The sequence below is a fragment of the Cryptosporangium minutisporangium genome, from assembly GCF_039536245.1.
Classification (GTDB): domain Bacteria; phylum Actinomycetota; class Actinomycetes; order Mycobacteriales; family Cryptosporangiaceae; genus Cryptosporangium; species Cryptosporangium minutisporangium.
In genome coordinates this window covers 1-57671 of the sequence record NZ_BAAAYN010000012.1, presented here as the reverse complement: position 1 = coordinate 57671, position 57671 = coordinate 1, and the positions used below count along the sequence as shown (strand labels likewise).

Annotated in this window: 43 protein-coding genes and 1 pseudogene; 19 read left to right on the top strand and 25 right to left on the bottom strand. The window is 71.7% G+C overall.

The features are described from left to right. Positions 1–116: 116 nt before the first annotated feature. Complete coding sequence (locus ABEB28_RS09905) at positions 117–374, bottom strand: WhiB family transcriptional regulator (protein ID WP_345727706.1); 258 nt, start codon at positions 372–374, stop codon at positions 117–119. 316 nt (positions 375–690) lie between these two features. Further along, complete coding sequence (locus tag ABEB28_RS09900; protein WP_345727705.1) at positions 691–1995, bottom strand: adenosylmethionine--8-amino-7-oxononanoate transaminase; 1305 nt, start codon at positions 1993–1995, stop codon at positions 691–693. Between the two features lie 107 nt (positions 1996–2102). Here ABEB28_RS09900 and ABEB28_RS09895 point away from each other — a divergent pair, with 107 nt between their 5' ends. Next, positions 2103–4373 carry a sensor histidine kinase gene (locus tag ABEB28_RS09895; protein ID WP_345727704.1) on the top strand — a complete coding sequence of 757 codons (2271 nt, stop codon included), beginning with the start codon at positions 2103–2105 and terminating at the stop codon, positions 4371–4373. On the opposite strand, the gene ABEB28_RS09890 is transcribed toward ABEB28_RS09895, so the two are convergent. Together ABEB28_RS09890 and ABEB28_RS09885 are read right to left on the bottom strand one after the other, a co-directional pair. Further along, positions 4360–6957 carry a bifunctional FO biosynthesis protein CofGH gene (locus ABEB28_RS09890; RefSeq protein WP_345727703.1) on the bottom strand — a complete coding sequence of 866 codons (2598 nt, stop codon included), beginning with the start codon at positions 6955–6957 and terminating at the stop codon, positions 4360–4362. The genes ABEB28_RS09895 and ABEB28_RS09890 overlap by 14 nt on opposite strands. A 57-nt stretch (positions 6958–7014) precedes the next feature. Beyond that, positions 7015–8142 carry a hypothetical protein gene (locus ABEB28_RS09885; RefSeq protein ID WP_345727702.1) on the bottom strand — a complete coding sequence of 376 codons (1128 nt, stop codon included), beginning with the start codon at positions 8140–8142 and terminating at the stop codon, positions 7015–7017. Positions 8143–8272: 130 nt separating this feature from the next. On the opposite strand from ABEB28_RS09885, the gene cofD reads away from it, so the two are divergent. Genes cofD through ABEB28_RS09870 form a run of 3 tightly spaced genes read left to right on the top strand, consistent with a single transcriptional unit; the run spans position 8273 to position 11217 of the window. Beyond that, a complete protein-coding gene (gene cofD, locus ABEB28_RS09880) occupies positions 8273–9268 on the top strand; it encodes a 2-phospho-L-lactate transferase (RefSeq protein ID WP_345727701.1) in 996 nt (331 codons plus the stop codon). Further along, entirely contained in the window at positions 9261–10649 is a 1389-nt protein-coding gene (locus ABEB28_RS09875; RefSeq protein WP_345727700.1) for a coenzyme F420-0:L-glutamate ligase, read from the top strand. Before cofD ends, ABEB28_RS09875 begins: the two co-directional genes overlap by 8 nt. A gap of 52 nt (positions 10650–10701) precedes the next feature. Beyond that, a complete protein-coding gene (locus ABEB28_RS09870) occupies positions 10702–11217 on the top strand; it encodes a hypothetical protein (RefSeq protein ID WP_345727699.1) in 516 nt (171 codons plus the stop codon). Here the strand turns inward: ABEB28_RS09870 and ABEB28_RS09865 are convergent. The 4 genes from ABEB28_RS09865 to ABEB28_RS09850 form a co-directional block, all read right to left on the bottom strand. Next, complete coding sequence (locus ABEB28_RS09865) at positions 11202–12215, bottom strand: DNA-3-methyladenine glycosylase family protein (protein WP_345727698.1); 1014 nt, start codon at positions 12213–12215, stop codon at positions 11202–11204. The genes ABEB28_RS09870 and ABEB28_RS09865 overlap by 16 nt on opposite strands. Continuing rightward, positions 12196–13287 carry a mannose-1-phosphate guanylyltransferase gene (locus tag ABEB28_RS09860; RefSeq protein ID WP_345727697.1) on the bottom strand — a complete coding sequence of 364 codons (1092 nt, stop codon included), beginning with the start codon at positions 13285–13287 and terminating at the stop codon, positions 12196–12198. The genes ABEB28_RS09865 and ABEB28_RS09860 overlap by 20 nt, the downstream gene beginning before the upstream one ends. Before the next feature lie 61 nt (positions 13288–13348). Further along, positions 13349–14494, bottom strand: a complete 1146-nt coding sequence (locus ABEB28_RS09855) for a glycosyltransferase family 4 protein (protein ID WP_345727696.1) — start codon at positions 14492–14494, stop codon at positions 13349–13351. A gap of 194 nt (positions 14495–14688) precedes the next feature. Continuing rightward, a complete protein-coding gene (locus ABEB28_RS09850; RefSeq protein ID WP_345727695.1) occupies positions 14689–17466 on the bottom strand; it encodes a SpoIID/LytB domain-containing protein in 2778 nt (925 codons plus the stop codon). 206 nt (positions 17467–17672) lie between these two features. Between ABEB28_RS09850 and ABEB28_RS09845 the strand changes: the two genes are divergently transcribed. The 4 genes from ABEB28_RS09845 to ABEB28_RS09830 all read left to right on the top strand — a co-directional run bounded on the left by ABEB28_RS09845 (position 17673) and on the right by ABEB28_RS09830 (position 22185). Beyond that, positions 17673–18443, top strand: coding sequence for a TIGR03089 family protein (locus tag ABEB28_RS09845; protein WP_345727694.1), 771 nt, complete (start codon positions 17673–17675; stop codon positions 18441–18443). An 803-nt stretch (positions 18444–19246) separates the two neighbouring features. Further along, positions 19247–19933, top strand: a complete 687-nt coding sequence (locus tag ABEB28_RS09840) for a glycosyltransferase family 2 protein (protein ID WP_345727693.1) — start codon at positions 19247–19249, stop codon at positions 19931–19933. A 144-nt stretch (positions 19934–20077) separates the two neighbouring features. Beyond that, on the top strand, positions 20078–20902 hold the full coding sequence (locus tag ABEB28_RS09835; protein WP_345727692.1) for a DUF1028 domain-containing protein: 825 nt from the start codon (positions 20078–20080) through the stop codon (positions 20900–20902). A gap of 122 nt (positions 20903–21024) precedes the next feature. Then, positions 21025–22185 (top strand): hypothetical protein, encoded by a 1161-nt coding sequence (locus ABEB28_RS09830; protein ID WP_345727691.1) that lies wholly within the window; start codon positions 21025–21027, stop codon positions 22183–22185. 11 nt (positions 22186–22196) lie between these two features. Here ABEB28_RS09830 and ABEB28_RS09825 read toward each other — a convergent pair whose 3' ends face one another. From ABEB28_RS09825 to ABEB28_RS09815, 3 genes and pseudogenes are all read right to left on the bottom strand, one after another. Next, entirely contained in the window at positions 22197–23783 is a 1587-nt protein-coding gene (locus tag ABEB28_RS09825; RefSeq protein WP_345727690.1) for a DUF7379 domain-containing protein, read from the bottom strand. After that, on the bottom strand, positions 23776–26229 hold the full coding sequence (locus ABEB28_RS09820) for a CHAT domain-containing protein (protein ID WP_345727689.1): 2454 nt from the start codon (positions 26227–26229) through the stop codon (positions 23776–23778). Before ABEB28_RS09820 ends, ABEB28_RS09825 begins: the two co-directional genes overlap by 8 nt. Positions 26230–26297: 68 nt before the next feature. Next, positions 26298–27542 (bottom strand): annotated as a pseudogene (locus ABEB28_RS09815) (acyl-CoA dehydrogenase family protein). Between the two features lie 180 nt (positions 27543–27722). Between ABEB28_RS09815 and ABEB28_RS09810 the strand changes: the two are divergent. Further along, positions 27723–29096, top strand: coding sequence for a UDP-glucose dehydrogenase family protein (locus ABEB28_RS09810; protein WP_376980377.1), 1374 nt, complete (start codon positions 27723–27725; stop codon positions 29094–29096). 68 nt (positions 29097–29164) lie between these two features. Next, positions 29165–29587: a CoA-binding protein gene (locus ABEB28_RS09805; RefSeq protein WP_345727688.1), complete on the top strand. Its 423-nt coding sequence runs from the start codon at positions 29165–29167 to the stop codon at positions 29585–29587. Between the two features lie 52 nt (positions 29588–29639). On the opposite strand, the gene purE is transcribed toward ABEB28_RS09805, so the two are convergent. Continuing rightward, on the bottom strand, positions 29640–30113 hold the full coding sequence (gene purE / locus ABEB28_RS09800; RefSeq protein WP_345727877.1) for a 5-(carboxyamino)imidazole ribonucleotide mutase: 474 nt from the start codon (positions 30111–30113) through the stop codon (positions 29640–29642). Between the two features lie 14 nt (positions 30114–30127). After that, complete coding sequence (locus ABEB28_RS09795) at positions 30128–31366, bottom strand: 5-(carboxyamino)imidazole ribonucleotide synthase (protein WP_345727687.1); 1239 nt, start codon at positions 31364–31366, stop codon at positions 30128–30130. 164 nt (positions 31367–31530) lie between these two features. Here ABEB28_RS09795 and ABEB28_RS09790 point away from each other — a divergent pair, with 164 nt between their 5' ends. Together ABEB28_RS09790 and ABEB28_RS09785 are read left to right on the top strand one after the other, a co-directional pair. Then, on the top strand, positions 31531–31998 hold the full coding sequence (locus tag ABEB28_RS09790) for a GtrA family protein (protein ID WP_345727686.1): 468 nt from the start codon (positions 31531–31533) through the stop codon (positions 31996–31998). 121 nt (positions 31999–32119) lie between these two features. Next, complete coding sequence (locus ABEB28_RS09785) at positions 32120–32683, top strand: GtrA family protein (protein ID WP_345727685.1); 564 nt, start codon at positions 32120–32122, stop codon at positions 32681–32683. Here ABEB28_RS09785 and ABEB28_RS09780 read toward each other — a convergent pair. Beyond that, the gene (locus tag ABEB28_RS09780) at positions 32680–33270 is read right to left on the bottom strand and encodes a PH domain-containing protein (RefSeq protein ID WP_345727684.1); all 591 of its coding nucleotides are present in this window, start codon (positions 33268–33270) and stop codon (positions 32680–32682) included. The two genes, ABEB28_RS09785 and ABEB28_RS09780, sit on opposite strands and share 4 nt — an antisense overlap. 117 nt (positions 33271–33387) lie before the next feature. Between ABEB28_RS09780 and ABEB28_RS09775 the strand changes: the two genes are divergently transcribed. After that, positions 33388–33864 (top strand): Gmad2 immunoglobulin-like domain-containing protein, encoded by a 477-nt coding sequence (locus ABEB28_RS09775; RefSeq protein ID WP_345727683.1) that lies wholly within the window; start codon positions 33388–33390, stop codon positions 33862–33864. Between the two features lie 26 nt (positions 33865–33890). Here ABEB28_RS09775 and ABEB28_RS09770 read toward each other — a convergent pair whose 3' ends face one another. After that, on the bottom strand, positions 33891–35708 hold the full coding sequence (locus ABEB28_RS09770; protein ID WP_345727682.1) for a RelA/SpoT family protein: 1818 nt from the start codon (positions 35706–35708) through the stop codon (positions 33891–33893). 302 nt (positions 35709–36010) lie between these two features. On the opposite strand from ABEB28_RS09770, the gene ABEB28_RS09765 reads away from it, so the two are divergent. Continuing rightward, positions 36011–36595 carry a PadR family transcriptional regulator gene (locus ABEB28_RS09765; RefSeq protein ID WP_345727681.1) on the top strand — a complete coding sequence of 195 codons (585 nt, stop codon included), beginning with the start codon at positions 36011–36013 and terminating at the stop codon, positions 36593–36595. Positions 36596–36670: 75 nt separating this feature from the next. On the opposite strand, the gene ABEB28_RS09760 is transcribed toward ABEB28_RS09765, so the two are convergent. Together ABEB28_RS09760 and ABEB28_RS09755 are read right to left on the bottom strand one after the other, a co-directional pair. Next, the gene (locus ABEB28_RS09760; RefSeq protein ID WP_345727680.1) at positions 36671–37327 is read right to left on the bottom strand and encodes a response regulator; all 657 of its coding nucleotides are present in this window, start codon (positions 37325–37327) and stop codon (positions 36671–36673) included. A 5-nt stretch (positions 37328–37332) separates the two neighbouring features. After that, complete coding sequence (locus ABEB28_RS09755; protein WP_345727679.1) at positions 37333–38865, bottom strand: PspC domain-containing protein; 1533 nt, start codon at positions 38863–38865, stop codon at positions 37333–37335. An 826-nt stretch (positions 38866–39691) separates the two neighbouring features. Between ABEB28_RS09755 and ABEB28_RS09750 the strand changes: the two genes are divergently transcribed. From ABEB28_RS09750 to ABEB28_RS09740, 3 genes are all read left to right on the top strand, one after another. Beyond that, complete coding sequence (locus tag ABEB28_RS09750; RefSeq protein ID WP_345727678.1) at positions 39692–41284, top strand: PspC domain-containing protein; 1593 nt, start codon at positions 39692–39694, stop codon at positions 41282–41284. Then, the gene (locus ABEB28_RS09745) at positions 41281–41865 is read left to right on the top strand and encodes a hypothetical protein (RefSeq protein WP_345727677.1); all 585 of its coding nucleotides are present in this window, start codon (positions 41281–41283) and stop codon (positions 41863–41865) included. The genes ABEB28_RS09750 and ABEB28_RS09745 overlap by 4 nt, the downstream gene beginning before the upstream one ends. 219 nt (positions 41866–42084) lie before the next feature. Then, entirely contained in the window at positions 42085–43320 is a 1236-nt protein-coding gene (locus ABEB28_RS09740) for a phosphatidylserine decarboxylase (protein WP_345727676.1), read from the top strand. A gap of 172 nt (positions 43321–43492) precedes the next feature. Here the strand turns inward: ABEB28_RS09740 and ABEB28_RS09735 are convergent, their stop codons facing one another. The 6 genes from ABEB28_RS09735 to guaB form a co-directional block, all read right to left on the bottom strand. Next, complete coding sequence (locus ABEB28_RS09735; RefSeq protein WP_345727675.1) at positions 43493–44410, bottom strand: CDP-alcohol phosphatidyltransferase family protein; 918 nt, start codon at positions 44408–44410, stop codon at positions 43493–43495. Positions 44411–44882: 472 nt separating this feature from the next. Beyond that, positions 44883–46448, bottom strand: a complete 1566-nt coding sequence (guaA, locus tag ABEB28_RS09730; RefSeq protein ID WP_345727674.1) for a glutamine-hydrolyzing GMP synthase — start codon at positions 46446–46448, stop codon at positions 44883–44885. Positions 46449–47513: 1065 nt separating this feature from the next. After that, entirely contained in the window at positions 47514–49361 is a 1848-nt protein-coding gene (locus tag ABEB28_RS09725) for a GMC family oxidoreductase N-terminal domain-containing protein (RefSeq protein ID WP_345727673.1), read from the bottom strand. 94 nt (positions 49362–49455) lie between these two features. Next, on the bottom strand, positions 49456–50070 hold the full coding sequence (locus ABEB28_RS09720) for a GNAT family N-acetyltransferase (protein ID WP_345727672.1): 615 nt from the start codon (positions 50068–50070) through the stop codon (positions 49456–49458). Further along, positions 50057–51181 carry a GuaB3 family IMP dehydrogenase-related protein gene (locus ABEB28_RS09715; RefSeq protein ID WP_345727671.1) on the bottom strand — a complete coding sequence of 375 codons (1125 nt, stop codon included), beginning with the start codon at positions 51179–51181 and terminating at the stop codon, positions 50057–50059. The genes ABEB28_RS09720 and ABEB28_RS09715 overlap by 14 nt, the downstream gene beginning before the upstream one ends. Positions 51182–51318: 137 nt before the next feature. Then, positions 51319–52866 carry an IMP dehydrogenase gene (gene guaB, locus ABEB28_RS09710; protein WP_345727670.1) on the bottom strand — a complete coding sequence of 516 codons (1548 nt, stop codon included), beginning with the start codon at positions 52864–52866 and terminating at the stop codon, positions 51319–51321. 372 nt (positions 52867–53238) lie between these two features. On the opposite strand from guaB, the gene ABEB28_RS09705 reads away from it, so the two are divergent. Beyond that, positions 53239–54711 (top strand): alpha/beta hydrolase family protein, encoded by a 1473-nt coding sequence (locus tag ABEB28_RS09705; RefSeq protein ID WP_345727669.1) that lies wholly within the window; start codon positions 53239–53241, stop codon positions 54709–54711. Between the two features lie 69 nt (positions 54712–54780). Continuing rightward, complete coding sequence (locus ABEB28_RS09700; RefSeq protein ID WP_345727668.1) at positions 54781–55179, top strand: DUF5319 family protein; 399 nt, start codon at positions 54781–54783, stop codon at positions 55177–55179. Between the two features lie 36 nt (positions 55180–55215). On the opposite strand, the gene ABEB28_RS09695 is transcribed toward ABEB28_RS09700, so the two are convergent. Both ABEB28_RS09695 and shbA read right to left on the bottom strand, forming a co-directional pair. Then, the gene (locus tag ABEB28_RS09695) at positions 55216–56574 is read right to left on the bottom strand and encodes a hypothetical protein (RefSeq protein WP_345727667.1); all 1359 of its coding nucleotides are present in this window, start codon (positions 56572–56574) and stop codon (positions 55216–55218) included. Continuing rightward, positions 56571–57155, bottom strand: coding sequence for an RNA polymerase sigma factor ShbA (gene shbA / locus ABEB28_RS09690; protein WP_345727666.1), 585 nt, complete (start codon positions 57153–57155; stop codon positions 56571–56573). The genes ABEB28_RS09695 and shbA overlap by 4 nt, the downstream gene beginning before the upstream one ends. Positions 57156–57671 lie beyond the last annotated feature (516 nt).

The window sequence follows — 57671 nt, the reverse complement described above, 5'->3', positions numbered from 1 at the left end:
ATCGTGGCGCGGGTGCCCCCGTAAGCGACGACCCCACCCCCGCTGGTCGGTCGCGTCCGGACGGCGCAGATTCCGATGTCGACGGCTGCGATGCCGCTCAGCACACCGGGGCTGGCTCAGATGACCCGCTTCTTCAGCTTGCGACGCTCGCGTTCCGACAGTCCACCCCAGATACCGAAGCGTTCGTCGTGAGCCAGCGCGTACTCCAAGCACTCCGCCTTGACCTCGCATCCGGTACAGATGCGCTTGGCCTCGCGGGTCGAACCGCCCTTCTCCGGAAAGAAAGCTTCCGGGTCCGTCTGCGCGCAGAGCGCGCGATCCTGCCACTCCGGTGCCTCACCGACTACGAGATCGGTGATCACTTCTGCGGCCACTGCCGTGCCTCCTCCACTCGTACGCCGGCCGCGCGGCTGGCGCGTCGAACCCCCTGTGGAAGGCGATATGGACTATCCCCATTGGGAATTACACGCGTGTAATGCCGGTCCCGTCAAGAGACATTTTGACCTGATATGTGCATTTTTATCACGTGTCAGCCTAGGTGAGGGAACCCACCCAGCCAAAAAGGGTCGAACCGGCGCCGAGCGGGAACACCTGTCACCGCTGTCTCAGGGCACCCTTTCCCCGGAGATCCCAGCGTCGCAGCGATTCGCAACCGCGACGGCCCGCGAGGGCCCGCGAGGGCCCGAAACCCTATTCCGGGCGGGCCGCCGCGGCGACGATCGCGGCGCAGACCTGGGCCACATCGGCGGCCGCGCCCGGAGTCTCCTCGCCCATCAGGTAGGGCGGCATCGTGTAGATCAGGTTCCGGAACGGCCGCAGCCATACTCCCCGCTCGACGACGTCAGCGGTGACCCGGGCGACGTCGACCGGTGCGTGCAACTCCACCACGCCGATCGCGCCGAGCACCCGGACGTCCGCCACGGTCGACAGCGCCCGCGCCGGCTCCAGACCGGTGCGCAGGCGATCGGAGAGGCGCGCGACGGTAGCGCGCCACGGCCCGTCCAGCAGTAGCCGGATACTCGCCACCGACACCGCCGCCGCGAGCGGATTGGCCATGAACGTCGGGCCGTGCATCAGCGTGCCGACGCCCTGAGCGACCGCCCGGGTCGTGAGCACCGCAGCCATCGTGAGGTACCCACCGGTCATCGCCTTGCCCACCGCCATGACGTCCGGGCTCACGCCCGCGGCGTCCGCGGCGAAGAGCGTCCCGGTGCGGCCGAACCCGGTGGCGATCTCGTCGAAGATCAGCAGGACGCCGGTGGCGTCGCACACCTCGCGCAGCACCCGGAGGTAGGCCGGGTCGTAGAACCGCATCCCGCCGGCGTTCTGGACGATCGGCTCGACGATCACCGCGGCCAGCTCACCGGCGTGCCGCTCGACCAGCGCGACGAGTTCGTCCGCGTACCCGGCGTCGAACTCGGCCGGTGGGGGCGGCGCGAACAGGTGCTGCGGCAGCACTCCGGCGAACAGGTGGTGCATGCCGTTGACCGGGTCGCAGACGGCCATCGCGCCGAACGTGTCGCCGTAGTAGCCACTCCGGACGGTCAGCAGGCGGGTCCGGTCGGATCGTCCCGTCGAGAGTTGGTACTGCAGGGCGGTCTTGATCGCCACCTCGACGGCGACCGAACCGGAGTCGGCGAAGAACACGGTCTCCAGCGGCGCCGGGGTGATCTCCACCAGCAGGCGCGCCAGCTCGACGGCCGGCGGGTGGGTGAGCCCGCCGAACATGACGTGCGCCATCCGCCCGAGCTGGTCGGTGGCCGCGGCGTTGAGTACCGGGTGGTTGTAGCCGTGGATCGCGGCCCACCAGGAACTCGTGCCGTCGACCAGCTGCCGGCCGTCGGCCAGGCGGAGTCGCACGCCGGACGCCGAGACCACCGGCAGCACCGGCGCCGGATCCACCATCCCGGCGTACGGGTGCCAGATGTGGGCGGCGTCCAGCGTGCGCAGTTCGTCGGCCGAGCGGGCCTGGTACGCGTCATCGGAGGTCGCCATGGAGGCCGACCCTACTTCGCGGGCTCCGGGGCGCCCGCGAAGGTCGTTTACACAAAACCGGCAAACAGGGCTTATTCTTCCTGTACTGCCAGCATGGGGGGTGCCGGGTGGATCGTCCGACGAGCGGTTACTGGCCCAGCCGGGACTCCGTGTTGGGTGCGCCCGACCGGATCGCGGCCGTCGACCGCGCCCACTCCACGGCGTCCCGCTGCCTCGCCGACCAGCTGGCCCGGCTCGTCGCGGAGGCCTGTGGGGCACCGAACGCGCTGATCTCGCTGGTGCACGTCCAGCGGCAGATCGTCCTCGGTTCGTTCGGCGCCGGACGGGCGGGGGCCGGACCGGCGGAGATCGCCGCCGAGCGGTCGCTCTGCGAGGCGGTGGTCGCGGCAGGGATCCCGATCATCGTCGGCGACGCAACTCAAGACCGGCGGTTCGCCGAGACCGCGGCGGTGCGGAAACACGGGCTGGCGGCCTACGTCGGGTTCCCGATCCGGGACGCCGAGGACCAGGTCGTCGGCGTGCTGGCGATCGGTGACCACCTGCCGCGCGACTGGTCCGCCCGGCAGCTCACGGTGATCGACGACGCCGCGCAGCTGTTCACGGCCGGCCTGGCCGGTGAGATCGACCGCGAACGGCGGCTCGCGGGCGGAGACGACGGTGCGGAGCCCGGCCCGGCCGCCGAGGCAGCGTCCACCGAGACGGGGGCCCCGGAGACGGCCGTGCCCGACACCGTCGCCGACCTCACCGACCCGAGCCCCGCGGACCGGCTCGACGAGATCCACGCGTTCACCGAAGCGCTGCTCACCAGCTTGCAGACCGGCGTCGCGGCCTGTGATCGCCACGGCCGGCTGATCGTCTTCAACCAGGCGGTACGCCGGATGCTCGGCATGCCCGACGACGGGGCGACCGACGTCGAGCCGGACGAGTGGCCGGGCGCCCTGCACCTGTACCACCCCGACCGCCGCCCGTTCGCCGCCGACGACGTGCCGCTGCGCCGGGCGCTGCGCGGCGAACGGCTCCGGGACGTCGACGTGCTCGTGCTCGCGCCCGGACAACGTCCCCGCATGGTCTCGGTGAACGGCCAGCCGATCGTGGACTCCGCCGGTGACCGGATCGGGGCGGTGATCACCGTCGAGGACATCACCCAGCGTCGCCGCGCCGAGCAGCTCCAGGCCTGCGAGCTCGCCACCGCCCAGGCACTGGCCGACACGTCCGACCTACCCGCGGCCGCCACGACCGCCCTCGCGGCGATCGGCACCAGCCTGAACTGGCCGCACGCCGAGCTCTGGCTCGCCGACGAACTGTCCGGCGCGCTCACCCCGGTCGCGCGCTGGGACGAGCCCGGACGCGCCTCGATCCCCCGGATGTCCGATCCGGTCGTCGGCGGGGCCGGCCTGACCGGCACGGTGTGGAAGGCCGGTGCGCCGATCTGGGTCCCCGACATCGCGGCCGGACCGATGGCCGACCCGGTCGCGGCCGGCTGCGGGCTGCACGCTGCGCTCGGCGTCCCGGTACGGAGCGGTGACCAGACGATCGGCGTGTTGGCGTTCTTCTCGGCGCACGCGGAGGAGCCCGAGTCCTCGCTGATCGCGGTGCTGCTCGGCATCGCGGCGCAGATCGGTCAGTACCTCGAACGCCGCCGGGCGGAGAGCTACGCCGTCCGCCTCGCGCGCTCCGAGGAGGAGTACATCGCGCTCGTCGGCCACGAGCTACGCACGCCGCTGACGTCGATCGCCGCCTACGCGGAGCTGCTCCGGGAGTCGCCGGACGACGAGCGGCTGGGCAGCCTCCGGCCGCTGTTGGAGGTCGTCGACCGCAACACCCGCCTCCTGCTGGCGATCGTGGAGAACCTGCTCGACCTCGCCGCGCTCGACTCCGGCCACACCATGCTCGAGTTGGTGCCCACCGACCTGGCGACGATCGTCCGGGAGGCCGTGGAGGCGTACCGCCCGGCCGCCGACGAGCAGGGCGTCCGGCTCCGCGCCGAGCTACCGCCGGACGCGCCGCTCGTCGCCGACCCGGAGCGACTCCGGCAGGCGGTGGACCACCTGATCGACAACGCCGTGCGCTACAGCCCGGACGGTGGCGACGTGAACGTCTCGCTCGACCGGAGTGACAGTGTGGTCGCCCTGACCGTCGCCGACTCCGGCATCGGCATCCCGGAGACCGAGCTGGAGCTGGTGACCCGCCGGTTGCGCCGGGGCTCCCGCAGCACCGAGCGGAAGATCCGCGGCACCGGACTCGGGCTGGCGATCGCCTCCACCGTGCTCGCCAGGCACGGCGGCACGCTCACGCTGCAGTCGCCGGGCGAGCAGGGCACCACCGCGACCGCCCGGCTACCGCAGCATCCGCCGACGGCCGCCGTTACGCGAGGGTGAGCGTCGGGCGGGACGGCACCTCACCGTAGGTCGTGGTGCGCTGCCGCACCGGGCGGCCGGCGGCCGCGGCCATCGCGGTGAGCTCCTCCACCGAGCGCTCGCTACCGTTCTCCGACCCCGCCATCCGGCTGATCGTCTCCTCCATCAACGTGCCACCGACGTCGTCGGCGCCGCCGTTGAGGATCTGCACCGCCCCCGCATCGCCGAGCTTCACCCAGGAGCACTGGATGTGGTCGATCCGCCCGTGCAACGCCAGCCGCGCGATCGCGTGCACGGCGCGGTTCTGCGCGTTGGTCGGCCCCGGCCGGGCGATGCCGGCCAGGTAGATCGGCGCGTTGGTGTGGATGAACGGCAGCGGCACGAACTCGGTGAAGCCGCCGGTCTCGTCCTGGATCTCGGCGAGCGTCCGGAAGTGCCCGAGCCAGTGCCCGGAGTGGTCCACGTGCCCGTACATCATCGTCGACGACGAGCGGATACCCAGCCGGTGCGCGGTCTTGACGATCTCGATCCACTCCGCGGCAGGCAGCTTGCCCTTGGTGAGCACCCAGCGGACTTCGTCGTCGAGGATCTCGGCGGCGGTGCCCGGAATCGTGTCCAGCCCCGCTTCCTTCATCATCACCAGCCAGTCGTGCACCGACATGTTCGCCTTGGCGCTGGCGGTGGCGACCTCCATCGGGCTGAACGCGTGCACGTGCATGCCCGGCACCCGCTCCTTCACCGCCCGGACCAGGTCCGCGTAGCCCCGGCCGGACAGCTCCGGGTCGATGCCGCCCTGCATGCAGACCTCGGTGGCTCCGACCGCCCACGCCTCCGCGGCCCGGTCGGCGACCTCGCTGTTCGACAGCCGGTACGCGTCGGCGTCGGTGCGGCGCTGGGCGAACGCGCAGAACCGGCATCCGACGTAGCAGACGTTGGTGAAGTTGATGTTCCGGTTCACCACGTACGTGATCGCGTCGCCGACGACCTCGCGGCGCAGGTCGTCGGCGAGCTTCGTCAGCGTGTCGAGTGCGGCGCCTTCGGCGGCGAACAACGCCAGCGCAGCGTCGGTGTTCTGCGGCAGCAGCAGTGCGGCCGGGTCGTCTGCCGCGATGCTCAAGCCTGTGCGGACGTCGGACGCGAGGCGCTCGGGCGCGGACGCCGTCGGCATCTCCACGTGCTCCGCGACGGCCTCCCAATCGCCGTAGACGGTCGAGAAGTCACCTCGGCGGTCCTCGGTGCGGCCGGTCGTGTCGATCGTGGTGTGCAGATCCGTGCGGCCGACGCTCTCGATCAGCGCCGGGTCGGGCTCCTGCCACGGACGGCCGACCGGGATGGCCGCCTCGTTCGCCAGGCCGGTCTCCGGATCCATCAGGGCGTGCACATGGCCGGCGACCCGAGGGTCGATCCACGGCTCGCCGGCGAGCACGTACTTCGGGTGCGCGGTCAGCCGCTCGCGCAGCGTGAAGCCGGCCGCGGCGCTGCGGCGAGCCAGTTCCTCGATCTGCGGCCACGGGCGCTCGGGGTTGACGTGGTCCGGCGTGACCGGCGAGACACCGCCCCAGTCGTCGATACCAGCGCGCAGCAGCAGCGCGTACTCATCCGTCGTCTCGGCCCCGGCCGGGGTGTGCAGCTCGTCCAGGAGGTTCGGCGGCGCCTGCAGGCGCATCTTCGGCCCGAGCACCAGCCGCGCGACCGCGACCGTGGCCAGGTAGTCGTCGAAGTCGGCGTCCGGCTCGTTGCGCATCGCGGTGTCCGGCTTCGCGCGGAAGTTCTGGATGATGACTTCCTGGATGTGCCCGTACTCGCGCGCGGACTGGCGGATCGCGAACAACGACTCCGCCCGCTCCGCGTGGTTCTCGCCGATGCCGACCAGGATGCCGGTGGTGAACGGAACGCCGACCCGGCCGGCGTCGGTGAGTGCCCGCAGCCGGACGGCGGGCTCCTTGTCCGGCGAGCCGTAGTGCGGGCCCCCCGGCTCGGACCACAGGCGGGTGGCCGTGGTCTCCAGCATCATGCCCATGCTCGGCGCCACCGGCTTGAGGCGCTGCAGCTCCGCCCAGCTCATCACGCCTGGGTTGAGGTGCGGCAGCAGGCCGGTCTCCTCCAACACCGCGATCGCACACGCGCGCACGTAGTCCAGCGTGGACGCGTACCCGCGGGAGTCGAGCCACTCCCGTGCGACCGGCCAGCGCTCCTCCGGACGGTCACCGAGCGTGAACAGCGCTTCCTTGCAGCCCTGCTCGGCGCCGGCCTTCGCGATCGCGACGACCTCGTCACGGTCGAGGAACGTGTGCGGAACCTTGTGCGGGACGGTCGCGAACGTGCAGTAGTGGCAGCGGTCACGGCAGAGCCGGGTGACCGGGATGAACACCTTGCGGGAGTAGGTGACGATCCCCGGCCGCCCGGCGTCGACCAGGCCGGCGTCCCGCACCCGACTCGCGATCGTCAGGAGTTCCTCGAGGTGATCGCCCCGGGCGGTGAGGAGCGTGGCGGCTTCCCCCGGGTCGAGGCTGACGCCGTCCCGAGCGCGACGCAAAGCACGCTTGAGACCACGGTCGTCGGGAGTACCGGTGTAGGCGACGTTCGGGCGTGTGACCTCGACCATGACGGCCACCCTATGTCGCGCTGAACGCGGTTGACCGAGAGCCGATAGTGGCGCGAGTTACCTCTCGTCGTCGGCGTTCCGCGGCCGGTGCGCGCCGCCCTGCTCCGGCGGCAGGAGATCGTTCACGTTGACCACGTTCGTGTCCTGGGCGTCCGGGCGCCCGGCGCTACCCGGGGGCGTCGGATAACCGCTGGTCGGGCCGGGGTAGCCGCTGGTCGGCGCGGAGGACGGCGGTCCGTATCCGGGCTGGGGCGCCGGGTAGGCGCCAGCGGGGCCCGGAGCCCCGTACGGCGGTCCCGACGCGGGCTGCCCGGCATAACCCTGCCCCGGCTGGCCGGGCTGGCCGCCGTAGGGAACGCCCGAGCTCGGCGGGGCGTACGCGCCAGGCTGACCGGAGGTCGGGGCCTGGCTCGGCCACTGCGACTGGCCCGGCCCGGCCGGCTGGCCCGGCCCTCCCGGCTGGCCCGGCCACGAGGACTGCCCGGGGGTGCCGTAGGCGGCACCCGACGTCGGCTGCGCTCCGGTCGGCTGACCTTGCTGGGCTCCCTGACCGGGCCACGACCCCTGCTGCGGCGGCCAGCCCTGCTGCGGCTGACCGGGCTGGCCGTACGGGCTGCCACCGGGCATCGGTACCGCGCCGGTGTGCGCCGCCGGTCGCGAACCGGTGTCGCCGGGCATGCCCTCGCCGTACGGCGCGCCGGGGTACCCCGCGTAACCGGCCTGCGCCGGCCGCGAACCGCGCACCGCGAGCAGCGTCTGCACAGCGAAGAAGAGCGCGCCCGCGATCAGCGCCAGCCAGGCGAGCCCTTCCAGGAACGCGACGAACTTGGACCCGGTCGAGTACCCGGCCGCGAACGTGCTGAGCATCGTCACCAGCCCGAACAGGGCCGCGAAGCCCAGCTCGGCGACGGCCACGATGCTCACCAGCGGGACCAGCTTCTCTTTCGGCGGGTTCACGACGGCGGCCAGCACGACCGCGAGCGCGGGCAGCAGCGCCGGGGCCAGCCCGAGGAACCAGCCCCGCGAGGTCGCCAGCGCATCGGTCACGTCGAGGGACGACGTCGGAATCGAGAACAGCCCGACCACGAGCAGGAAGCCGTTCACGGCCAACAGCAGTACCGCCGCCGGCCCGCGTAACCGCTCGAAGACGGCCCGGACGGGCGGAAGGGCCTCGGTGGACGACACGGTCTTCTCCTTCGACGGCAGGATCTCCGCATATCGGCAGGTGCGCCCGCCAGCCTGGCACAACCCACCGGGGAGGTGTGAGCGAACGCCCCGGGCGACCGCCGTCCGCGGCGTGCGCAACGATGGGAGCATGCGCATCGTCGTACTGGCCGGCGGCATCGGCGGGGCTCGTTTCCTCCAGGGCGTCCGGGCCTGGGCGGAGAACCGGCCCAACGATCCCGAGATCACGGCCGTCGTGAACACCTCTGACGACGTCACCCTGCACGGCCTGCGGATCTGTACCGACCTCGACAGCGTGATGTACACGCTCGGTGGCGGACACGACGAGGAACGTGGCTGGGGACGCGTCGGCGAGACCTGGGCCGTCAAGGACGAACTCGCCGAGTACGGCGCGGAGCCGACCTGGTTCGGCCTCGGCGACCGGGACATCGCGACGCACCTGGTGCGGACGCGGATGCTCGACGCCGGGTATCCGCTCTCCGCCGTCACCGAGGCGCTGTGTGCCCGCTGGAAACCGGGCGTCCGGCTGCTGCCGATGACCGACGACCGGGTGGAGACCCACGTCGTCCTCGCCGACGAGCTCGATCCTGACGCCGGGGGCGCGGGCGTCCGGCGGCGGGCGGTGCACTTCCAGGAGTGGTGGGTCCGCTACCGGGCCGGGCTCGCGGCCGATCGGTTCGTCCAGGTGGGCATCGAGGACGCCAAGCCAGCGCCGGGCGTCCTGGAGGCGATCGCGGCCGCCGACCTGATCCTGTTCGCGCCGAGCAACCCGGTCGTGAGCATCGACACGATCCTCGGAGTGCCGGGGATCAAACCGGCGCTGGCCGCCGCGTCGGCGAAGATCGTCGGGGTGTCGCCGATCATCGGTGGTGCGCCGGTTCGCGGAATGGCGGAGAAGTGCCTGCCGGTGGTGGGCGTGGAGGTCTCGGCGGCGGGGGTCGGCGCGCACTACGGGGCGCGGGCCTACGGCGGGCTGCTGGACGGCTGGCTGGTCGACACCACCGACGCCGGCACCGTCCTGTTCGGCGCCGACGTCCGGGCGGTACCGCTGTGGATGACCGATCCTTCGACGACGGCCGAGATCGTCGCCGAGGCCGCGGCGATCGGCGGGATCCCTCGTGGGTGACGTCGTCGGGCCACCGCCGTCGCCCGCGCCCAACGGTGGTGCGGCGGCACGGGCCGGGGGCGTACAGATCTTGCCGGTGCCGGGGCTTCCCGAGGTCACACCGGGAGCGGACCTCGCCGCGCTGATCGCCGCCGCCGCTCCCTGGCTGGTGGACGGCGACGTGCTGGTCGTCACCAGCAAGATCATCAGCAAGGCCGAGGGCATGCTGGTCCCGGCCGGTGACGACCGGGAAGCCGCCCGCGAGGCCGCGATCGACGCCGAGACCACCGCCGTCGTCGCCACCCGCGGCCGCACGCGGATCGTCCGCACGTACCACGGGCTCGTCCTCGCCTCGGCCGGCGTCGACACGTCCAACGTGGATCAAGACACGATCGCGCTGCTCCCCCGGGACTCCGACGCCTCCGCCCGAGCGCTCCGAGCCGGGTTGCGGGACTCGCTCGGCGTCGACGTCGGGGTGCTGGTCAGCGACACGATGGGCCGGCCGTGGCGGGTCGGTGTCGCGGACGTGGCGATCGGCGCGGCCGGTGTGCGCCCACTGCGGGACCTGCGCGGGCAGCGGGACGGCCACGGCAACGACCTGGCGATGACCGTGGTCGCCGACGCCGACCAGCTCGCCGCCGCGGCCGAACTGGTGAAGGGCAAGTCCGGCGGCGTGCCGGTCGCGGTCGTGCGGGGTGTCCGAAAACTGGTCGACGTCGGTGGTGACGACGGGCCGGGCGCCGCTGCGCTGGTCCGCGTGCTGGACGAGGACATGTTCGCGCTGGGCACCGCCGAGGCCCGCGCACTCGGGCACCGCGAGGCGGTCACCCTCCGCCGCTCGATCCGGCATTTCACCTCACAGGAAGTGGCCCCGGACGCCATCGCCCGTGCGGTGGCCAGTGCCGTGACGGCGCCGGCCCCGCACCACACCACGCCCTGGCGCTTCGTCCACGTCGCCTCGGACGACGTCCGCAAGCGGCTGTTGACGGTCATGCGGGACGCCTGGGCGGCCGACCTGCGAGGCGACGGATTCGACGAGGCCGCGATCGCGCGCCGACTCAAGCGCGGCGACCTGCTGTGGGAGGCACCCGCTCTGGTCGTTCCGGCGCTGGCCCTCGATGGCGCGCACACCTACCCCGACGCCAGGCGGGCGACGAGCGAGCGGGCGATGTTCCAGGTCGCGATGGGCGCCGGGGTGCAGAACTTCCTGGTCGCGCTGGCCGCCGAGGGCATCGGCTCGTGCTGGATCTCCTCGACGATGTTCTGCGCGGACCTGGTGCGGGCCGAACTCGATCTCCCCGACGACTGGCACCCCATGGGCTCGGTGGCCGTGGGCTACCCCGCCGAGGACCCTCGCCCCCGTCCGCCCCGCGACGGCAGCGCCTTCCTAGTCACCCGCTAACGAGCCGCCAGTCCCGATCCGGAGACCCTCGCGGGATGGCATGGTGACCGGCATGGTGGCGCGCCTGCATGTCCAGGAACTGGTCGTATCACAGGATTACGGACAGTTCTACTTAACCACCGATGAGGACATCGACGGTGGGGTGCTGCTCGACGACGCCTATGCGAACGGCGGAGTCGGCCAGGAGGAACCCGGCTTCGACGTCCTAGTCCGCACCCCGCACCAGAACAACTTCGAACTCGGGCTCCGGGTCGAGCTCTGGAACGGAAGACCGCCCGACGACCTGGACGACTGGCAGGAAGCGTCGGAGGCATGGGTGGAGGTCACCGACTTCGGTCTCTGGTACGGCTCGCCGATCCAGGAGTACCACCGCCTGGAGGTGCCGCCGGGCGAGTACGCGGTCCGGATCGCCGGTCGCGGCCTGACGCACTGGGGCTGGCCGGGTACGACGACGCCGGGAGACACCTGGCGAATCCAGCTCTGGCCGAGTGACGAGCCGTTTCCGGCACGGAAGTTGCGGACCTGGTCGGGCTGGGAGCCGCTGCGGAACGGTCAGAACGTACGGTAGTCGCGCGGGGAGAAGCGGGGGCCGCGACGAGGGGGACGAACGGCGGGCCCTACCTCGACGAGGCGCACCGCGCGGGCCCGATGCGGAGCGTACGGCGCGAGCACCTCGAGCATGCCCGCGTCGTCGAGCTTGCGCCCGACCAGCGCCCACCCGACGACGTTCGGCAGGTGGAAGTCGCCGACGCTCACCACGTCGGCGCCCGACATCGCCCGCTGTACCGCCTCGGCAGCCGTCCACGGCCCGATCCCGGGCAGCGTGCACAGGATCCGCACCACCTCGGCGACCTCGCCCCACACCAGCTGATCGAGGCGGGCGGCCACGGTCGCCGCGGCGCGGATGGCCCGTCGCCGGGACAGGTCGACGCCCGCCTTGTGCCACTCCCAGTCCGGGATCGCCAGCCAGTCGGCGGGGTAGGGAGCCACCGCCATGCCCTGCGGTGCCGGGCCGGGGGCCGGTGAGCCGAACCGCCACACCAACTCACGCCACGACCGTCGGGCCTCGATGCCGGTCACCTTCTGCTCCAGCACGGCCACCGAGACCTGGTCGAACAGCAGCCGCGTCGCCGGGAACCGCAGTCCGTTGCCGCACGTCCGCCACGCCTCGGCCAGAACGGGGTGCGGCGCCGCATCCAGCACCCCGCCGAAGTCGCTCACGTCGTCGTCAGCACAGAGCAGTGAGGGAAGGTGCTCGAGCAGCCACGGACCGCCCGGACCCCAGGCGTCCGCCACGATCGTGTCGCAACGCGGTGGCGAAGCGCTCGGGCCAGCGTGGTCCGACGTGCCTGCGGGCTTCCCTGTCGTGCGGCGCAGCCGCAGCGTGCCGGGACCGTCGGGGGTGGGCGCGGTGCGCCACAGCGCACCGTCGGCCAGTCGCTGGGTCGGGTCACCCTTCCCTCGGGCCAGGTGCCCGAGGGAGCGACGCAGGTCCAGCGGGTACGACGGACGCCACTCACGCGTGAGTGGTTGCGCTGAGAGTGCCTCAGCAGAGATTGCCCGCACCCTTGTTCTTCAACGCCTCGACCAGCGACTTGACCTCCTGCGCCCGGTCCCGCGGGCAGACCAGCAGCGCGTCCGGGGTGTCGACGACGACGACGTCCCGCATGCCGAGCAGCGCCACCGTCCGGCTCGAGTTGGGGACGACCATGGAGCCAGAGGTGTCGATCGTGATCACCCGGTCGGGCGTACCGACCACGGTGTTGCCCTCGTCGTCGTGCTCGAGGACGGCCGCGAGCCCGTCCCAGTCGCCCAGGTCGTTCCAGCCGAACGCGGCGGGGACAACGGCGACGCCGCCCCGGGCCGCGGCGTCCTCCATGATCCCGTGGTCGACCGAGATCTTCGGCAGCCGCGGCCAGACCTCGGACAGCACCTCGTCGCGTCGGGGCAGATCCCAGGACTCGCAGATCTTCATCAGCCCGCTGTGCAGCTCGGGGAGCTGCCGCTCGACCTCGGCGAGGAACGCGTCGACCCGCCAGACGAACATGCCGGCGTTCCAGACGTACTCGCCGGATTCGAGGTAGGTCTCGGCTACCTCGCGCGACGGCTTCTCCTTGAACTCCAGCACGGCACGCGCGCCGGTGGCCAGGTGATCACCGCAGCGGATGTAGCCGTACCCGGTCTCCGGGCTGGTCGGCGTGATGCCGATGCAGACCAGCTTTCCCTCGGCCGCGGTCCGGATCGCCGTGCGCACGGTCGTCACGAACGTCCGGACGTCCCGGACGACGTGGTCGGCCGCGAACGACCCCATCACGGCGTCCGGGTCGCGACGCTGGATCAGCGCGGCAGCCAGCGCGATCGCCGGGCCGGACTCACGCGGACCGGGCTCGACCACGATGTTCGACGCCGGCACCTCCGGCAGCTGCCTGGCGACCGCGGCGGCGTGCGCGGCGCCAGTGACGACGAACGTGTCACCGGGCAGCGAGACGTACTTCAGCCGGTCGACGGTCTCCTGGATCAGCGTCCGGTCACCACCGGTGAGCTGATGGAGAAACTTGGGATGCCCGGCGCGGGACAGCGGCCACAAACGCGTGCCGCTGCCCCCGGCGGGGATGACTGGGTAAAAGGCTCCGCTCATGAGGCCACCTCCGCGGGCTGGTCCTGTCCTCGGGGGTCGTCGGTGCCGTCGGCGGCAGCCGTCACGCGCTGGCCGCCACGGCTCGGGTGAAGCTGGCGATGTGCGCCTCGGCGGAGGCGTCCCAGGAGAACTCCAGGGACCGCTCACGCCCGGCCGCGCCGAGCTGGGCCCGTCGCTCGTGGTCGTCGAGCAGCGCAGCCAGGTCGGTACCGATGTGGTCGGCGTCCTCGCCGGTGTAGGCCACCGCCTCGCCGCCGACCTCGGGCAGCGACAGGCGCGGGGTGGTCAGCACGCAGGCGCCGCAGGCCATCGCCTCCAGCACCGGCAGGCCGAAGCCCTCACCGTGGCTCGGGTAGGCCACCACCACCGCGCCACCGAGGTAACCCGGCAGGTCGGCGTAGCGCAGATAACCGGGGCGGATCAACCGCAGGTGCGGCGGGATCTCCTCGATCGCGGTGTCGATCTCCTCGTCGTGCCCGGAGCCACCGGCGATCACCAGGGCGGGCGGCGCCTCACGGTGCGCGCAGGCCCTGGCCCAGCCGCGGATCAGGTTCGGCACGTTCTTGCGGGGCTCCTGCGCACCGAGGAACGCGACGTAGCTGGCCTGACCGATGCCCAGCCGGGCCCGGACGCGCGCGCACTCGGCGTCGTCCGGCACGTGGAACACCCGGGGGTCGACGCCGTGGTAGGCGACGTCGAGCTTGGTGGGGTCGGCGTCGAGCAGGCGGATCAGCTCGTCGCGGGTCGCCTTGCTCGGCACGATCACCCGGGACGCCCGGCGCATCGCGGTGCGGGTCGCGGAGCGGAAGAACGCGCCCTTGCCCTTGTCGTAGTGCCGCGGGTCGGTGAAGAACGTCGCGTCGTGCACCGTCACCACGACCGGGCAGGAGACCCGCAGCGGCTGGGTGTAGTGCGGCGAGTGCACCACCTGCGCGTTGACGTGCTGGGCGACCAGCGGAAGCCCGGTCTGCTCCCAGGCCAACCGGGCCGGGCGGTGGGCGACCGCCGCCGGCGCCGAGATGACGGTGGCCGCCGGCACCAGCCTGCTGTAACGCTCCGCGTCGGCGCGCTGGCAGACCACTGCCAGATCAGCGCCGGCTCGTCCGAGGGCCGGAAGCAGCCCGTCGACGTACCGACCTACGCCGCCACGGTCCGCGGGAACCGCCGTGGCGTCGACAAGGACTCGAGGGCCGTTGCCGCCTGTCACCAGTTGTCTCCTCGTCGACCTGTTCGTCGCACCAGGTTGCCGACTTCTCTTTTTGGGGGGATCCACCGTGACCCCGCGTACGGGTGGACGACGCCGTCTCCCGCGCTGTAGAGAGTACGCCGGAGTGGCACCCGTCACCGCACGGTCGACGCCGTCCGGTGGCTCCGGGATCTCCCCCGGCGCCACCGTAGCGGTTACTTCGTGAAGCCGAGGTAGGTACTCCGCAGCCCGAGCTTCGAGCGGAACGCGTCCCCGGTCACCGACACCGTCGCGGCCTTGCCGGTGGAGAGCGTGCCGGCCAGCACGACGGTCTCGGCCCGGCCACCCCAGCGGCCGACGCCGGTCCGCTTGGTCACCGTGACGGTGGTGACCTTGGTCAGGCCGGCCGCTCCGTCGATCGCGGCGAGCTGCGCCGGGGTGACCACCGTCGTCCAGTTGTTCGTGGACGAGCCGGAGGCCAGCGAGTACGGGTCGACCTTGGCCGGCAGGTAGCTCTTGCCGCCGGAGGCGGTGTAGCCGCCGCTGTTCGACGAGAACTCGGTGCTGATCACCGTGCCGCCGACCGTGAGGACCTTGCCCGCGGTCGCGGTGATCGCCGCGTTGGTGGCGGCGGTCTCCGAGAGCGCGCCGTCCCAGCACTGGTTGGCCTGGGTGTCGATCACGTCGTAGTACCTACTCGGCGTGATCTTCGCTGCGGCGTACGACCGGGCCGCGAGCGTCTGGGCCTGCAGGGCCGCAGCCGGCCAGCTCGACGGCATCTCCGAGGCGACGACGCCCTTGAGGTAGGTGTCGATCGGCATCCGGGCGACGTAGCGGGCGGTGTTGTCCGCGACCAGGGCGGTCAGCGAGCCGGCGAACGTCACGCTGGTGCCACCGCGGCAGTCGGACTTGGCCGCGCTGTAGTTCACCTTGAGCGTCGCCGGGCCGCTGAACGTCACCGGGGCCGCGAGCGTGTGCGTGGTCTTCCAGGCGGTGCCGACCTTCTCCTGGATCAGGTAGCTGCTGCCGCTGCGGGCGACGTGCCAGCCGGTCCGGACCGGGAGGGTGACCGCCGTGCCGTTACCGGCGGTGGCGACGATGCCGCTCACCGTGGTGCCGGAGACCGGCACGAACGTGAAGTGCCCGCCGTCGATCGCGGAGAGCCGGACCCGGATCGTCGGGTTGCCCTTCGCGGCGACCACCGCACCGGGGTAGTAGAAGTTGACGATCTGGGTCGCGGACAGGCCCTGCGTGGCCGCGCCCTTCGCGCCGTACTGGCTCAACCCGCGGCCGTGGCCGAAGCCGGCGCCGTAGACGGACAGGCCCGCGGCCGGAACCGCAGCGCTGTTCGTGGTCGAGGTCGCGGTGGTGACGGCGGGGGTCGGCGTGGCCGTCGGGCTGGTGGTGGGCTTGGCGGTCGGGCTGGTGGTGGGCTTGGTGGTCGGTTTCGTCGTCGTGGTGGGCTTCGGAGCCGCGGTGGGCTTCGTGACCACCGGGTTCACCGGGGTGGAGCCGAGCTTGTAGGCCGCGACCAGGGTCTTGGCCCGGGTGCGCACCCAGCTCATGATCGCCAGGCCGTACTTGCCGGGGCAGGCGGTCGAACTGGTGCTCTGGTGCGGGTAGACCGTCGGCAGGCTGACCGTGACCTTGGACTTGAACTTCGTCGAGGGGCCACCGGTCAGGCGGGTCGTGCCGACCGGGCTGACCTTGCCGGCGCCGAGCTTGAACGCGGAGTAGCGGGCCACGGCCTCCTTGGCCGCCGCGCTCACCGCGACCTTGGTGTGGTCGCCGATGATGCCGATGCCGCTCGTCCCGCTGTTGAAGCCACCGGCGTGGGCGGCGACCACCGCGCGGCTGAGGCCGCCGTAGCGCCCCTCCCAGACCCGGCCGAAGCGGTCGATGAGCACGTTGTAGCCCATGTCGCCGTACTTCTCGGTGACGGCCATGTAGTAGTAGATCGAGCGGATGATCGCCGGCACCTGGGCCGCGGTGTAGTTGTTGCTGGTCGCGGTGTGGTGCACGACGACCGCGTTGACCTTGGACGCGTACTTCGGCGCCCACTTCATGTACGCGGCGTTCGCACCCCAGGCGGCACGGCCGTAGATCTTCACGACACCGTTGCCGTACGACCCCGGGTTCGGCGCCGCGGCCGCGGCCGGTACGGCGGCGGGGGCCAGCGGATCGGCCGAGGCGACCTCTTCGCCGTCGGTGGCGGTGGCCTCCGGGGAGGCGTCCTGGGTGGCCTCGGCGACCGCCTCGGGCGAGGCGGACGCGGTGGCGGCGGAGACGTCGGCGGCGGCCGCGTCGGTCGCGGCGACACCGGGGTTGATCAGGTCGACCTTGACGTCGACCGGCTGCCGGCCGGCGACCGTGGTCACGACGACCTCGGCGGCGACGGCCTCGCCGGTCCAGATCAGGCCAGGGCCCTCGCGGAGGTCGGCCGGGATGGCGTTGGTTCCGTTGCGGTCGTCGTTCTCACCGTTGGAGGCGGTCGTCCAGGACGACCACGGCGCACCGGCGGACGGCCGGGTGCGCACCGCGACGCTGACGCGCCCGAGCGACGGGTCACGCTGCCAGCTGATGCCGATCGCGGAGAACGGGGTGCCCGCGGCGACCGTGCGGAGGACGCGCGGCGCGGCGCTTCCCTCGGTGGCGGCCGCAGCGGCGAAGGCCAGCGGCACACCGGCCGGCTGGCTGTTGCTCGTCGAGGCGCCGTCGGCCGGGTTGGTGGCGCTGCCCAGCGCGAGCGTGCGCACCGACACCTTGGCGGGGCTGCTGGAGCCCGCGCTGCCGGCCTGGGCGCTGCCGGTGTCGACGCTGTCGGCGGCGTCCGGGCCCGCCGCGCTCTGCGCCGCACCGGACGAGGCGTCGGTGGTCGTCGGAATGGTCTGCGTCGAGGTGGCAGGGGCCGGGGTGGCCTGGACGACGGTGCTGGCTGGCGTCAGTGCGATGCCGCCGGCGACCGCCGCGACGACCGTGGCCGGGAGGGCCACGGCCCACCGGCGCGCTGTCGTGTGTCGAGCCATAAAAGCAGATCTCCCGCGTCGTCTCGGTACGGCTTCGGTCGTGGATCGGCGTCCACGAATGAGCCGTCGGCGGGATCGGTTGCGGGATGAGCGGGGTTGCTGCCGCGCACCCGGCACTCACCTGGCGTGCAACGATGCGGCAACCGACCAGGCGCGAACGGGCTTACGGAGGCATGGTGCAGCTGCAGGAATCACCGGACGCGGCGTTGCGGCGGGCGCTCGGGGACGACCCGGGCCGACCGCTGATCACGCAGTACGACGACCGCACCGGCGAGCGCGTCGAGCTCTCCGTCGCCACCGTCGACAACTGGGTGTCGAAGACCGCGAACCTGCTGCAGGAGGCCGGCGTCGAGCCGGGTGCGGCGGCCGCGGTGCTACTGCCCGCGCACTGGCAGACCGCGGTGATCCTGCTGGGCTGCTGGCGGGCCGGGGTCGCGGTCGGGTACTCCGCCGCCGTGGGCGACGCCCTTCATCCGGACGCCGAACCGCAGGTCGTTTTCACCGCGGCGGACCGGGCCGCAGAGGCCGTCGAACTGGGGGGCGAGTTCGGGGGCGACGAGGTGTGGGCGCTGTCGCTGGCCCCGCTCGCCGCGCCGCTGCGCGAGGTGCCGTCCGGAACCGCGGACTACGCGGTCGAGGTGCGGGGGCAGGGTGATCGGTTCGCGCCGTACGCGCCGGTGGACGCCGGGGGGCCGGGCCTGCTGGGCGTCGGGTCGCTCGCCGAGCTGACGACGCTCGGCGCGGAGCGGGCGTCCGCACTCGGCTTGGGGGCCGGTGGGCGGCTACTCGTGGGCACCGGGGACGACGTTCAGCCGTCGCCGCTCGACTGGCTGGTGGCGCCGCTGGTGGTGGGCGCCGGTGTCGTGCTGCTGCGGCACCCGGACCCGGCGCGCGTCGATCGCGTGGCCGAGTCCGAACGGGTGACCGCGCGCTACCCGGGCTGACTCCGCGCGCCACCGCCGGGCGCGGGCGTGGTGGGGCGCGGTCTTCCCGAAAACCCGCCCGTCCGGGCGCTGGGAGAGGTGGCTTCCCGAAAATCCGCCCGTAGGGGCGCTGGGGGCGCGGTCTTCCCGAAAACCCGCCCGTCCGGGCGCTGGGAGAGGTGGCTTCCCGAAAATCCGCCCGTAGGGGCGCTGGGGGCGCGGTCTTCCCGAAATCCGGCACGGGCCGGGCGCTCGGTGGGCGCGGGCCGGGCACAAGAGAGCCCCGGCCCGCTCGCGCGGGCCGGGGCCTTGTTCACTTGGAAGAACCTCCGGGCTCCACCCCCTGGGGAGGATCGAGTGGAGTACCGAGACTCTTCCGACCGTGTCGCCGAACCGTCTACCGCGTGCCGCGATGACTGGCTTCGGCGGAACCGGCTAATAAGTCGCCGTCGCGGACCCGGGCGGACCCGGATCGTGAACGGCGCCTCCTTGAGCCGGCGTCGTGCTCCGTCGTGCACGACGGGCGGGACCGGACGTTCCGACTGGAGGTCACGCCCGCAAGACGTCCCGAGAACGGGACATCGGCGGAGCCCGGCACCACGGCACGTCGGTGCCGCGTAGCCGGTGGCACTGGCGACGCAGCCACCGACCACACTGCGACCAACGACTGTGTCATGCCACCCCCTTCCGTGCGTCCAGATATGGACATACCGTGTCTATCAGAATCAAAGCGGCAATGGAAGCCTTAGGCATCTCTGCACCCAAATGCAACTCTGGCCCCATTGGCCTCACCGGAACTGGCCCGGCATCCCTAGACTCACCGCGTGAAGCTGTCCGTCCTGATGCCGGTCTTCAACGAGGAACGCACGGTCGCGAGTGCGGTCAAGCGCGTCCTCGACGTGGACTACCCGTGCCCCGTCGAGCTCGTGGTGGTCGACGACGGCAGCCGTGATCGCACCGCCGCAGCGCTCGCCGGCATCGGCGACTCGCGGATGGTCCTCGGCTCGCACCCGCTCAACCGCGGCAAGGGCGCCGCCGTCCGCACCGCGGCCGGCCTGGCGACCGGGGACTACGTGGTGGTCTGCGACGCCGACCTGGAGTACTCGCCGGAGGACATCCCCAAGCTGGTCCAGCCGGTACTCGACGGCGACGCCGAGGTCGTATTCGGCACCCGCACGTTCGGGTCGCACGCGTCGTACTCCTACTGGTACGTGCTCGGCAACCGGGGCGTCACCACCGCGTGCAACGTGCTGTTCAACTGCTACCTGACCGACCTCGAGACCGGCTTCAAGCTGATGCCGACCGCGCTCTACCGCGAGCTCGACGTCCGGGAGCCCGGGTTCGGCATGGAGGCGGAGATCGCCGCGAAGCTGCTCCGGCGAGGTATCCGGCCGTACGAGGTCCCGATCAGCTACCGGGCCAGGGGCCGCGCCGAGGGCAAGAAGATCACCTGGCGGGACGGCGTCGAAGCGGTCTGGATCCTCGGCAAGATCCGGGCGGGCGGACGGTAGGACACGGTACGGCTGACCCCTCCCGGGACCGCCGGGACCGGCCGTACGCTTGCGCTGGGATCATTCGGCGGCTGGCGGGGCGTTCGCTCAGCTCAGCGCGGTGCGCACAGCAGGCGCGAGGGGGTCAGCGATGGGTCGCTGCAGGTGACCTTCTCCGTACTAGGCCGGGATCCGGTCACCGGGGAACTGGGCGTCGGCGTCGCGTCGTGCGTGCTCGCCGTCGGCCGGGCCGTTCCCTGGGCCAAAGCCGGGGTGGGCGTCGTCGTCACCCAGTCCCAGACCCGTCGCGGCTACGGTCCGCACGCGCTGGCCGGCCTGGAGGCCGGCGTTCCCGCCCATGAGGTGCTGACGACGCTCCTGCGCCGGGACATCGGAGCCTCCGCGCGCCAGGTGGCGGTTCTGGCCGCGGACGGCGCGGTCGCGGTCCACACCGGCGAGGGTTGCCTCGCGACCAGCGGCGACCGCTACGGGGACGGGTGGAGCGTCCAGGGCAACCTGCTGCGTTCACCGGCGGTGCTGGACGCGATGGCGGACGCGTTCATCCGCAGCCCGTTGCCGCTGGCCGAGCGGTTGCTCACCGCCCTCGAAGCCGGGGACGCCGCCGGCGGCGACCTGCGCGGACGCCAGTCAGCGGCGCTGCTGGTCGTCGGTGGCCGCCGCCAGGCCGAGCCGTGGGACGCGATCGCGGTGGACTTGCGCGTCGACCACGCGTCGGACCCGCTCGCCCAGCTCCGCCAACTGCTCTCGCTGCAGCGCGCCTACGAGGACGGCGACAGCGCGACACTCGCCGACGTTGCGCCGGACAGCACCCGAGCCGTCCACGCGGCCCTCGACGCCGCCCGGCGCGGTGACCTGGAGGGTGCCCGGGCGGCGCTGGCCGAGCTCCGCCGCAAGCCCGAGTGGGAGGAGTGGCTGCGGTCGGGCGCGGTCGCCGGACGTTTTCCGCACCTCACCCGCCTGCTCGACTGAGGATTCTCGTCGACGCGTCACTCGACCCACCTCTGACCTTCGGCGACGCCCGAATCGTCGGCGGTGCGGGGTAGCCTGCTGGTGACGCGGACGTACCCGACCCACCGGCCCGGGGAGAGCTCATGCGGCACTTCGGCAGTCTGGTGCTCGCCCTGCTCCTTGCCCCGGTGATCTGGGCGGCGGTCGCGTTCGGGCCGAATCGGCTGGCACGCTCGACGCTCGACTTACCCGGCTCCGGCGACACCGACCGTTACCTCGGTATCGGGCTGCTGCTGGTCGCTGCGGTCGCGCTCGGCGTCCTGCTGGTCACCCGGCTCTCCCCGCTCGGCCCGGCGCTGGTGGGGCTGGCTTTTGTGGCCGTCTCCGCGCTCGGCCTCTCGGCGAGTTCGCCGGTATACGACCTCGGTAAGGACGTGCTCTCCAACGAGGACCAGCAGACGCTGGTCTCACCGCTGGCCACCGGCTATCTCTGGCTCGCCGGATTCCTCCTGCTCATGCCGTTGGTCGTTCCGTCCCGCTGGCGGAAGACACGTCCGGCCGCGGCGCCCGCGGCGGCGGTTCCGGCCGGCCCCGGCGGCCCCGGTAATTTCGGCGGCCCTGGTGGTCCACCCGGCCCCGGCGGTCCTCCCGGTGGCGGCCCCGGATCCGGCTACGCGGACGGTCCCGGAGGCCAGGGCGGCTACGACCCGGGCGGCTACGGCGCCGGCGGCTACCGACCGGGCACCGGCCCGGCGTCCGGCGAGTCGCCGACCGCGATCGCCGCACCGATCGGATCCGACCGCCCACCCGGTGAGGGCGGCTACCAGTCCGAGGGCAGCGAGTACGCGTCGGCGCCCGGCTGGGACACCCCGCCGCACCAGTCCCCTGGCGGCCAGCCGCCGCACTCGACCACCCCGTACCCGGCCGCGACGAACTACCCGCAGTCGGCGTACGACCCTCCGGAGGGGTCCGGCTACCCCAACTACGGGGAGCGGCCGCTGCAGGCCCCGGGTTCCGCCCAGTTCCCGTCCGCCTCGCCGTACCCGGGCTCCCCCGGCGCGCAGTACCCGCCGTCCACGTACCCCGCGTCGCCGTCCCGGTCCGCGGAGCCGGCACCGCCACCGAACGCGTACCAAGCGCAGACGTATCCGACCACGTACTCGGCGCCGGAGCAGCCACCGGGGCCGACCAGCTACGCCCCGACCGTGTACGGGCGGCCACGCGCCGCCGACGACACCGACGAGACGCGCCCGCCCGCCGGACCGGACACCGACGATCCGCGGGAGACCCGCCGCCTGCCGTGATGGCCGGTGCCTCAGACCGCGCCGGGGAGCCATTCGCCGAGCTTCGCGCGCACCCGGACGTCGGAGAAGAACGCGGTGTGGACGACCGCGCTCGGCGACTGGACCACGAACGGGTCGGTGACCCGGTAGTCCCCGGCCTCGAACACCCCCTGGGTCGGCACCACGAGGTCGTTGCCGGTACCGAAGAACGGGTCCACGATCGCGTTCAACGCCCGCAGCCGGAGATCCTCGGCAGCCGGGGTGAAGTCCGACGTGATCGCCCGCACCGCGCCGGCCGCGCCGCTGGCGCCACCCCCGAACACTTGGGCGTTCGCCGCCGTCACCGCCGGGTTCCCCGGATCCATCGCGGTCAGGCCGGCCAGTCCGTTGAACACACCGGTCGCCACCTGCTTCACCAGCTCGATGACGGCCTCGGCGGTCGGCGTCGCCACCTCCTCGGGCAGCATCGAGAACAGGTTCGTGAAGACGTCGATCAGCGTCGTCCAGCGCTTCGGCGAGGCGAGTACGGTCCCGCCGTTCGGCGTCCCGACGTGGATCAAGCGGCGGACGTCCGGCGTCGGAACACCAGCGGCCGCGGCGAGGGCCGGGTCGGCGATCCGGCGTCCGACCAGGCCGCCCCGGGAGTGCGTCAGCAGGTCGAGAGTGACCGGACGATCGGTCGGTAACCGCCGCAGGAACCAGTCGGCGTTCGTCGTCGGATCGACGTGCAGGGTCTGGTGATCGAAGCCGAGCACGCGACCCTCGTACCGTGCGACGAGTTCCGCCAGGTCGGGTTGCCCGCCGCCGCTGCGGTTGAGCCCGGCGAATCCACTGCGGATCGTGCTGAACGTGCCGTGGACCAGGACCAGGAACGGCTTGTCCGCCAGCTCCGCGAGACGTGCGGCAGAGACGCCGTCCGGCGGCGGGACGTCGCCGAGCGACTCCGGCGTCACCAGGCTGAGCGCATGCGGCCGCCGCCGGTCCTCCCACCATCCGACGACCGCTTTGCCGACCGCCGCAGCCGCGGCCTCAATCGGGAAGCGGATCAGGTGCAGCACCTTGCGGACGCCGAAGCCGAGGAAGCCCCGCTGCTGGCCGCCGACGCCGCCCTGGTCGAGTTGCACGATCGGGATGCGGAACGTCTGCTCGATTCCGGCGCGGACCGGAGCCACCCCCCGGGCGGCCAGGGCGGTCCCGTTGTCGGCGATCGCGACCGCGGTGGCCGCTGCCTCCACGTCGATGTGCCAGCGGACCAGACCGACCTCGTCGACCTCCAGCACGACCTGGCCCTCGTCGGGGTCGGGGCCGGGCACGGACAACTCGACGTAATTCTCCTCGCCGGTCAGCGCACGAACGCCCCCGAAGGGCGTCGGTGGCACCTGGACGTCGTCGAGCGGCACCGCGAGCACGGTTCGCATTCCGGCGGCCTCCACCACCGGAAGGAGCCGCGCAACTGCGTCGCCACTGTCCCCGAGTAACTCGTCGGCCACCACACCGCGCACCGGACGGGTTGCGGTCGGAGCCTGGCGCACGTCCCCGACGGTCGCGCTCACTCCGGACGAACGCAGCCGCACGCCGTAGGCCAACTCCACCTCGTTGTCGCGCTCGAGCTCAGGCACCGCGGTCCCTCCCCCTCCACCACACCAGGAGCCTTGGGTGACCAAAATAGACGTAGGCCGATACCGTCTCGGTCCCCGGCAACGTTCCCCGGATCCGCCGCAGGAACGCCGCTGGGGACTGGCCCGCCCAGACGGCCGGATAGAACTGCTCGGCCACGGTCCGGGCCACGCCGTCGTCGACCTTCCAGAGTGGTGCGACGACCGCCCCGGCGCCGATGCCGATCAGGGCCGCCGCCATCCCGGTCGGCTCGCCGAGCGCCTGCTGTCCCTGCCCGACCTGGCAGGCGTTCAGAAACGCCAGCCGGATCGGGCTCTGGCCGACCCCGCGTACCGATCGTGGGCTCAACCACGACCCGTCGAGCATCAGCAATCCGTCCCGGCTTCCGGTGACGTCGAGCTGCCCGTGCAGAGCGACGTGGACGACGTGGGCGGACGGCCGACCCGCGAGGACGGCCAGCACCGGATCGATCTGCGCCGGGATCTGCTGCGCGCCGTACCAAGCGGCGAGGTGCTTGGCCTCGGCTTCCGCCTCCGGCAGGCGGGGCGCGCGCTCGTAGCGACCGGTGATCACCGCCATCCGGTCCAGGTCGAGCGCGGCGGGCGGGGCCGGCGTTCGATGCTGCTCCTGGTAAGTCCAGCGGCCGAGGACGGTCTGTGCGCCGAGCACGTCCGGGTACTCGGCGTCCCAGGGATCGTCGACGATCGCCAGTTCCCAGGGGACGAACGGTTCCCAGCTCGCCAGCAGGACGGTCGGTGGCTGCGGCGCGCGGAGATCGGCGATCGCCCGCAGCGCGACCCAGAACGCTTCCGGCATCGCCTGCCGGATCTCGTAGCCGATGCCCCGCAGGTACTGGGCGCGGTCGGCGGCGTCCCGCCGGTCCTCGACGCCGCGCATCATGCCGCGCGCCCACTCGGCGTTGGTGCCACCGGTCAGTACTCGGATCGGCTCCGAGGGCAGCGGGACGCTCGAGTGCGGTGAGCGGAGGTACCACACCAGACGGTGCCCGGCCGTGTCGTTGCCGGGCGCGACGATCACCTCGAGGTCCGGCTGGGTCTTCGGGTCACTCGGCAGCACCCAGTCGACGCCCGACGCGAGCCCGCTGACCAACGCCACTTCGGCCGCGGCCGGAGAAGACGGTACGGCCGGAGCCGACGGACTCGGCGGAGCGAGCGGAGGGGGCGGCCCGGCCGCGGCCGGACCAGCCAGAGGCGGGCCAGCCGGGGCCGGGTTGGCCGGGGCCGGCGCAGAGGCAGCCGAGGCCGGCCGCACCACGTGGACCGTCCGGGACGCGACCCCGATGATCTGCCCGTCGAGCGAGTAGACGGCCTGGAGCGCCCGGTCGTCGCGGAGACGGAGGTCCTCCTCGGCCACCAGCCGGACAAGCGCGACTGGGTAGGGGTCCGCGTCGGTGACCGGCAGCAGCCTCGACAGGCCCTCGCCCAGGACGCGGAATCCTTCCGCGAGCACCTGGACGCCGAGCGTGAACGGCCCGGCCGGCACCTCGAACCCGGCCGAGACCACGCCGGCCTGCGGCGACGCGCCGAGCCCGACCAGCACCGCAAATTCGACGCCCGGCGCCACGGCGTCCGGCGCGTCCAGCCGCGCACAAACACTCCGCTGTACGACCGGCTCCAGACCAGTTCCGGAGACCCGGTCCGGTTTCTCCCTCGGGTGCGGCGTGGGCGCCCGACTGCGCTCGCGCCACCGCTGCCACCAGCTACGCCGTGGCGGGGCCATCTGCGGCGCGTCCGGCGGTGCCGACGGAGAAGGAAAGTATCCCGGCAGTGGCTGGGGCTCGTACGACGGAGGCGCGGACGGCGGCGGCCGGAACATCGGGCCGGGCGGGCTTCCCCGCAGGAACGGCGGCCGCAGCGTCTCGACGAGCACGAACAGCCGCGTCAGCGCCTCGTACGGCTCGTCCCGATCGTCGCCGGTCGGGGCCGGGTCCGGCGGGACGCCGGTCAACGTCGACGCCGCCTTCGCCAGCAGCTGCCAGGCGTCCGGTGACACCAGCGCCGCCGCGATCAGCGCGAGAATCTGCGTGGGGGCGCCCACCGTCGCAACCGCCCGCCCTGCGATCGCCGCAGCGTCCGGCGGTCCTTCGCGCCGCAGTTCCGACCCGGACCCGAGCTGAGAATCCGCCGGCCCGTGCTCCACGAACGACCGCACGATCCACGGCCACGCCCGCGGCGGGTGGTCCAGAAGCTGCCGCCGCAACTGCTCAGCCCTCGCAACCAGCTCGGGTGTCGCCTGAGCCGCGGGGGCGGCGCGCGGAGCGTCGTCCGGCGGGAACAGCGTTAACCCGTAGCCGGCGGCGGCCCGGATGACGTCGGGACCGACCGGGACCTGCCGGAGCACCGCGGCCGCGGCATCGCGAACCAACGGGTCGGGGTCCTCGAGGGCGCGCAGCACGACGGCGAGGTCGTCGACCGACAGCGGCAGCATTGCGGTGATCCTCGTGGCGACGGGCAGGACCGCAGCCAGTGTGGAGCATCCGCGCTCGCCCTACCGCCTCACTTGAGCAACTGGCGCGCCATCACGATGCGGTTGATCTGGTTCGTACCCTCGTAGATCTGGGTGATCTTGGCGTCACGCATCATCCGCTCGACCGGGAAGTCCTTGGTGTAGCCCGCACCGCCGAGCAGTTGGACGGCGTCGGTGGTCACCGACATCGCGGTGTCGGACGCCAGCACCTTCGCCGCGGCGGAGTAGAACGTCAGGTCCGGCTCGTTGCGCTCGGCCTTCGCCGCGGCGACGTACACCATCTGCCGGGCGGACTCGATCTTCATCGCCATGTCGGCGAGCATGAACTGCAGGCTCTGGAAGTCGGCGATCGCACGGCCGAACTGCTTGCGCTGCTTGACGTAGTCGCGGGCGACGTCGAACGCACCCTGGGCGATGCCGACCGCCTGGGCGCCGATCGCGAGCCGGGTGTGGTCGAGCGTCCGCATGGCGGTGGCGAAGCCCGTTCCCGGTTCGCCGACGACGCGGTGCAGCGGGATCGTGCAGTTCTCGAAGTAGACCTCGCAGGTCGGCGAACCCTTGACGCCGAGCTTGCGCTCCGGGGTGCCGACCTGCGAGGTCTACTTCGAGAACTGCACGATCCCGCTGCACCGCGTCGTCGGCGAACCCTTGACGCCGAGCTTGCGCTCCGGGGTGCCGACCGAGAAACCTGGGTCGTCCTTGTGCACGACGAACGCGGAGATACCGCGCGAACCGGCGTTCGGGTCGGTCTTCGCCATGACCGTGTAGTAGGTCGAGATCCCGGAGTTCGTGATCCACGCCTTGGTGCCGTTGAGCACCCAGTGGTCGCCGTCCCGGACCGCGCGGGTCGACATCGACGCCGGGTCCGAACCGGCCTCCCGCTCCGACAGCGCGTACGAGAACATCGCCTCGCCGCGGGCCAGCGGGGGCAGCACCTCGCGCTTCAGCTCGTCGGACCCGGACAAGATCACCGGCGTCGAGCCGAGCTTGTTCACCGCAGGGATCAGCGAGCTGGACGCGCAGACCCTGGCGACCTCCTCGACGACGATCGCGCCGGTGATCGCGTCGGCGCCCTCGCCGTCGTACTCCTTCGGCACGCCGACCGCGTGGAAGCCGGCCTTGGTGAGCGCCTCGCGGGCCTCGACCGGGAACCGGGAGTTGTCGTCCACGTCGGCTGCGTACGGAGCAATCGCACCCTCGGCGATCTCGCGCACCGCATCGCGGACATAACCGTGTTCCTCCGCAAGCCGGTAGATACCGAACGAAGTGTCCACGGTTACTTCTCCTTCATCCCTGAACGCGACCCTTAACGCTCATTAAGTGTTCTCAACCTTACCGACCGAGGCGTGTGGTTCTGCTGGCGGTATCGCGGACACCATCTATCCTCGAACGGTTGAGACGACCCGGACGGCCCCTGCACCCCGCCCGGCCCAGTAGAGCTGACCCGGTGGGTCTTGCCACAGGAGGAAGCACGCGTGTCGGAATCAATCCCCCAACGACCTCGCCTGACAGTGCTCGGCACGGGCTATCTCGGGGCCACCCATGCCGTGTCCATGGCCGAACTCGGCTACGAAGTGCTCGGCATCGACGTGGATGAGTCCAAGATCACCAAGCTCGCCGACGGCCAGGTGCCGTTCCACGAGCCCGGTCTGGACGAGATGCTGCGTCGCAACCTCGCCACCGGTCGTTTGCGGTTCACGACCTCTTACGCCGAAGCTGCCGATTTCGGCGATGTGCACTTCGTGTGCGTCGGCACGCCGCAGAAGGCCGGCAGCCTCGCCGCCGACATGCGGTACGTCGAGTCCGCGGTCGTGTCGCTCGCGCCACACCTGACGCGGAAGGCGCTGATCGTCGGTAAGTCCACGGTGCCGGTGGGCACTGCGGAGTGGGTGGAAGAGCTCGTCGCGCAGCACGCACCCGCGGGCATCGGCGTCGAGGTGGCCTGGAACCCGGAGTTCCTCCGCGAAGGCTTCGCCGTCGAGGACACGCTGCGGCCCGACCGGCTCGTGTTCGGCGTCAAGAGCGACTGGGCCCGCGAGATGCTCGAGAACACCTACAAGGGCGTTTACGAGCTCGGCGTGGCCGAGGACCGTGAGGTGCCCACCGTCGTCACCGACTTCCCCACCGCTGAGCTGGTCAAGGTCGCGGCGAACTCGTACCTCGCGACGAAGATCTCGTTCATCAACGCGATGGCCGAGGTCTCGGAGGTCGCCGGCGCGGACGTCACGCAGCTGGCGCGCGCGATCGGGTACGACGTCCGAATCGGCAACAAGTTCCTCCGGGCCGGCGTCGGCTTCGGTGGCGGCTGCCTGCCGAAGGACATCCGGGCCTTCCAGGCTCGCGCCGAGGAGCTCGGCGTCGGACACGCGCTGCGGTTCCTGTCCGAGGTCGACCAGATCAACACCCGCCGCCGGGAGAAGGCTGTCGAGTTGACCGCCGAACTCGTCGGCGAGCTCGCCGGTGCACGTATCGGTGTGCTGGGCGCCACGTTCAAGCCCAATTCGGACGACGTGCGCGACTCGCCGGCGGTGGCGGTCACGAAGCTGCTGGCCGAAGCGGGTGCGCAGGTCACCGTGTACGACCCGCAGGGCATCGACAACGCCAGGCGCGCACTGCCGACTGTCGCGTACGCCACGTCGTCGGTGGACGCGATCCGGGACGCCGACGCCGTGGTCGTGCTGACCGAGTGGGAAGAGTTCCGCCACGCCGACCCGGTGGCGCTGGGCAAGGTCGTCACCCACCGGCGGGTCGTGGACGGACGGAACTGCCTCGACCCGGCCGAGTGGCGCGCCGCCGGCTGGGAGTACCGCGGAATGGGCCGCGCCTGAGTTCTGCCGTACGAGCCCGGGTCGCTTCGGCGGCCCGGGCTTCGTCGTTCCCGGCATAGATTGGACGCATGAGCACGGCAACGAAGCACAGTGATCCGGATTCGATCCGCCGGTTGTTGGCGGCCAAGACGTGGGCGTTCGTCGGGCTCACCGACACCCCGTACCGCACCGTGTACCAGATGGCGGCGTTCCTGCAGCGCAACGGTGTCCGGATCGTGCCGGTCAACCCGCGCGCCGAGTCCGTCCTGGGCGAACAGGGCTATACCGACCTCGAAGGGATCCCGTTCGCCGTCGACGTCGTGGGGATCTACCGCCGCTCGGAGTTCGTCGCGCCGCACGTCGACGAGGCGATCCGGATCAGCGCCGACGGCGTGTGGATGCCGCTCGACGTCGTCGACGAGGACGCGGCGGCCCGGGCCCTCGACGCCGGGCTCACGGTCGTCATGGACCACTGCCCGAAGATCGAGTGGCCCGCGTACGGACGGCGCTAGAAATCTGGCCCGTTATCGACCTATCCCCTGCCCGCGATACGTCGACAACGGGTCAGGTTTTCGAGTGGGCCTGGAGGGCGGCGTCTTTCTGAGCCACCAGGGCGCGCAGGTCGTCCTGGAACGTGACCATCTTCGCGCGCAGCGCGGGGTCGCTCGCGGCGAGGATGCGCACCGCCAGCAGCCCGGCGTTTCGGGCACCACCGATGCTCACGGTGGCCACCGGTACTCCGGCCGGCATCTGGACGATCGAGAGCAGCGAGTCCATGCCGTCCAGGTGCTTGAGCGGCACCGGGACGCCGATCACCGGTAGCGGCGTCATCGAGGCCACCATGCCGGGCAGGTGCGCGGCACCGCCCGCCCCCGCGATGATCACCTTCAGGCCGCGGTCCGCCGCCGATTCCGCGTAGTCGAGCATCGCGCGCGGCGTCCGGTGCGCGGAGACCACCCGCACCTCGCGCTCGATCCCGAACTCGGCGAGCGCCTCGGCCGCCGCCTTCATCGTGGGCCAGTCGGAGTCGCTGCCCATGATCAACCCGACGCTCACGATGTTTGCCCTTCCATGGGGGGACGCCCCTCTCGAAGCCAGTGCACCGCACGCCGGGCCCGGCGGCGGACGTCGTCCAGGTCGTCGCCGAGCGCGGTCACGTGTCCGACCTTCCGTCCCGGTCGGAGTTCCTTGCCGTACAGGTGCACCTTGACGCCCGGCTCGGCGGCGAACATGTGGTGCAGCCGCTCGTCGAGCGTCATGTCGGCGGGAGGCTTGTAGTGGTGGTGGTCCGCGGGCTCCGTCCGTGGCGTGGCCCCTGGCCGGGGCGGCGTCACGTCGCCACCGAGCAGGTTGGCCATGACGACGTACGGCGCGGTGAGACCGGTCGCACCGAGCGGGTAGTCGAGCACCGCCCGCAGGTGCTGCTCGAACTGCGACGTCCGGGAGCCCTCGATCGTCCAGTGCGCCGAGTTGTGCGGGCGCATCGCCAGCTCGTTGACGACGATGCCGTCCGGCGTCTCGAACAGCTCCACCGCCAGCACCCCGACGACGTCGAGCTCGGCCGCGAGCCGGATCGCCAGCTCCTGGGCTTCGATCGCCCGCTCCTCCGACAGCCCCGGCGCCGGCGCGATCACCTCGACGTTGATGCCGTCCCGCTGCACGGTCTCCACCACCGGCCACGCGGCGACCTGGCCGAACGGCGAACGCGCCACGACGGCGGCCAGCTCACGGACGAGCGGTACCCGCTCCTCGACGATCAGCGGCGTTCCGGCGTCGAGGAGTTCACGTACCTGCGACGGGTCGCTGATCATCCAGACGCCGCGGCCGTCGTAACCGCCGCGCGTGGCCTTGGCCACCACCGGGCGATCGCCCCCGGCGGCTGCGAAGGCTACGACGTCCTCGACCGACGCGACCGGCGCCCACCGCGGCACCGGCGCACCGAGGGCGGAGAGCCGCTCCCGCATGACCTGCTTGTCCTGGGCGTGAATCAGCGCGTCCGGGCCCGGGTAGACCGTGAAGCCCTCGGCCACCAGCGCGCGCAGGTGATCCGGCGGGACGTGCTCGTGGTCGAACGTGACCACCTCGGACCCGGCCGCGAGCTTGCGCAGCGCCGCCAGATCGGTGTGGTGGCCGACCAGAACGTCGGCGGCGACCAGCGCGGCGCCGTCCTCCGGATCGACCGCGAGAACACGCAGCGACTGGCCGAGCGCAATCGCGGCTTGATGGGTCATCCGGGCAAGTTGACCGGCGCCCACCATGCCGACTACCGGGAGTCCGGTACGGGGGTGCATGGCCCGAAAGCCTAGCTGGCCAGCACTGATCACTCCGGCCCCGGATGCGGCCGGTGCGGCGTCGGCCACACCCGATCGAACCGGGCCGGGCTCCGTCCCGTGAGCAGGTAGTGCAGCTTCTCACCCGCGGTACGGCACGGGACCGCGACCCGTATCCTCGATCGGTGGACTTCGTGCGGCGTCTTCGCGACCGATGGCACGCCCTGATCAAGGAACTGACGAAGTTCGGCATCATCGGCATCGTCAACACCGCGCTCGACTTCGCGGTCTGGAACGCGCTGCTGTTCATCGGCCCGATCAAGGCGCAGGTCATCGCGACGATTGTCTCCGCCACGTCGTCGTACTTCATGAACCGGCACTGGACGTTCCGGCACCGGGCCCGCTCCGGCCTGCGCCGGGAGTACCTGCTGTTCTTCGGCTTCAACGCGATCGGGCTGTTGATCACCGCTGCCATCCTGGGGGTGGCGGCCTACGTCTTCCACGTCGAACACGTTGCGGCGCTCAACGTCGTCAAGCTGTTCGCGATCGCGGTCGCCACCGCGTTCCGGTTTTGGGCGTACCGCCGCTGGGTCTTCCTGCACCCGGAGGACCAGCTGTACGAACCCGAAGAGGAGCCGGCCCCCCAGCGGTAGGAACTCCTTTTCGACCGCGACACACGCGAGAGGTTGAAGAGGGTTCAGTGGCCGGAGGGATTGTGAACACATCTGACCAATGCCGCATGGTCGCGTGCATGGAGTCTCTATCGTGGCCAACGTGACTCTGTTGGCCAAGTTTCGCGCCGGTCGGGAAGGGCTCCTCCGCCAGCTGGCGTCGTTCGGCGCCATCGGAGCCTTGAACTTTGTCGTCGATACCGCGATCTTCAACGCGCTGTTCGTGGTCGGTCCGGTGAAGGCGCAGATCGTGGCGACCGTCGTGGCGACGACGCTGTCGTACTTCTTGAACCGGCACTGGACGTTCCGGAAGCACGAACGGTCCGGGCTGCGGCGCGAGTACACGTTGTTCTTCGTGCTCAACGGCGTCGGGCTGGCGATCACCGCGGCGATCGTCGGCGTCGCGAAGTACGGCTTCGACCTGCACGACCAGCTGGCGCTGAACGTGGTGCGGCTGTTCGCGATCGGGGTCGCGACGCTGTTCCGGTTCTGGTCGTACAAACGCTGGGTGTTCGGCAAGGAGGTTGTGCCTGCCCCTGCGGTGGTCACTTCCGGGACGGATGCGACCGGCACCGAGCCCGCAGCTGTGGCCGACGCCGCGGCGACGATCGTCCGGACCGTCCCGGAGCAGCGCTCCGACCGCGAACCGGTCCGCGCCGACCTCTAACGCCGCCGGAGCCAGCGTCGTCCGACGACCTCCGGCTCCGCGTCGATCTCGTCGAGGTCCCCGTCGAACTCCTCCTCGACGTCCGGGTCGAGGTCCTCCGCGTCGAAGTCGCCGAACTCCTCGTCGAGCAGCTGGTAGACCGCGCCCTGCACGCGCTCCACCCCCGGCACGTTCTGCACGACGACCACACCGCGGTCGCCGGTCAGATCGACGTAGAGCGTGCCGCAGCCGAGCGCCCGCTCCAGCAGCGTGTGCTCGAACGAGACCTCTTCGATCCGGCCGAGCGGGATGTCCCGCCCGTACCGCGCGAACACCCCGGAGCGCAGCAGCAGGCGACGATCGGTCACGGTCAACGTCGTCGTCAGCCAGTGCAGTACCGGCCGGGACACCGAGGCGCCCAGGACGACGAGCGCGACAGCGGCGATCCCCCACCGCGTCGAGGACTGTGACACCACCGCGATCAGCAGCCCGGCCACCCCCACCACGACGACGGTGACCACCGCAGGGCGGAAAAGCACCCGCACGTGCGGGTGACGGTGAACGACGACGTCCTCGCCGTCCATCAGCAGGCGGTACGGCACGGCCACCGGCGTCTCCGGACTCCTCGGGCAAAACTATTCGATAAAGCCACAAAACAGCGGGCGTCGGTGCTCGACCTCGCGCCCGGCAGGCTAGAGCATGTGGGCCGGAAGCGGGGGGAACAGATGCGGCGACACGACATCCGGCACCGGCGGGCTGCGGCGGCCCTGGGCGCGCTCGCCCTCCTCACCACTGCTGCGTGCAGTGGTGACGACGGCGATTCGGCGGCGGCGCCCACTGCGTCCGCCAAGAGCAGTCCGACTACGGTCACCACGACGGCGGCGAGCCCGGTCTCCACGCCGGCGCTCGACGCCGGGCCGATCACGCTCAGCACACCCGGTGAGGGCGCGACCGTCGACCGCAGTTTCCTGGTCCGCGGCTCGGGGGTCGCGTTCGAGGGCACCGTGCTCTGGAAGCTCTCCGACGCGGGCGGCGGGGAAGCGATCAGCGGTTACGCCACCGCAGGCACGACCACGAAGCAGCCGTTCCAGTTCACGGTCGAGGCCCCGGACGCCGGCGAGTACACGCTGACCGTGTACCGGGAGTCCGCAGTCGACGGCGCCCAGACCGACGCCGTCAGCCGCACGATCACCGTGCGGTAGTCGGCACCGTGCGGTAGGTCGGCCGCTCAGTCCTCGCCCGGACCGTCGACGATGAGGATCAGGCGGCGGGCGACGTCGGTCGGGTCGAGACGGCCGTCGGCCACCGCCGCGCAGAGCGAATCGTGATCCGGCAGGTCGAGGACCCGGGCCAGCATCGACAGCGGTCGGTCGTGCGCCAGCACGCGCCCCTCCGCGGCCAGCGCCGCCGCGATGTTCCGCCGCCCGTCCTCGACCGACGCGTCCGAGACGTCCTCGGCGAACCAGCGACGGATCTGGATCTGCGCCTGCGGGCTCTTCGCGAACGTCAGCCACTCCTCGCTCGGCCCCGAATACTCCGACGGCGACGTGAGCACTTCCACCACGTCGCCGTCGGAGAGAGGCCGGGCCAGCGGTACGAGCTGCCCGTTCACCTTGGAGCCGATGCATCGGTCGCCGAGCCGGGTGGAGACCGCGTAGGCGAAGTCGACCGGTGTCGCGTTCTCCGGCAGGCTGATCGCCCGCCCGTTCGGCGTGAAGACGAGCACCTCGTGGTCGGAGAGGCCGGAGCGCAGCGAGTCCATGAACTCGCCCGGCTCGGCGGCCTCCTCCTGCCAGTCGAGCACCCGCTGCAGCCACTCGAGCTCGGCCGCGGCGTCACCCACTCGATCCCGGCCGAACCGGTGCAGCGCGGCGATGCCGTACTCGGCGACGCGGTTCATGCCCTCGGTCCGGATCAGCACGTCGCAGCGGCCCTCCGGCGCGATCACCGTGGTGTGCAGCGACTGGTACATGTTGAACTTCGGAACGCCGATGTGGTCCTTGAACCGGCCCGGGATCGGGTGCCACCGTCCGTGGATCACGCCGAGCGCTGCGTAACACTCCGTCGGGTCGCCGTCGATGACCACGACGAGCCGGTCGGCGCCGATGAAGTCGCCGGGCGCGTTCGGCGTCTTGTTGATCTGCTTCCAAACCGACTTGAGGTGGCGCTCACGCCAGGTGACGCTGGCCTTGATCCGGGCGCTCCGCAGCGCCCCGGAGGCCTCGGCGACCAGGCCGTCGAGGTAAGCCGTGCGCTCGGCCATCCGCGTCTCGACGCGGCGCTCGACCTCGGCGTAGGCCTCCGGCTGGAGGATCCGGAAGACCAAGTCTTCCAACTCGCGCTTGATCTTGTGGATCCCGAGCCGACCGGCCAGTGGGATCAACACCTCGTTGGTGGCGCGAGCGATCCGCTGCTGGGAAGGGCCGGACTTGAAGCCGAGCGTCCGCATGTTGTGGACGCGGTCAGCGAGCTTGATCACCAGGACGCGCGGGTCGCGGCCGGCCGTGATGATCATCTTCCGGTTGGTCTCGGCCTCGGCTGCGGCCGTGCCGAAGCGGACCTTGTCCAGCTTGGTCAACCCGTCGACCAGCAGCGCGACCTCGTCACCGAAGTCGGCGCGTAGCTGGTCCAGCGTGTACTGGGTGTCCTCGACCGTGTCGTGCAGGATCGCGGCGACCAGGGCGGTGGTGTCCATGCCCAGCTCGGCGCAGATCTCGGTGACCGCGAGCGGGTGGGTGATGTACGGCTCGCCGCTCTTGCGCATCTGCCCGCGGTGGGCGCGCTCGGCGATCGTGTAGGCCCGACGGAGAACCTCGACGTCGGCCCGGGGGTGCGCTTCGCGGTGCAGTGCCAGCATGTTCGCCAGCGGATCGTTCTGACGGTTGCGCCCGGCGGTGGTCGCCGCCCCGGCGCGGAGGAGAGCCCGTAGCGCTCTCCGAGCCACCGGCCCCCCCGCCACCGCTCCGCCGGTCTGCGCGTCGTCTGATCCGCGGCGACCGAGCGGCTGGGTCGGATTCGACCCGAACGGGGTGGCCTCGGCGCTCATGCCTCGGCCCGTCCAGGGCAGCAGAAGCCCATACGGACTACAGAACGGTGTCGGACGGCTCGCGTATTCACTGCGGGCCTCACCTCCGGCCGGTCGCCGAGACAGGAAGTCGAGATGTACCGATGGTATGCGCCCAAACAGCCCGTTGGTGCCCCTGACCGGGCGAGCAATCCGATGCGCTGGTCCACCACTGGCCGTTCGACGGAGCCCCGCTAACTAGTTGGTATCGATCACTGTTGCATCGCGATAGTTTCCGATATATCGTTAGAGCATCGGTAGCAAGACCTACACAGGAGGCACTCATGTACCGCACACCCCACGAGCACCGCGGCCGAGGCCGCGGACGACAGGGTTTCTTTCCCGGCTTCGGCGGAGTTCCGCCCTTTCCCCCGGGCTCGCCCGGATTCGGCCCCTTCGGCCCTCATGGGCGCGGCGGCCGCCGGGCTCGTCGCGGCAACGTCCGCGGCGCCGTCCTCGTGCTGCTCCGCGAGCGGCCGATGCACGGCTACGAGATGATCGGCGAGATCGCCGAGCGCAGTAACGGCGTCTGGCGGCCGAGCCCCGGCTCGCTCTACCCGGCCCTCCAGCTGATGGAGGACGAAGGTCTCGTCACCATCGAGGAGACCGAGGGCAAGCGGCTGGTATCGCTCACCGAGCGGGGCCGCGTCGAGGCGGACAAACTGGCCGAGAGCGGCACCACGCCGTGGGCGCAGGTGTCCGAGGGTGTCGAGCAGAGCATGCTCGACCTGCACGCCGCGATCGGTCCGGTCGTCCACGCCGCCGGTCAGGTGGCCCAGGTGGGCACCGAGGAGCAGCGCGCCAAGGCCGTCGAGATCCTCACCGACGCCCGGCGCAAGCTCTACACGCTGCTAGCCGAAGCAGAGTGATGTGCACGGCCCGTCCAGGAAACGGCAAACGAAGGCCCGCGTCGCGGTGCGACGCGGGCCTTCGCGTGTGCTCGGTCAGATAAGCCTTCGGTCGACCGCCCAGCGGGACAGCTCGTAGCGGTTGGACATCTGCAGCTTGCGCAGGACGCTCGACACGTGCGTCTCGACCGTCTTCACCGAGATGAACAGCTCGGAAGCGATCTCCTTGTACGCGTAACCCCGCGCCAGTAAACGCAGCACCTCGCGCTCCCGGTTCGTGAGCAGGTCGAGCTCCGGGTCCCGAACCACGGTCTCCGGCCGCTGGGTGAACGCGTCGAGCACGAACCCGGCCAGCCGCGGCGAGAACACCGCGTCCCCCTCGGCGACCCGGCGCACCGCGTCCGTCAGCTCGTCGGCGGCGATCGTCTTCGTCACGTAGCCCCGGGCGCCGGCCCGGATCAGCCCGATCACATCGTCGGCGGCGTCCGAGACGCTCAGCGCGAGGAACTTCACCTGCGGCAGCGTCGGCCGGATCGCCTCGAGGACGGCCCGTCCCCCGCCGTCCGGCATGTGGACGTCGAGCAGCACCACGTCCGGGGTGAGGGTGGTGATCACCGACACCGCCTGCGGCACCGTGCTCGCCTCGCCCACCACCTCGACCCGGCCACCGAGTTCGGCGCGGACGCCGGCCCGGAACATCCCGTGATCGTCGACCAGAACGACTCTGATCCGGCCGTCCGTCGGACTAGTCATCGCTTCTACTCACCGTTCGTACGCGTCATCGTCAGCCGGACCTCGGTACCACTCCCGGGGCTGCTCCGGATCTCGGCCTTTCCGCCGTGCCGCTCCATCCGACCGAGGATCGAGCCCCGCACGCCGTGCCGGTCGTCGTCCACGCGCGAGGGGTCGAAGCCCCGGCCGCGGTCACGGATGAAGACGCTCACCTGGTCGGGTTCGATCTCGGCGTACAGCGACACGGACGCTACTCCGGCGTGCTTGCCCGCGTTGACCAAAGCCTCTCGGGACGCCTGAACCAGGGCCGAAAGCGGCGGGTCCAGCGGGCAGTCGCCGACCACCACCGCGTCGACGCTCACCGCGAACGCGTCCTCGACCTCGGCGGCGGCCTCCTCCAACGCGGCACCGATCCGCTCGGCGGCCGAGGCCGTCGGCTTGTAGAGCCAGTTGCGCAGCGAGCGTTCCTGGCCGCGGGCCAGCCGCGCGACCTCGCGCGGGTCGCTCGAGCGCCGTTGGATCAGCGCGAGCGTGTGCAGCACCTGGTCGTGCACCATCGCCGCGATCTCGGCCCGCTCCTGGGAACGGATCCGCTCGCTGCGCTCGGCCCGCAGTTCGACGATGATCTGCGCCAGCCAGGGTGCGATCACCAGCGCGACGCCGGTGAGGAGCACGGTGCCGAACAGGAAACCGTCCCGGACCGACTGCCACTCGCCGGTGAACACCAGGAAGCCGACCAGGCCGACCATCACCAGGACACCGCCGCCGGCCAACCGGATCGCGGTCATCGCCCGGCCGCCCGACAGGACCGGGCCGAGCCACGGCACCTGGGGTGCTGCCGCGGTCCACCGCTGCCGCTGCACCGGATCGGCTCGACGCCAGACCAGCGCCGCGCCGACCGCGACGACGCCGAGACACCAGACCAGCACCAGCTGGCTGTTCCCCCCGACGCCGAGCAGCACGATGATGATGCCGAGGCCGAACACCAGGAACGCGACGAGCTGACCGGTGTCGCGGTGCCGTCCGCGCTGTTCGGCGGCTGGGTCGAGGCTCAGCACCGCCCAGAACACCGCGTACAGCACGGCCCCGAGCCCGCCGAACGCGAGCAACAACAAGAACACCAGCCGGACGACGAGCGGGCGGGCGCCGACGTGCTCGGCGATACCCGACGCGACACCGCCCAGGACGCGGTCGTCCGTGCGGCGGTAGAGCCGCCGGATCGGTACGCCGGACGACGTCGCCAGGCCTGACGTGACGAAGCCGGACGCGGTCGGAGGCATGGCTGCGGTCGCGGCCGCGGCCGCGGCGCGGGCCGCCTTCCGGACCGCCTCGGTGGCGCGCTCGGCAGCGGGGCCGTGCGCGGCCACGTGCTCAGCGGTCGCGCGCTCGACGGTCGCTCGGTGCGCCTCGGCGTGTGCGGCCGCGATGCGGTCGGCTTCGGCACGGGCGCGGGCAGCGGCCTCCTGCTGGGCCTGCTGAGCTTGCTGGACCTGCTGGTGGGCGGCGAGGTACTGAGCGGTCAGCTGTTGGGCCGCCGCGTAGGGCACGGAGGTCTCCACGGAGGATGAACCCTGCTCGACCGGCGTCTGCAAGACGTCAGAGAAGGCCGGATGCTGGAACGGGTTCATTGGCGCGGGAGGGGCCGTGACGGAGCCGGCGCCGGGCCCGCGGTGCGCTGGCGTAGTGATCATTCCTCCCGAGGTTCGCGGTCGACCTCCAGGTCGACGTATCCGATCGTCACACGCATGGGGGCGGTAGGCCACGGGGTGTGCCCCGGAGATACGACCCCGGCGCGAATCAGGGTCCGATCAGGGTCGTGCCTGATGGTTCGGAGCGGCGGGGGCCAGGAGTATCGATGCCATGGACAGCCTCGACCCCCGCCGGGAGCCAGCGCCGGACTCCGGCTCCACCCCGCCCAGCGGCTCGGCCGCGGCGTCGGACTCCGCATCAGTGGGGGCGACGCCGTCCACCGAGTCGGCCACCTCTTCCGAATCGACCACCGCGTCGGAGTCGACGACCTCTCCGGGGGCCGCCGAGCCGCCGCCCGGTCCGACTCCGCCGCCCGGTCCCGTGCCGCCTGGTGGCTCCGTGCCGCCCGGTCCCGTGCCGCCCGGTGGCTCCGTGCCGCCCGGTCCCGTGCCGCCCGGTGGCTCCGTGCCGCCCGGTCCCGTGCCGCCCGGTGGCTCCGTGCCGCCCGGTCCCGTGCCGCCCGGTGGCTCCGTGCCGCCCGGTCCCGTGCCGCCCGGTGGCTCCGTGCCGCCCGGTCCCGTGCCGCCCGGTGGCTCCGTGCCGCCCGGTCCCGTGCCGCCCGGTGGCTCCGTGCCGCCCGGTCCCGTGCCGCCCGGTGGCTCCGTGCCGCCCGGTCCCGTGCCGCCCGGTGGCTCCGTGCCGCCCGGTCCCGTGCCGCCCGGTGGCTCCGTGCCGCCCGGCGGCTCCATGCCGCCCGGCGGGCACTTCCCGCCCGGTGGTTCGACGCCATGGGCCGGTGCCGGCGGCGGCGGATGGACCTGGAACCGCGGCCGGACGCTCACCCGTACGCGTCAGGGCAAGTTCATCGCCGGCGTCTGTGCCGGCCTCGGCCGGAGCACCGGCGTCGACCCCATCCTGTTCCGGGTCATCCTCGCCGTGCTGGTCTTCTTCGGCGGCATCGGCGCCCTCCTCTACTTGGTGGCCTGGCTCGTCCTCCCCGTCGACGACGAACCCGCCTCGCCGATCGAGTCGCTGCTCGGGCGAGGACGCTCCGGCACCTCACCTGCGCTGACGGTCGGGCTGATCGTGCTGGCCGCGCTGGTCCTGGTCGGCTCGCTCAACAACGGTTTCCAGGCCACGCTGCTGCTGGCGGCCTGCGTGATGGGCGGCGTGCTGCTACTGCGCCGAACCGGGCACCACAACGGTTACCCGGCCGCGCCCGTCGGTGTCGGCCCGGCTGCGGACCCGACGCTGGGATTCGCGTCCCCGACGTTCCCGACTCCGCCGACCGCACCGCCCGCACCGCCCGCACCGCAGGCGGCACCCGCTGAGCAGGCGGCGTGGGCAGCGGCCGCGACGACGCCGGTGGCCGCGACGATGCCGACCGCGACCGCTGACCCGTACCTCCCGCCGACCGCGTCGGTTCCGCCCACCCCGTCGGTGCCGCCGTCCGTTTCGGTTCCGCCGGCCGCGACGCCGTTCGCCGCGTCGGCTCCCCCGACGCCGTTCCCCGCGAGCGTCCCCCCGTACACGCCGCCGCACGCCGACCCGTACGGCACGCCGGGCGGCACCTACACGGCGCCGTTCGCCCCCTACGGTCCCTACGGTCCGTACGGCGGAGGCGCGACGCCGCCGATGCACGTGGTTCCGCCGGTGCCTCCGATGCCGCCGAAGCGTCCCAAGGAGCGCTCGGTGCTCGGCCGGCTGACGTTCTCGGTGGCCTGCCTCGCGATCGTCATCCTGGTGATCATCAACGCGGCCGGTGGGAACATCCCGTTCACCGGGTTCGTCGCGCTGGCGCTCGGCATCGTCGCCGCCGGTCTGCTGATCGGTGCCTGGGTCGGACGCGCCCGCTGGCTCATCCCGCTCGGCGTGCTCCTGACGTTCGCCCTGGGCATCGGGTCGATCGCCGAGAACGTCGACGGCGGCCCGTCCAACGACGGACGCGACGTCACGCACCGTCCGACCAGCGTCGCCGAGGTCTTGCCGACGTACGAGTTCGGCGCCGGTGACTTCGAGCTCGACCTGACGGCCGTCGACTTCACCGGCACGACCAAAACCATCGTCGTCAACTCCGGGTTCGGCGACTCCCAGATCCTGCTGCCCGAGGACGTCGACGTGAGGATCGAGTACGACCTGGGTGCCGGCGACGCACAGATACTCGACCGGCGCGACGAGGGCCTCGGCGTCCACGGCATCCAGATCGACGAGGGCGAGAACGGACCGGACACCAGCAACCTCAAGCTGGTCATCCACCACGGCGCCGGGGACCTGGAGGTCACGCGATGAGGCGGCACCCTACCGACAGCGTCTCGTTGGTCTTCGCCCTTCTCTTCATTGCCGCCGTGGCGTGGTGGGGCGTCGCGATGATCAGCAGCGACCCACTGCACGTCCCCGCGGCGTGGATCGGGGCCGGAACCCTGCTCGTGATCGGCCTGGTCGGGCTGGTGAGCGCACTGCGCCCGCAGCGTCGTCCGGTCGAGGCGCCGCTGACCGTTCCGCAGGCGCCGCAGGCCGCGCTCGACCCGGACCCCTACGCCGACCCGTTCCTGGCGTCCATGTCGCTGCCCCGGGTGGACGGCGTCCTCGACGCGGACGCGATCGCCGCGGCGTACCGCGAGGCCGGCTTCGAGGACCCGGTCGCCCCGGCGGCTCCGGCCGCCACCGCGGTCGCCGACCGGCCGACTGACACCGCCCGGGCCGCGGAATCGGCGCCGCTGACCGACGCGGCCCCCGCGGATGCCGACGAGCCGACGACCAAAGACGCCGACGACGCCGACGACGCCGAGCAGACGAGCCCTCGCCTCGCGGACCGCCGCGGCGACACGAAGGAACTACCGGCCGATCGGGACGGGAGCGCGTCGTCATGACCGCCTGGCTCGTGGTCGCCGGGGCCCTGCTCCTCTGCGCGCTGGCAGCCGCCGTGCGGGTGGACACCGCCCCGACGTCCGCAGCCCAGCGGTAACCGATGCGGGTCCCGGCCGGGGACCGCTGACGGAGAGATAGGCGGACGCGACTTCAGCAATATGCTGGAGTCGCGTCCGGCTGTTGGGGTACGGACGAGAAATCGCCGACACCCAAGGTGAGGTATGGCTGACCACGCACTTTCCCCCCGGCCGGACGCCGGTCCGCTCGCGCTGTCCGACCGACCCGTCGGTCCGGTTGCCGCGAAGGCGCTGAGCAGCGAGGTGGCCCGGCACCCGGGCCCGAAGACGGTCCTGGTGATCGGTGTCACGGCAGGCGACACCGTGGTCGACCGGGTGCTCGCCGTCCTCATGCCCAGCGACCAGGTGGTTGTCGTCGCCGACGGACCGGTCGACGACCTGCTCGCCGGGAGCGAGGCGCTGACCGGACGGGTGACCGTCCGGAAAGATCTGCCGACGGACCCGTCCGAGCTGCCCGCCCCGGTCGACGTGGCGGTGGTCGCACGTCCGGTGCTGCACCCCACCGTCGTCGACCGAGTCCGCCCGCTGCTGGCGGCGGACGGCGTCCTGACTGTCGCCACCGATGCCACCGCGGGTGACCCGCTCACCGGCGTGGTCGCTGACCACGCGGTCCGGACCGACCGGGTGTTCCGCTCGTTCCCGCCGCTGCGGGTGCACCAGCTGCGCTTCAACCCGGCGACGCCGCACCTCGCCGCCCGGCTCGACCCGGCGGCCGTGCCGAGCCACGTCGCGGTCACCAAGCGGATGGGCATCGACTCGAACGGCGTCGCGTTCGGCGGATTGTTCGCCGGCGTCGCGCTGCTGACGAAGGTCGTGCGTCCGCGCTCCAAGGCGTGGCTGGTGCCGGCGGCGCTGTCGGTGCCGGTGGCGGCGTTCTTCCGTGACCCGCGCCGGATCGTGCCGGACGATCCGCGGGCGGTCGTCTCGTCCGCCGACGGCAAGGTGCTGGCCGTCGAGCGGCTGACCGACAGCCGGTTCGGCCCCGACGAGTGGCTGCGGATCTCGGTTTTCCTGTCGGTGTTCGACGTCCACGTGAACCGGTCGCCGGTGGCGGGACGCGTGGTGTCGGTGCTCCGCGAGGAGGGCGGGTACGCGAACGCGATGACCGCGGCGGCCGAGCACAACGTCGCCTGCTACACGGTGCTCGAGACCGTGCACGGGCGGGTCGTGGTGGCGCAGCGCTCCGGGTTGATCGCGCGGCGGATCGTCAACCGGGCCGGGGTCGGTGCGCTGCTCGCCAGGGGTGAGCGGTACGGGCTGATCCGCTTCGGCTCGCGCACCGACGTCTACCTGCCCGCCGACGCGGCCGCGCCCCTGGTCTCCCCCGGCGAACGAGTCATCGGCGGCGAGACCGTCCTGGCCCGCTGGACCGCCGAATAACCCAGCCGCACGCAGAACGGCCGCCTCCTGGAACCCAAGCAGGAGGCGGCGGTGCTGTGTTCTGACCTGGAGCCCGTCCAGGGCGACGCTGCCGATCGGGCGGGAGGACGCCGCGTATAGGTGATACTCAACTCCTTCCGCCCGCTCGGCAGCGTTGTTCTGGACGGGCCGCTCACACAGCGGTTATGCCTCTTTTTTGGCGGGCCCAGAGCAATGGGCCGCTCAGCAGGTAGGCGCCGACGAGCAGGCCGAGCACCGTGGTCGGGTCGAGCACCACCGCGACCGCCGCCAGCGGCAGCAGCCACCGCGGCACCCGCCGCAGCGCACCGATCTTCAGGTACGGGAACGAGCTGACCATCGCGATCGCGAGTGCGGCGACGAACAGCGGAGCCGCCCACCGACCGGCCTCCGGGCGCACCAGGACCGCGATCACCATGATGGCGGCCGCGATCGTGGTCGGGACCCCGGAGAAGAACCGCCCGTTCTTCGGCGAGACGTTGAACCGGGCCAGCCGGATCGCCGCGCAGATCGCGATCAGCGCGCACGCCAGTCCGGCCACCACCGTCGGGCTCGGACCGGCCAGCCACGCGAACACCACGACCGGCGTCGCGATGCCGAACGAACACATGTCGGCCAGCGAGTCCATCTGCGCGCCGAACGGCGTCGAGACACCGAACGCGCGGGCCAGCGCCCCGTCCGCGCCGTCGAAGAGAACGCAGCCGAGCAGCACGGCCGCCGCGATGCGCACCTCGCCGTGCAGCACGGCGAAGATCGCCGCCATGCCCAGCAGCAGGCTGGCCAGCGTGCACGCCTGAACGACGGCGAACTGGCAACGCCGGGTGACCGTCACCTCGCCGGTGAGCAGCGGCGCCGACTGGGGCGCCTCGCTCGCCAGCCGCTCGGCCGGCGTCGCAGGCCGGGCTCCGACGGTGCGACGCCGCCGCACCGGGGTACCGCCGTGCACCGCATCACCGACGCCTCGAGTCTCCCCGTCGGGCCAGGTGAGCGTGGTGTACGGCCCGACCGGCTGCACCCCGTCGACGCCGGGCGGAGCGCCTGCGTCGAGCCCGCCGCGTCGCCTTACGAGCACGCGTCGAGCGATGGTGCCGCCGCGGCGGAGCCCACGGCTCCACCTACGGCCAGCCGGACGGGGGCGGTCGGCACGCCGCCGCCAAGGTCTCGCTTGCACCCCGAATCCTCCTGGGCCTGGGCCGGGTCGATCGTCAATGGCTCAGCCGCTCCAGGCGGCGGGCCACTATCGGACAGCGAGCGCTTTTCGCCGCGTCCGTCACTAGCGGACGTACATTCGCATACACGTCCGCGAGTGTTCAGATGTTCGACCAAGAAGTATGGGTTACCCCGCGAGGCGCCGCTCAATCGAGGAACGGCCGCTGCGAGGTCCAGATCGTGTCCGTTCCCCCGCTCGGACCGCCGCCATGTGCTGGCGGCGGACATTCAGACAGCTCACCGCGGTGCGGCGACCTCAACGGTACCGCACCGATGCCATCCGAGTGAGACTGCTCACAGGGGGGTTGGTGCCCCCGGAACGGGGGTAGGACGCGCTACTCCCACTCGATGGTGCCCGGCGGCTTGCTCGTCACGTCGAGCACGACTCGGTTCACGTCCGCGACCTCGTTCGTGATCCGGGTGGAGATCTTCGACAGGACGTCGAACGGCACCCGGGCCCAGTCCGCGGTCATCGCGTCCTCACTGGTGACCGGACGCAGCACGATCGGGTGCCCGTACGTCCGGCCGTCGCCCTGGACACCCACGCTGCGCACGTCGGCCAGCAGGACCACCGGACACTGCCAGATGCTGCGATCCAGCCCTGCGGCGGACATCTCCTCGCGGACGATCGCGTCGGCCGTGCGAAGCAGGTCCAGACGGTCGGCGGTGACCTCGCCGATGATCCGGATCGACAGGCCGGGGCCGGGGAACGGCTGGCGCCACACGATCGCCTCCGGCAGGCCCAGCTCCAGGCCGACCTGGCGGACCTCGTCCTTGAACAGCGTCCGCAGCGGCTCGATCAGCTGGAACTGGAGGTCCTCGGGGAGGCCGCCGACGTTGTGGTGGCTTTTGATGTTCGCGGTGCCGGTACCACCACCGGACTCGACCACGTCCGGGTAGAGCGTGCCCTGCACCAGGAACTCGATCGTCTCGCCGTGCTCGCCGGCCTCGGCGATCAGCTCGCGCTCGGCGGCCTCGAACGTCCGGATGAACTCCCGGCCGACGATCTTGCGCTTCTGCTCCGGGTCGGTGACGCCGGCCAGCGCGGAGAGGAACTGCTCCTGCGCGTTGACGACCTTCAGATTGATGCCGGTCGACGCGACGTAGTCCTGCTCGACCTGCTCGGCCTCACCGGCCCGCAGCAGGCCATGGTCGACGAAGACGCAGGTGAGCTGGTCACCGACGGCCTTGTGGACGAGCGCCGCGGCGACCGCGGAGTCGACGCCGCCGGAGAGGCCGCAGATCACGCGCTTCGAGCCGACCTGGGCCTTGATCGCCGCGACCTGGTCGGCGATGACGTTGCCCATCGTCCAGTCGGGGGTGATGCCGGCGACGTCGTAGAGGAACCTCTCCAGCATCCGCTGCCCCTCGGCGGTGTGCAGCACCTCGGGGTGGAACTGGACGCCCGCGAAGCCACGGGCGGTGTCCTCGAACGCGGCGACCGGAGCGCCCCCGGTAGCCGCGGTGACCAGGAAGCCGGCTGGTGCCTTGCTGACCGCGTCGCCGTGGCTCATCCAGACCGACTGCTGGGTCGGCAGCCCGGCGAAGACGACGCCCGGGTCGAGGACGGTGAGCTGCGTGCCGCCGTACTCGCGGCTACCGGTGTGGGCGACCGTGCCGCCGAGTGCCTGCGCCATCGCCTGGAACCCGTAGCAGATGCCGAAGACCGGGACGCCGGCCCCGAACAGCTCGGGGTCGACGTGCGGCGCGCCTTCGGCGTAGACGCTGGACGGACCACCGGACAGCACCACGGCGGCGGGCTTGCGCGCGAGCATCTCCTCGACCGGCATCGTGTGCGGGACGATCTCCGAGTAGACGTTCGCCTCCCGGATCCGGCGGGCGATCAACTGCGCGTACTGCGCACCGAAGTCAACGACGAGAACCGGGGGCGGAACGCTCATGCCCTCGAAGGGTAGTGGGGCATAGCAGCAAAGCGTGCATCGGTCCAGAGGGTGCGGGGTGCTACCCGGCCTAGCGCCTGCCGCCCGTGCCCACGCCCGCGCCGCCGCCCGGCCGATTTTCGGGAACACCACCTTGCGCGGCGCGCCATCGTCAAGCGGTCGCGGCAACGGGGGTGGCCGGCTGCTCGGCAGCGGTGTCGTCGGGTGGCGCCGCAGATGGTTGTCGGGCTCTCGGGGCCACCCACCCGATGGTTGTCACGCTCTCGGGGCCACCCACCCGATGGTTGTCACGCTCTCGGGGCCACCCACCCGATGGTTGTCACGCTCTCGGGGCCACCCACCCGATGGTTGTCACGCTCTCGGGGCCACCCACCCGATGGTTGTCACGCTCTCGGGGCCACCCACCCGATGGTTGTCACGCTCTCGGGGCCACCCACCCGATGGTTGTCACGCTCTCGGGGCCACCCACCCGATGGTTGTCACGCTCTCGGGGCCACCCACCCGATGGTTGTCACGCTCTCGGGGCCACCCACCCGATGGTTGTCACGCTCTCGGGGCCACCCACCCGATGGTTGTCACGCTCTCGGGGCCACCCACCCGATGGTTGTCACGCTCTCGGGGCCACCCACCCGATGGTTGTCACGCTCTCGGGGCCACCCACCCGATGGTTGTCACGCTCTCGGGGCCACCCACCCGATGGTTGTCACGCTCTCGGGGCCACCCACCCGATGGTTGTCACGCTCTCGGGGCCACCCACCCGATGGTTGTCACGCTCTCGGGGCCACCCACCCGATGGTTGTCGCGCATCCCGTGCCATGGCACGGAATGCGCGACAACCATCTCGGCGGCACCCGGAAACGGCGACAACCACTCAGGGCTGGCCGCGTGCCAGCCGGGCGTCCGTGTCGTTCCGGGCGGGCCCCACCGCCGCGGCAGCGGTGTCCCGCTTGCGGGCAGCGCCAGGCGCCCGCACGGTGGCCTTCGCAAGTGCACCGCGAGTAGCCCGAGCGGTGGTCTTTCCGAAAATCGGTGCGGCGACGCCGACGGCGGTGACGCCAGCGGGCGTCAGCGGTCGATGGACGCGGGTGGGGCCTCGTCGGCGGTCACCTGGGCCGCGTCGGCCGGGGTGGGCTGAGAGCTCGCCGCGCTCGGCTCGACGACGGACGTCGCCGCGACCTCGGTGTCCGCCGAGCGTGCGGCCACGAGCCCCTCCAGCGGGACGAACGGTAGGCGGAGCGCTCCCTCGGCGGCGTCGGGGACCGCAGGACGGACCGGAGGCACCGGCGCCACCAGGCGGTACGGCGAGTCCTGCCCCGGGCGGGGGTCCTCCTCGCCCTTGTTCGGCCACAGCGCCATCGCTCGCTCGGCCTGCGCGGTGATCGAGAGCGACGGGTTGACCCCGAGGTTGGCGGAGAGAGCAGCCCCGTCAACGACGTGCAGGCCGGGGTAGCCGTAGACGCGGTGGTACGGGTCGACGACCCCGGTCTCCGGCGAGTCACCGATCGCGCAGCCACCGATGAAGTGGGCGGTCATCGGCACGTCGAACGCCTCGACGAGCGTTCCGCCCGCCATGCCGCCGATGTGCGCGGCGGTCCGCCGGGTCGCCTCGTGGCCGGCCGGAATGTAGGTGGGGTTCGGCGCGCCGTGGCCCTGACGGGTCGTCATTTTCCGACGGCCGAACATCGTCCGCTTGGTGAACGTCGTCAGCGAGTTGTCCACCGACTGCATCACGAGCAGGATGATCGTCCGCTCCGACCAACGACGTAACCAGATCAGGTGCCGCGCCTTGGGCAGGTTGCGGCCCATCTCCTTCAGCCAGCCCGGCCACCGCTTCTTTCCGGGGGCCGCCGGGGGCGGGAGGACGGTCGTCAGCATCCCCATGAAGTTGCTGCCCCGCCCGTAGCGGACCGGCTCGATGTGCGTGTTCTCGTCCGGGTGGAACGACGACGTGATCGCGACGCCGTCCGCGAGGTTGTCGTCCGCAACGACCTCGAGCCGGTTCGCACCGAGCAGCGCCTCGGAGTTGGTCCGCGCCAGCACTCCGAGCCGCGACGACAGCGCAGGCAGGTGCCCGGCGTCCCGGCAGGCGTGCAGCAGCCGCTGGGTGCCCAGCGCGCTCGCCGCCACGACCACCTGCGAAGCGGTGAACGTCCGTCGCCGCGTTCCCCAGCCGGTGGGGGCGGTGTCGACCGCGTAACCGCCTCCGGAGAGCGGCCGGATCGCGGTCGCGGTGGTGCGCTCGAAGATCTGGGCGCCGTTGCTCTCGGCTAAGTACAGGTAGTTCTTCACCAACGTGTTCTTGGCGTTGTAGCGGCAGCCGGTCATGCAGGCGCCGCAGTTCGTGCACCCGGACCGGCGTGGTCCGGCGCCGCCGAAGTACGGGTCGTCCACCTCGGCACCCGGCTCGCCGAAGAACACGCCGACCGGCGTCGGGTGGTACGAGTCACCGACGCCCATCTCGACCGCGACCTTCTGCATGACCCGGTCGGCGGGCGTCGTGAACGGGTACGTCCGCACGCCGAGCATTCGCTTGGCCTGGTCGTAGTAGGGCGCCAGCTCGGTCTTCCAGTCGGTGATGTGGCGCCACTGCGGGTCGTCGTAGAACGCCTGTGGCGGCTCGTAGAGCGTGTTCGCGTACACCAGCGATCCGCCGCCGACTCCCGCTCCGGCGAGTACCAGGACGTCCTTCAGCAGTGTGATCCGCTGGATGCCGTAGCAGCCCAGCTTCGGCGCCCACAGGTACTTGCGGACGTCCCAGGACGTCTTGGGCAGTTGCTCGTCGGTGAACCGGCGACCGGCCTCCAGCACCGCGACCCGGTAGCCCTTTTCGGTCAGCCGCAGCGCGCTGACGCTGCCTCCGAATCCGGACCCGATGACGACGACGTCGAAGTGTTCAGCGGCTTCGTTGCCCACGACTGCCCCGCCCTACTGCCGAGTAACGTGACAGCGCTCACCGTGACACTGACCAATGTCAGTGTCAACCGACTGTGCCCAATTGGCCGCGAACTCACCCGACGACGGTCGAGCGCCCCAGGTAGGTGGTGGACGGGTCGGGAACGGCGATCTCGTGGAATCCCAGCCGGTCGTAGAACGCCCGTGCCGCGGTGTTCGTCGGCACCATGCCCAGGTGCACCGCCAGCACGTCCTGGGCGGCCAGCGCGCGCAGGAACCGCGCCATCAGCGCTCGCCCGAGGCCCCGCCCCTGGTACTCCGGCAGCAGGTCGATGTGCAGATGCGCCGGGTACTCGTCCAGCTCCGGGTGGAGCATCCGCTCCGGGTCGTGCAGCAGCCGGACGAGCCCGTCGGTGCGGCTGGTGCCGTCGGTGAGCGGCCAGCGATCGGCGACCGACGGCAGCCACTCACCCCGGTACCGCTTGACGAATGCCCGGGTGTCGGCGGTGCCCACGATGTAGCCGACCGCCCGCTCCCCGTCGTCGACCACGTACGCCAGCTCGGGCTCGAACGCGACGTACGGGTCGGAGAAGGCCGTCGGGAAGATCGTCGGATCGGGGTAGAGCGGCCGCGCGTCGCCGCCCTCGTGCCCGGTCCGGATACAGATGTCCCGCACGGCGTCCAGATCGGCGTCCCCGTAGGGACGAATCAACGGCTCAACGGTCGACAACCAGATCCACCTTCTGGAACGCCTTGACGTCGGAGTAGCCGGTCTTCGCCATCGACCGGCGCAAGCCGCCGAACAGGTTGAGCCAGCCGTTCGGGTCGTCGGCCGGGCCGTCGACCACGGTCGCCAAGCTCCCCAGCGGCCACTCCGAGGTCGCCGGGACGTAGCTGCCGCGCGGCAGCTTCGGGTGCGATGCCATCGGGTGCCACCAGGCACCACCGGCGGGCGCCTCGGCGGCCACCGAGAGCGGCTGACCGAGCATCACGGCGTCGGCGCCGCAGGCGATCGCGCGCGCGATGTCGCCGGATGTCTGCAGCTCACCGTCGGCGATGACGTGCACGTACCGGCCGCCGGTCTCGTCCAGGTAGTCGCGCCGGGCGGCGGCCGCATCGGAGATCGCGGTGGCCATCGGCACCCGGATGCCGAGCACCTCGTCCTCGGTGGCCCACTTGTCGGCGCCGGTGCCGACGATGACACCGGCCGCACCGGTACGCATGAGGTGCAGCGCGGTCTGGTAGTTCGCGCAGCCGCCGACGATCACCGGCACGTCGAGGTCCGCGATGAACTGCTTGAGGTTCAGCGTCGGCCCGGACGTCGTCACGTGCTCGGCCGAGACGACCGCGCCCTGGATCACCAGCAGGTCGACGCCGGCCGCAACGGCCTCCAGCGCCAGCTCCAGCGTGTGCTGCGGGGAGATGCGGACGGCGGTGGTGACGCCGCCGTCCCGCATGATCCGGATCCGGTCGCTGATCAGCTCGGGCTTGATCGGCTCGGCGTAGGCCTCCTGCAGCCGACGGGTACGCCGCGAGTCGTCGGAGAGCGAGGCCAGCTCTTCGAGCAACTTCGTCGGGTCGTCGTACCGCGTCCAGAGTCCTTCGGCGTTGATTACGCCGAGCCCGCCGAGGCGACCGATCTCGATCGCGGTCTGCGGGCTCATCGTCGCGTCCGACGGCGTGGCCACCAGGGGCAGGTCGAAGCGGAACGCGTCGATCTGCCAGGAGAGGGACGTGTCGTTGACGTCACGGGTGCGCCGCGAGGGCACGATCGCGACCTCGTCCAAGTGGTAGGCGCGGCGGGCGTTCTTGCCCATCCCGATCTCCACCGACATGTTCAATTCCAGGCCCCTTACTCGTCGGTGCCGCGCCGTCGAAAGCTCCAGTTTATTCAGGCACGTCCGTCGCGGTGTGCGGTGGAGGCCTCAGGAGTTCCGTGCCTCCGCCGCCGCAGGGCCCGACACCGCCCTCGTCGAGCTCAGGACTTCCGGGAGTAGTTGGGTGCCTCGACCGTCATCTGGATGTCGTGCGGGTGGCTCTCCTTGAGCCCGGCCGCGGTGATCCGGACGAACCGGCCGCGCTGCTGGAGATCGGCGACCGTCCGCGCACCGACGTAGAACATCGACTGCCGCAGACCGCCCACCAGCTGGTGTGCGACGGCGGAGAGCGGGCCGCGGTAGGGCACCTGGCCCTCGATGCCCTCCGGCACCAGCTTGTCGTCGGAGGCGACGTCGTCCTGGAAGTACCGGTCTTTGGAGTACGACGGCTGCTGACGGCCCCGGCTCTGCATCGCGCCGAGCGAGCCCATCCCCCGGTACGTCTTGAACTGCTTGCCGTTGATGAACTGCAGCTCGCCGGGGCTCTCCTCGACGCCGGCCAGCAGCGAACCGAGCATCACCGTGTCGGCGCCGGCGACCAGCGCCTTCGCGATGTCCCCGGAGTACTGCAGGCCACCGTCGCCGATCACCGGCACGCCCGCCGCCTTGGCCGCGCGGGCCGCCTCGAAGATCGCGGTGACCTGCGGCACGCCGACGCCTGCCACGACCCGGGTGGTGCAGATCGAACCGGGGCCCACGCCGACCTTGATCGCGTCGGCACCGGCCTCGATCAGCGTCTGCGCGCCTTCCTTGGTCGCGACGTTGCCCGCGATGACCTGCGCGAGCGTGTCGGCCTTGACCCGGTGCACCATCTCCGCGACCGCCCGGTTGTGCCCGTGAGCGGTGTCGACGACGACGATGTCGCAGCCGGCGTCGACCAGCGAGCGGGCGCGCTTGTAGGCGTCCTCGCCCACGCCGACCGCCGCAGCCACCACCAGCCGGCCGTCGGGGTCTTTCGTGGACAGCGGGTACTGGTCCTTCTTGACGAAGTCCTTGTGGGTGATCAGGCCGCAGAGCCGGTTCTCCCCGTCCACCAGCGGGAGCTTCTCGACCTTGTTGGCGCGCAGCAGCCGCAGCGCCTCGTCCGGGTCGACGCCCACCGGCGCGGTGATCAGCGGCATCGGGGTCATGACTTCCCGGACCCGGCGGGTGGGGTCGGTCTCGAACCGCATGTCACGGTTGGTGACGATGCCGACCAGGACGCCGTCCGCGTCCACGACCGGCAGGCCGGAGATGCGGTACCGGCCGCAGGCCCGGTCGACGTCGGCGAGCGTGTCGTCCGGCGAGCAGGTCATCGGGTTCGAGACCATCCCGGACTCGGACCGCTTCACCATGTCGACCTGCTGCGTCTGGTCCTCGATCGAGAGGTTGCGGTGCAGCACGCCGACGCCGCCCTGGCGCGCCATCGCGATCGCCATCCGGGCCTCGGTGACCGTATCCATCGCGCTGGAGAGCAGCGGGATCCGCACGCTGATCTCGCGGGTCAGCCTGGTGCTGGTGTCAACCTCGCTGGGCATCATGTCTGATTCGCCCGGCAGCAAAAGCACGTCATCGAACGTGAGCGCGGTCGGGGCGAACAGCTCGGCCAGTGAGTCGGGCGCGACGAAAGTGTCGGGAAACGAGTTCAGCGAGGTGGCCTCAGGCAGCATGCCTCATCGTAGCCGTCACCGCGCGTGAGCCGGGTCGCGCCGCCCGTCGCTGGTGAGGCCGGTGAGACCAGCGGAAACAGACGAGACGAGCTGAATCGGTGCGGTGAACGCGATTCCCTACTCGCTAGTACACGAGCCTCTCGAAGTGGTAGATCTCACCTGCCAGGTTCCAGGGCCGCACCCTGCCGTGGCCGCGTGCCCACGGACGGGCGGCGGTCGGCCGTGTTGCGGCCCGGCGACGAAGGAGTCTCCGTGCCCGATCGCCCGACCCTCGCGGCTTCGCACCGCGTCCGCGCTCTACGCCTGTGGCGCGCGGGTGCCCGCCGGGCCGCCGCCTGGAAGGCTTCCGCCGGGCGGAGGAGCGCTGCGGCAATGGTGGGGCTGGTCGTGCTCGGCGGATCGTTCGCCGTCGCCGCCCCGGGCGCGGCCGCGCCCGCACCCGCGCCGACCGTTCGAACGGTGCAGGTGACGTCGTTCGACGGGACGGCGATCGTCACGAACTTCTTCCCGGCCACCGGCCTGACCGCCGGGCGGCGAGCACCCACCGTGCTGGTCGGCCCGGGTTGGGGCCAGCCCGGTGAGAGCAATCCGGCCGCTCCGTCGGTGGCCGGATTACGGCAGCAGGGCTACAACGTGGTGACGTGGGATCCGCGCGGCTTCGGCCGGTCCGGCGGCGCGGCGTCGGTGGACTGGTACCGCTACGAAGGGCGGGACATGCAGACGCTGCTGTCCTGGGTCGCCGCTCAGCCGGAGGTCAAGCTCGACCGGCCGGGCGACGCGCGGGTCGGGATGGCCGGGGGAAGCTACGGCGGCGGCATCCAGTTCGTCACCGCGGCGCTCGACCGCCGGGTGGACGCGATCGTTCCGACCATCGCGTGGAACTCGCTGGTCAACAGCTTGTACCCGAACCAGACGCCGAAGAGCGGCTGGGGCAATCTGCTCTGCGGCTTCGGCTCGGCGGGCACCAACCGGGTGGCCCCCCAGGTGAAGGCCACCTGCGAACTGGCCGCGACCGGCGGGCTCCCGGACGCCGCACTGGAAGCATGGTGGCGCGATCACGGACCCGCGGGACGACTGATCAGTCAGGTGCGCGTGCCGACGATGATCGTCCAGGGCACCGTCGACACGCTGTTCCCGCTGCGTGAGGCCATCGCCAACTATCAGGCGCTCCGGAAGCGCGGCACGCCGGTGAAGATGGTGTGGTTCTGCGGCGGCCACGGCGTCTGCAACACGCCGCCGGGGCAGGCCGGCCACGTCGACGCACTCACCGTCGCCTGGTTCGACCGCTGGCTGAAGCGATCGCGGTCGGTCAACACCGGGCCCGGGTTCGAGTACGTGGACGACTCCGGGGTGTGGCGGGGTGCGCCGGCCTACCCGCTGAGCCGAACCCGCCGAGTGAGCACGACCGGCTCCGGGACGCTCGCGTTCAGCCCGGCCGACACCTCGGGCACTGACATCGCGGCGCAGCCGGCAACCAACGCCGTGCGGGTGCCCGGTCCGAAGTCCCGTGGCCAGGTGGTCGGCTCGCCCACCCTGACGCTCACCTACCGGGGCACCGGTAACGCACCCCGGACGTCGCTCTACGCGCAGGTCGTCGACACCCGCCGCAACGTCGTCACCGGGAACTTCGCCACTGCGCTGCCGGTGGTGCTGGACGGGAAGACGCACACGCTGACGATTCCGCTCGGCGCGATGGCGTGGACCACTGGCGCCCTCCAGCTCCAGATCATCGGCGGCTCCCGCCTCTACTACCCGCAGCGGGTCACCGGCTCGGTGACGATTCGCGCCACCGTGCGGTATCCGGTAACGCCGCCAGCACACACTGTAAGTTTTGGCGGCAGCTGATTCGAAACCCCTCGCAGCGTCGTGTCAAGGGGGAAGGCGCGGCGCTGCACGTCGGGCTACGGTGGGAGCGTGCAGGAGGAACCGCTAGACCCGTTCGCGGGTGACCCGGCCGACCCGACGTCAGCGCTCGAAGACGACGGGCCGGGCCGCGGTGTGCAGCCGCTCACCGCGGAGGAGCGCCAGGACGTCCTCGACGACCTAGCCGATCTCGACGTCTACGAGGCGCTGCTGACCGCCCGCGACATCCGCGGGCTGGTCGTCGACTGCGAAGACTGTCGGGTGCCGCACTACTTCGCGTGGGACCTGCTCCGGGCGAACCTCCGCCATCTGCTGGTCGCCGGACGCACCCGCGTGCACGAGCCGGCCTTCGACCCGGACCCCAGCGAGTACGTCACCTGGGAGTACGCCCGCGGGTACGCCGACGGCATGCAGGACGCCGTCGAAGACGCGGACGAGCCAGGCGCCTGAGCGCAGCACCCTGGCGTTAACACCAGCGGTTAACGCCTACTCCGCCGTCGGACCGGCGTCCGTACCGGTGACTTGGTCGCCTGACTGACCGTCGGTGGATCCGCCGTTCGAGATGGTCTCGCTGGGCGCGGGATCGGGCGTGTTTCCTGGTCCGGACGGCGTGGGCTCGGGCTGCTGCGTCGGGTCGGGATCCGGTGCCTCGCTCGTCGGAGCGGGGTCGGTGGGGCCGGGTGCCGTCGTCGGCGTCGCCGCGGACGACGGGCTGGCCTGCGGGTTACCGGTGCCGCGACGCGGATCCCCGCCACGGCCCCAACGAGAACGCGTCGTCGGGCCGCCCGTGGCCCCGTTGCTGGCCGTCGCGTCCGGCGACGCCGACGGGTCCCCGAACGGCGACTGCAGTTCGGGCATCGCGGCGGTGATCTGGAGCTCCTGCGCCAGCTTGTCGGCCTCGTCGGAACCCTCGCGCACCTCCTCGTCGAGCTTCTCCTGCGCGTCGGCGAGATACCGCCGAGCGCTCGCCGTGTCACCGCGCTGCATCGCGTCGCGGGCCTTGTCCAGCGACGCGTGTGCTTCTTCACTGGCCACGATCGAGCGGGCACGCTCGGCATAGATGACCCGGCTGATCGGCCAGAGCGTGTCGCCGGGATGCGCGGTGGACGCGGCCGCGACGCTGCCGGCCGAGCCTGCCGCCACGATCGCTGCCGCGGCGGCCACCGCGACCACGACCCGGTCGAGCCGCCGACGACGGGACCGCCGGTCGGCCAGCTCGGTCACCGAGGAGTCGTCGCTCTCGGGCGGGAGCCGATCGAACGACGCGGCGAACTCCTCGGTCGACTCCTCCACCGGCTGCTCGGCAGGGTCTTGGGCAGCTCGACGCGCGTAGCCGGCCGCGACGAACGCCGACCGCGCGGACTCGTCGATCCGGTCAGGATCGGTGAGGACCGCCAGCGGCGTCGTGTCGTCGCCGAAGAGCGCGAGCACCTCGGTGTCGTCCGCCGACGTCTCGGCGTCGACCCTGGCCAGCAGCAGCGAGGTGGGGAGATCCGGGACGGATTGGGGCGTCGGCGCGGACGGGGCATCCGACGCGGAGAGGGTGTCGGCGTCGGACCCGGTGTCGGCGTCGGACCCGGTGTCCGACGCGAGCAGCGTCTCGGGCGCCAAGAGAGAGCTCGTCCGGGACGACGGCGGCAGACCCTCGTCGAGCTCGTCGCGCCAGCCGGTGAGCAGGCGTGCGGTCACGTCCGCCCGGTAGCTGGCCGGCAGTTCGCCGCGGCCTAGGGCGTCCAGCAGAGCGTCGTCGCGCAGGATTGCGTCCACACCGGCCTCGTGATCGGAGTCGGCGTACTCGTCGTGGTCGGGCACGTCGTGCGGGTACGGCCCGCGGGGTTCGGTCATGCCGTCTCCCGGACGGGGGCCAGCGTACGGCGGAGACGGTTGAGCGCGCGGTGCTGTGTCACCCGCACCGACCCGGCACTCATGCCCAGAGCCTGGCCGGTCTCCTCGGCGCTCAGCCCCACGGCGATGCGCAGCAGCAGCACGTCGCGGTGCGCGGACGGCAAGGTGTCGAGCAGGTCACGCATGCGTCGGGACGAATCGGCTTCGATCGCGTAGCCCTCGGGGCCGCCGCCGGGCGCGGGCGTCTCAGGGACCGTCTGCACTGGAACGCCGAGTTCGCGGGCGGCGACCCGATGTGCGTCGGTCACTTTGTTGGCCGCGATGCGGAACAGGAACGCCGTGAAGGGGCGTCCCTGGTCGCGATAGCGAGGCAGTGCGTGCAACACCGCGAGACACACCTCCTGCGCCACGTCGTCCGCCGTCGTGTAGGAACCGCCGCCAGCGCGTCCCAGTCGTGCGCGGCAGTAGCGCACCACCATCGGCTGCACCTGCCGGAGCAGCTCTGCGGTGGCCGCCGCGTCGGACTGTGCCGCTCGGGACGCCAGCACGTCCAACTCGCGCTCGACCCGTTCCCCGGTCATCGCCGCCCTGTCGGAGGACTGCACTCGCGTCCGCTGCCGCGCTCACACCCGCAGAACTTCCACGCGGGAGGCTGACGTCTGAGCCTGGCCACGGTTCCTGACCGTAGCCTGCCAGCCGTACCCGCGGGCGGCACCTGTCCGCACGGTCGAAACGCATCCCCCGGACGGACGAGGCTGGCTGGCCCGGATCGAGTCGTCAATCCGCAGGTCAGAGGGGGACAGGTCAAATTCTCAACTACTCCGTAAGGCCGGGGGCACTCCACTCGCCACGGGGTCGCGGAGCGTGACGACGCACGAGACCAAAACACTGAGTAATCTCGACGTGACACTTCGGACGGTCCGGAAACTACCTAGCTCGGTATTTCACCCCGGATCAGCGAACCCGCCAATCCGCCATCCGGCCGAGGTATCCCGCCCACCCGGACCCGCCCACTACACCCGCCCAGAGCGCCACCGGCGCCGGACGCGCGGGGGCGGGCGCGGGGGCGGGCGCGGGGGCAGAGCGCGGGGCCCGGG

What these genes read in the sequence shown, in the direction of transcription:
- ABEB28_RS09760 (WP_345727680.1), bottom strand. Translation starts at nt 37,327, where the DNA reads ATGACTAGTCCGACGGACGGCCGGATCAGAGTCGTTCTGGTCGACGAT.
- ABEB28_RS09705 (WP_345727669.1), top strand. Translation starts at nt 53,239, where the DNA reads ATGGTGGGGCTGGTCGTGCTCGGCGGATCGTTCGCCGTCGCCGCCCCG.
- ABEB28_RS09775 (WP_345727683.1), top strand. Translation starts at nt 33,388, where the DNA reads ATGCGGCGACACGACATCCGGCACCGGCGGGCTGCGGCGGCCCTGGGC.
- ABEB28_RS09870 (WP_345727699.1), top strand. Translation starts at nt 10,702, where the DNA reads ATGGTGGCGCGCCTGCATGTCCAGGAACTGGTCGTATCACAGGATTAC.
- ABEB28_RS09695 (WP_345727667.1), bottom strand. Translation starts at nt 56,574, where the DNA reads ATGACCGAACCCCGCGGGCCGTACCCGCACGACGTGCCCGACCACGAC.
- ABEB28_RS09860 (WP_345727697.1), bottom strand. Translation starts at nt 13,287, where the DNA reads ATGAGCGGAGCCTTTTACCCAGTCATCCCCGCCGGGGGCAGCGGCACG.
- ABEB28_RS09805 (WP_345727688.1), top strand. Translation starts at nt 29,165, where the DNA reads ATGAGCACGGCAACGAAGCACAGTGATCCGGATTCGATCCGCCGGTTG.
- guaB (WP_345727670.1), bottom strand. Translation starts at nt 52,866, where the DNA reads ATGCTGCCTGAGGCCACCTCGCTGAACTCGTTTCCCGACACTTTCGTC.
- shbA (WP_345727666.1), bottom strand. Translation starts at nt 57,155, where the DNA reads ATGACCGGGGAACGGGTCGAGCGCGAGTTGGACGTGCTGGCGTCCCGA.
- ABEB28_RS09745 (WP_345727677.1), top strand. Translation starts at nt 41,281, where the DNA reads ATGAGGCGGCACCCTACCGACAGCGTCTCGTTGGTCTTCGCCCTTCTC.
- ABEB28_RS09900 (WP_345727705.1), bottom strand. Translation starts at nt 1,995, where the DNA reads ATGGCGACCTCCGATGACGCGTACCAGGCCCGCTCGGCCGACGAACTG.
- ABEB28_RS09795 (WP_345727687.1), bottom strand. Translation starts at nt 31,366, where the DNA reads ATGCACCCCCGTACCGGACTCCCGGTAGTCGGCATGGTGGGCGCCGGT.
- ABEB28_RS09890 (WP_345727703.1), bottom strand. Translation starts at nt 6,957, where the DNA reads ATGGTCGAGGTCACACGCCCGAACGTCGCCTACACCGGTACTCCCGAC.
- purE (WP_345727877.1), bottom strand. Translation starts at nt 30,113, where the DNA reads ATGGGCAGCGACTCCGACTGGCCCACGATGAAGGCGGCGGCCGAGGCG.
- cofD (WP_345727701.1), top strand. Translation starts at nt 8,273, where the DNA reads ATGCGCATCGTCGTACTGGCCGGCGGCATCGGCGGGGCTCGTTTCCTC.
- ABEB28_RS09765 (WP_345727681.1), top strand. Translation starts at nt 36,011, where the DNA reads ATGTACCGCACACCCCACGAGCACCGCGGCCGAGGCCGCGGACGACAG.
- ABEB28_RS09830 (WP_345727691.1), top strand. Translation starts at nt 21,025, where the DNA reads ATGCGGCACTTCGGCAGTCTGGTGCTCGCCCTGCTCCTTGCCCCGGTG.
- ABEB28_RS09770 (WP_345727682.1), bottom strand. Translation starts at nt 35,708, where the DNA reads ATGAGCGCCGAGGCCACCCCGTTCGGGTCGAATCCGACCCAGCCGCTC.
- ABEB28_RS09845 (WP_345727694.1), top strand. Translation starts at nt 17,673, where the DNA reads ATGGTGCAGCTGCAGGAATCACCGGACGCGGCGTTGCGGCGGGCGCTC.
- ABEB28_RS09740 (WP_345727676.1), top strand. Translation starts at nt 42,085, where the DNA reads ATGGCTGACCACGCACTTTCCCCCCGGCCGGACGCCGGTCCGCTCGCG.
- guaA (WP_345727674.1), bottom strand. Translation starts at nt 46,448, where the DNA reads ATGAGCGTTCCGCCCCCGGTTCTCGTCGTTGACTTCGGTGCGCAGTAC.
- ABEB28_RS09820 (WP_345727689.1), bottom strand. Translation starts at nt 26,229, where the DNA reads ATGCTGCCGCTGTCGGTCGACGACCTCGCCGTCGTGCTGCGCGCCCTC.